54 protein-coding genes and 1 pseudogene are annotated in these 54,333 nt (G+C 72.5%); 26 read left to right on the forward strand and 29 right to left on the reverse strand.

The genetic code is table 11. From position 1 onward, the window contains the following. Positions 1-43: 43 nt before the first annotated feature. Both MFF61_RS00420 and MFF61_RS00425 read right to left on the reverse strand, forming a co-directional pair. Positions 44-1,543, reverse strand: a complete 1,500-nt coding sequence (locus MFF61_RS00420) for an MFS transporter (RefSeq protein WP_238233134.1) — start codon at positions 1,541-1,543, stop codon at positions 44-46. Positions 1,544-1,650: 107 nt separating this feature from the next. Next, a complete protein-coding gene (locus MFF61_RS00425; RefSeq protein ID WP_238233135.1) occupies positions 1,651-2,223 on the reverse strand; it encodes a DNA-3-methyladenine glycosylase in 573 nt (190 codons plus the stop codon). Positions 2,224-2,411: 188 nt separating this feature from the next. Here MFF61_RS00425 and MFF61_RS00430 point away from each other — a divergent pair, with 188 nt between their 5' ends. Continuing rightward, positions 2,412-2,573, forward strand: a complete 162-nt coding sequence (locus MFF61_RS00430) for a hypothetical protein (RefSeq protein ID WP_238233136.1) — start codon at positions 2,412-2,414, stop codon at positions 2,571-2,573. Positions 2,574-2,664: 91 nt separating this feature from the next. On the opposite strand, the gene MFF61_RS00435 is transcribed toward MFF61_RS00430, so the two are convergent. Both MFF61_RS00435 and MFF61_RS00440 read right to left on the reverse strand, forming a co-directional pair. Next, positions 2,665-3,294 (reverse strand): SGNH/GDSL hydrolase family protein, encoded by a 630-nt coding sequence (locus tag MFF61_RS00435; protein WP_238233137.1) that lies wholly within the window; start codon positions 3,292-3,294, stop codon positions 2,665-2,667. Between the two features lie 90 nt (positions 3,295-3,384). Further along, a pseudogene (locus MFF61_RS00440) lies at positions 3,385-4,248 on the reverse strand (alpha/beta fold hydrolase). Positions 4,249-4,329: 81 nt separating this feature from the next. Here MFF61_RS00440 and MFF61_RS00445 point away from each other — a divergent pair. The 4 genes from MFF61_RS00445 (at position 4,330) to MFF61_RS00460 (ending at position 6,236) form a co-directional block, all read left to right on the forward strand. Next, positions 4,330-4,833 (forward strand): HAD family hydrolase, encoded by a 504-nt coding sequence (locus tag MFF61_RS00445; protein ID WP_238233138.1) that lies wholly within the window; start codon positions 4,330-4,332, stop codon positions 4,831-4,833. Between the two features lie 123 nt (positions 4,834-4,956). Beyond that, positions 4,957-5,415: a hypothetical protein gene (locus MFF61_RS00450; RefSeq protein ID WP_238233139.1), complete on the forward strand. Its 459-nt coding sequence runs from the start codon at positions 4,957-4,959 to the stop codon at positions 5,413-5,415. Beyond that, positions 5,412-5,741, forward strand: coding sequence for a DUF3618 domain-containing protein (locus MFF61_RS00455; RefSeq protein WP_238233140.1), 330 nt, complete (start codon positions 5,412-5,414; stop codon positions 5,739-5,741). The genes MFF61_RS00450 and MFF61_RS00455 overlap by 4 nt, the downstream gene beginning before the upstream one ends. Positions 5,742-5,810: 69 nt before the next feature. Beyond that, entirely contained in the window at positions 5,811-6,236 is a 426-nt protein-coding gene (locus MFF61_RS00460; RefSeq protein WP_238233141.1) for a DUF1810 domain-containing protein, read from the forward strand. Positions 6,237-6,345: 109 nt separating this feature from the next. On the opposite strand, the gene MFF61_RS00465 is transcribed toward MFF61_RS00460, so the two are convergent. The 3 genes from MFF61_RS00465 to MFF61_RS00475 form a co-directional block, all read right to left on the reverse strand. Beyond that, positions 6,346-7,917 (reverse strand): L,D-transpeptidase family protein, encoded by a 1,572-nt coding sequence (locus tag MFF61_RS00465; RefSeq protein WP_238233142.1) that lies wholly within the window; start codon positions 7,915-7,917, stop codon positions 6,346-6,348. 127 nt (positions 7,918-8,044) lie between these two features. Further along, entirely contained in the window at positions 8,045-8,764 is a 720-nt protein-coding gene (locus MFF61_RS00470; RefSeq protein ID WP_238233143.1) for a DUF1796 family putative cysteine peptidase, read from the reverse strand. After that, a complete protein-coding gene (locus MFF61_RS00475; protein ID WP_238233144.1) occupies positions 8,761-9,714 on the reverse strand; it encodes an acetyl-CoA carboxylase carboxyltransferase subunit alpha in 954 nt (317 codons plus the stop codon). Before MFF61_RS00475 ends, MFF61_RS00470 begins: the two co-directional genes overlap by 4 nt. 456 nt (positions 9,715-10,170) lie before the next feature. Here MFF61_RS00475 and MFF61_RS00480 point away from each other — a divergent pair, with 456 nt between their 5' ends. The 3 genes from MFF61_RS00480 to MFF61_RS00490 are packed head-to-tail and all read left to right on the forward strand — an operon-like array spanning position 10,171 to position 12,905. After that, on the forward strand, positions 10,171-11,295 hold the full coding sequence (locus MFF61_RS00480) for a patatin-like phospholipase family protein (protein ID WP_238233145.1): 1,125 nt from the start codon (positions 10,171-10,173) through the stop codon (positions 11,293-11,295). A 49-nt stretch (positions 11,296-11,344) separates the two neighbouring features. Then, positions 11,345-12,088 carry an acetoacetate decarboxylase gene (locus MFF61_RS00485; protein ID WP_238233146.1) on the forward strand — a complete coding sequence of 248 codons (744 nt, stop codon included), beginning with the start codon at positions 11,345-11,347 and terminating at the stop codon, positions 12,086-12,088. A gap of 31 nt (positions 12,089-12,119) precedes the next feature. Next, a complete protein-coding gene (locus tag MFF61_RS00490; RefSeq protein ID WP_238233147.1) occupies positions 12,120-12,905 on the forward strand; it encodes a 3-hydroxybutyrate dehydrogenase in 786 nt (261 codons plus the stop codon). Positions 12,906-13,016: 111 nt separating this feature from the next. Here the strand turns inward: MFF61_RS00490 and MFF61_RS00495 are convergent, their stop codons facing one another. From MFF61_RS00495 to MFF61_RS00505, 3 genes are read right to left on the reverse strand one after another with little or no spacing between them, the layout of a single operon-like run. Next, the gene (locus MFF61_RS00495; protein ID WP_238233148.1) at positions 13,017-13,619 is read right to left on the reverse strand and encodes a pyroglutamyl-peptidase I family protein; all 603 of its coding nucleotides are present in this window, start codon (positions 13,617-13,619) and stop codon (positions 13,017-13,019) included. 8 nt (positions 13,620-13,627) lie between these two features. After that, a complete protein-coding gene (locus MFF61_RS00500) occupies positions 13,628-14,473 on the reverse strand; it encodes a glycosyltransferase family 2 protein (RefSeq protein ID WP_238233149.1) in 846 nt (281 codons plus the stop codon). Further along, positions 14,474-15,715, reverse strand: coding sequence for an amidase (locus MFF61_RS00505; RefSeq protein WP_238233150.1), 1,242 nt, complete (start codon positions 15,713-15,715; stop codon positions 14,474-14,476). Positions 15,716-15,868: 153 nt separating this feature from the next. Here MFF61_RS00505 and MFF61_RS00510 point away from each other — a divergent pair, with 153 nt between their 5' ends. Then, the gene (locus MFF61_RS00510; protein ID WP_238233151.1) at positions 15,869-16,264 is read left to right on the forward strand and encodes a hypothetical protein; all 396 of its coding nucleotides are present in this window, start codon (positions 15,869-15,871) and stop codon (positions 16,262-16,264) included. A 133-nt stretch (positions 16,265-16,397) separates the two neighbouring features. Then, on the forward strand, positions 16,398-17,570 hold the full coding sequence (locus MFF61_RS00515; protein WP_238233152.1) for a mandelate racemase/muconate lactonizing enzyme family protein: 1,173 nt from the start codon (positions 16,398-16,400) through the stop codon (positions 17,568-17,570). A gap of 2 nt (positions 17,571-17,572) precedes the next feature. On the opposite strand, the gene MFF61_RS00520 is transcribed toward MFF61_RS00515, so the two are convergent. Further along, positions 17,573-18,859 (reverse strand): alpha/beta hydrolase, encoded by a 1,287-nt coding sequence (locus MFF61_RS00520; RefSeq protein WP_238233153.1) that lies wholly within the window; start codon positions 18,857-18,859, stop codon positions 17,573-17,575. 434 nt (positions 18,860-19,293) lie between these two features. On the opposite strand from MFF61_RS00520, the gene MFF61_RS00525 reads away from it, so the two are divergent. Continuing rightward, complete coding sequence (locus MFF61_RS00525) at positions 19,294-20,082, forward strand: glycosyltransferase family 2 protein (RefSeq protein WP_238233154.1); 789 nt, start codon at positions 19,294-19,296, stop codon at positions 20,080-20,082. 708 nt (positions 20,083-20,790) lie between these two features. Here MFF61_RS00525 and MFF61_RS00530 read toward each other — a convergent pair. Genes MFF61_RS00530 through MFF61_RS00540 form a run of 3 tightly spaced genes read right to left on the reverse strand, consistent with a single transcriptional unit; the run spans position 20,791 to position 24,602 of the window. Then, positions 20,791-21,849, reverse strand: coding sequence for an ABC transporter ATP-binding protein (locus MFF61_RS00530; protein ID WP_238233155.1), 1,059 nt, complete (start codon positions 21,847-21,849; stop codon positions 20,791-20,793). After that, a complete protein-coding gene (locus MFF61_RS00535) occupies positions 21,842-23,512 on the reverse strand; it encodes an ABC transporter permease (RefSeq protein WP_238233156.1) in 1,671 nt (556 codons plus the stop codon). The genes MFF61_RS00530 and MFF61_RS00535 overlap by 8 nt, the downstream gene beginning before the upstream one ends. Positions 23,513-23,516: 4 nt before the next feature. Further along, positions 23,517-24,602, reverse strand: coding sequence for an ABC transporter substrate-binding protein (locus tag MFF61_RS00540; RefSeq protein WP_238233157.1), 1,086 nt, complete (start codon positions 24,600-24,602; stop codon positions 23,517-23,519). A gap of 240 nt (positions 24,603-24,842) precedes the next feature. Between MFF61_RS00540 and MFF61_RS00545 the strand changes: the two genes are divergently transcribed. The 3 genes from MFF61_RS00545 (at position 24,843) to MFF61_RS00555 (ending at position 27,311) form a co-directional block, all read left to right on the forward strand. Continuing rightward, positions 24,843-25,526 carry a response regulator gene (locus MFF61_RS00545; protein ID WP_238233158.1) on the forward strand — a complete coding sequence of 228 codons (684 nt, stop codon included), beginning with the start codon at positions 24,843-24,845 and terminating at the stop codon, positions 25,524-25,526. A gap of 11 nt (positions 25,527-25,537) precedes the next feature. Further along, complete coding sequence (locus MFF61_RS00550) at positions 25,538-26,959, forward strand: sensor histidine kinase (protein ID WP_238233159.1); 1,422 nt, start codon at positions 25,538-25,540, stop codon at positions 26,957-26,959. Positions 26,960-27,041: 82 nt separating this feature from the next. Continuing rightward, entirely contained in the window at positions 27,042-27,311 is a 270-nt protein-coding gene (locus MFF61_RS00555; RefSeq protein ID WP_238233160.1) for a hypothetical protein, read from the forward strand. 70 nt (positions 27,312-27,381) lie between these two features. On the opposite strand, the gene MFF61_RS00560 is transcribed toward MFF61_RS00555, so the two are convergent. Further along, entirely contained in the window at positions 27,382-27,738 is a 357-nt protein-coding gene (locus MFF61_RS00560) for a c-type cytochrome (protein ID WP_238233161.1), read from the reverse strand. Positions 27,739-28,030: 292 nt separating this feature from the next. On the opposite strand from MFF61_RS00560, the gene MFF61_RS00565 reads away from it, so the two are divergent. After that, positions 28,031-29,464, forward strand: coding sequence for an FAD-linked oxidase C-terminal domain-containing protein (locus MFF61_RS00565; RefSeq protein WP_238233162.1), 1,434 nt, complete (start codon positions 28,031-28,033; stop codon positions 29,462-29,464). Between the two features lie 13 nt (positions 29,465-29,477). Here the strand turns inward: MFF61_RS00565 and MFF61_RS00570 are convergent, their stop codons facing one another. Beyond that, the gene (locus MFF61_RS00570) at positions 29,478-31,193 is read right to left on the reverse strand and encodes a hypothetical protein (RefSeq protein ID WP_238233163.1); all 1,716 of its coding nucleotides are present in this window, start codon (positions 31,191-31,193) and stop codon (positions 29,478-29,480) included. A gap of 229 nt (positions 31,194-31,422) precedes the next feature. Here MFF61_RS00570 and MFF61_RS00575 point away from each other — a divergent pair, with 229 nt between their 5' ends. The 3 genes from MFF61_RS00575 (at position 31,423) to MFF61_RS00585 (ending at position 35,718) form a co-directional block, all read left to right on the forward strand. Beyond that, positions 31,423-32,961: an acetate--CoA ligase gene (locus tag MFF61_RS00575; RefSeq protein WP_238233164.1), complete on the forward strand. Its 1,539-nt coding sequence runs from the start codon at positions 31,423-31,425 to the stop codon at positions 32,959-32,961. 163 nt (positions 32,962-33,124) lie between these two features. Beyond that, positions 33,125-34,591, forward strand: a complete 1,467-nt coding sequence (locus MFF61_RS00580; RefSeq protein ID WP_238233165.1) for a M81 family metallopeptidase — start codon at positions 33,125-33,127, stop codon at positions 34,589-34,591. Then, entirely contained in the window at positions 34,588-35,718 is a 1,131-nt protein-coding gene (locus MFF61_RS00585; RefSeq protein ID WP_238233166.1) for a M20/M25/M40 family metallo-hydrolase, read from the forward strand. The genes MFF61_RS00580 and MFF61_RS00585 overlap by 4 nt, the downstream gene beginning before the upstream one ends. A 6-nt stretch (positions 35,719-35,724) precedes the next feature. Here the strand turns inward: MFF61_RS00585 and MFF61_RS00590 are convergent, their stop codons facing one another. Continuing rightward, positions 35,725-36,114: a DUF3775 domain-containing protein gene (locus MFF61_RS00590; protein ID WP_238233167.1), complete on the reverse strand. Its 390-nt coding sequence runs from the start codon at positions 36,112-36,114 to the stop codon at positions 35,725-35,727. 123 nt (positions 36,115-36,237) lie between these two features. Here MFF61_RS00590 and MFF61_RS00595 point away from each other — a divergent pair, with 123 nt between their 5' ends. Then, positions 36,238-36,954, forward strand: a complete 717-nt coding sequence (locus tag MFF61_RS00595; protein ID WP_238233168.1) for a sulfate transporter family protein — start codon at positions 36,238-36,240, stop codon at positions 36,952-36,954. 5 nt (positions 36,955-36,959) lie between these two features. On the opposite strand, the gene MFF61_RS00600 is transcribed toward MFF61_RS00595, so the two are convergent. From MFF61_RS00600 to MFF61_RS00610, 3 genes are all read right to left on the reverse strand, one after another. Further along, the gene (locus MFF61_RS00600; protein WP_238233169.1) at positions 36,960-38,111 is read right to left on the reverse strand and encodes a complex I NDUFA9 subunit family protein; all 1,152 of its coding nucleotides are present in this window, start codon (positions 38,109-38,111) and stop codon (positions 36,960-36,962) included. 85 nt (positions 38,112-38,196) lie between these two features. Continuing rightward, entirely contained in the window at positions 38,197-38,853 is a 657-nt protein-coding gene (locus MFF61_RS00605) for a GDYXXLXY domain-containing protein (RefSeq protein ID WP_238233170.1), read from the reverse strand. Further along, the gene (locus MFF61_RS00610) at positions 38,850-40,175 is read right to left on the reverse strand and encodes a DUF2157 domain-containing protein (RefSeq protein ID WP_238233171.1); all 1,326 of its coding nucleotides are present in this window, start codon (positions 40,173-40,175) and stop codon (positions 38,850-38,852) included. Before MFF61_RS00610 ends, MFF61_RS00605 begins: the two co-directional genes overlap by 4 nt. Positions 40,176-40,328: 153 nt before the next feature. Here MFF61_RS00610 and MFF61_RS00615 point away from each other — a divergent pair, with 153 nt between their 5' ends. Continuing rightward, positions 40,329-40,817 (forward strand): DUF2243 domain-containing protein, encoded by a 489-nt coding sequence (locus tag MFF61_RS00615; protein ID WP_238233172.1) that lies wholly within the window; start codon positions 40,329-40,331, stop codon positions 40,815-40,817. Positions 40,818-40,998: 181 nt separating this feature from the next. Here the strand turns inward: MFF61_RS00615 and mutY are convergent, their stop codons facing one another. Then, positions 40,999-42,234 carry an A/G-specific adenine glycosylase gene (gene mutY, locus MFF61_RS00620; RefSeq protein ID WP_238233173.1) on the reverse strand — a complete coding sequence of 412 codons (1,236 nt, stop codon included), beginning with the start codon at positions 42,232-42,234 and terminating at the stop codon, positions 40,999-41,001. 122 nt (positions 42,235-42,356) lie between these two features. On the opposite strand from mutY, the gene MFF61_RS00625 reads away from it, so the two are divergent. Then, a complete protein-coding gene (locus MFF61_RS00625) occupies positions 42,357-42,845 on the forward strand; it encodes a DUF721 domain-containing protein (RefSeq protein ID WP_238233174.1) in 489 nt (162 codons plus the stop codon). A gap of 9 nt (positions 42,846-42,854) precedes the next feature. On the opposite strand, the gene MFF61_RS00630 is transcribed toward MFF61_RS00625, so the two are convergent. From MFF61_RS00630 to fliL, 5 genes are all read right to left on the reverse strand, one after another. After that, complete coding sequence (locus MFF61_RS00630) at positions 42,855-43,025, reverse strand: hypothetical protein (RefSeq protein ID WP_238233175.1); 171 nt, start codon at positions 43,023-43,025, stop codon at positions 42,855-42,857. Between the two features lie 315 nt (positions 43,026-43,340). Beyond that, positions 43,341-44,234 (reverse strand): MotE family protein, encoded by an 894-nt coding sequence (locus tag MFF61_RS00635; protein WP_238233176.1) that lies wholly within the window; start codon positions 44,232-44,234, stop codon positions 43,341-43,343. Next, on the reverse strand, positions 44,231-44,734 hold the full coding sequence (locus MFF61_RS00640; protein ID WP_238233177.1) for a DUF6468 domain-containing protein: 504 nt from the start codon (positions 44,732-44,734) through the stop codon (positions 44,231-44,233). The genes MFF61_RS00635 and MFF61_RS00640 overlap by 4 nt, the downstream gene beginning before the upstream one ends. 8 nt (positions 44,735-44,742) lie before the next feature. After that, complete coding sequence (gene fliM, locus MFF61_RS00645; protein WP_238233178.1) at positions 44,743-45,954, reverse strand: flagellar motor switch protein FliM; 1,212 nt, start codon at positions 45,952-45,954, stop codon at positions 44,743-44,745. 9 nt (positions 45,955-45,963) lie between these two features. Next, positions 45,964-46,470, reverse strand: a complete 507-nt coding sequence (fliL, locus tag MFF61_RS00650; RefSeq protein ID WP_238233179.1) for a flagellar basal body-associated protein FliL — start codon at positions 46,468-46,470, stop codon at positions 45,964-45,966. A 357-nt stretch (positions 46,471-46,827) separates the two neighbouring features. Here fliL and MFF61_RS00655 point away from each other — a divergent pair, with 357 nt between their 5' ends. The 5 genes from MFF61_RS00655 (at position 46,828) to flgH (ending at position 51,380) form a co-directional block, all read left to right on the forward strand. Then, complete coding sequence (locus MFF61_RS00655) at positions 46,828-47,787, forward strand: calcium-binding protein (RefSeq protein ID WP_238233180.1); 960 nt, start codon at positions 46,828-46,830, stop codon at positions 47,785-47,787. 223 nt (positions 47,788-48,010) lie between these two features. Beyond that, positions 48,011-48,757 (forward strand): flagellar basal-body rod protein FlgF, encoded by a 747-nt coding sequence (gene flgF / locus MFF61_RS00660; protein WP_238233181.1) that lies wholly within the window; start codon positions 48,011-48,013, stop codon positions 48,755-48,757. Between the two features lie 12 nt (positions 48,758-48,769). After that, positions 48,770-49,561: a flagellar basal-body rod protein FlgG gene (gene flgG / locus MFF61_RS00665; protein WP_238233182.1), complete on the forward strand. Its 792-nt coding sequence runs from the start codon at positions 48,770-48,772 to the stop codon at positions 49,559-49,561. 5 nt (positions 49,562-49,566) lie between these two features. Further along, positions 49,567-50,607, forward strand: a complete 1,041-nt coding sequence (gene flgA / locus MFF61_RS00670; RefSeq protein ID WP_238233183.1) for a flagellar basal body P-ring formation chaperone FlgA — start codon at positions 49,567-49,569, stop codon at positions 50,605-50,607. A 32-nt stretch (positions 50,608-50,639) separates the two neighbouring features. Then, positions 50,640-51,380 carry a flagellar basal body L-ring protein FlgH gene (flgH, locus tag MFF61_RS00675; protein WP_238233184.1) on the forward strand — a complete coding sequence of 247 codons (741 nt, stop codon included), beginning with the start codon at positions 50,640-50,642 and terminating at the stop codon, positions 51,378-51,380. Between the two features lie 8 nt (positions 51,381-51,388). Here the strand turns inward: flgH and MFF61_RS00680 are convergent, their stop codons facing one another. The 3 genes from MFF61_RS00680 to MFF61_RS00690 are packed head-to-tail and all read right to left on the reverse strand — an operon-like array spanning position 51,389 to position 54,216. Further along, positions 51,389-51,835 (reverse strand): GNAT family N-acetyltransferase, encoded by a 447-nt coding sequence (locus MFF61_RS00680; protein ID WP_238233185.1) that lies wholly within the window; start codon positions 51,833-51,835, stop codon positions 51,389-51,391. A gap of 9 nt (positions 51,836-51,844) precedes the next feature. Beyond that, the gene (gene glpX, locus MFF61_RS00685) at positions 51,845-52,843 is read right to left on the reverse strand and encodes a class II fructose-bisphosphatase (protein WP_238233186.1); all 999 of its coding nucleotides are present in this window, start codon (positions 52,841-52,843) and stop codon (positions 51,845-51,847) included. Between the two features lie 50 nt (positions 52,844-52,893). After that, complete coding sequence (locus tag MFF61_RS00690) at positions 52,894-54,216, reverse strand: homoserine dehydrogenase (RefSeq protein WP_238233187.1); 1,323 nt, start codon at positions 54,214-54,216, stop codon at positions 52,894-52,896. Positions 54,217-54,333 lie beyond the last annotated feature (117 nt).

Raw genomic sequence — 54,333 nt, forward strand, 5'->3', positions numbered from 1 at the left:
GGCCTGAGACACCCGGACCGGCACGCCAGCGCCTGCCGCAGCGTCACTCCACCGATGCGAGCGGCTTGGCGACCTCCTCCAGCGACTTGCCTTCCGCCGCAACACCCCAGATGCCGCCCACCGCCGCCGCCACGGCGAGCAGCGCCACGCCGATCAGGTAGCCGTAGAATACGTTGGTGCGCGAACCCGTGTCGATCAGCGCCCCGAACAGCCACGGGCCGATGACGCCGCCGATGCCGGTGCCGATGGCGTAGAACACCGCGATCGCCAGCGCGCGCACTTCGAGCGGGAAGGTCTCGCTCACCGTGAGATAGGCTGAACTCGCCGCCGCGGAGGCGAAGAAGAACACCACCATCCAGGCGACGGTCTGGCCGACCGGGCCGAGCAGCGCCTGCTGGAACAGCAGGCCGACGACGGCGAGCAGCAGCGCGGAGACGCCGTAGGTGAAGGCCAGCATCGGCCGGCGGCCGATCGAGTCGAAGAACCGCCCCAGGATCACCGGGCCCAGGAAGTTGCCGGCCGCGAACGGCAGCAGGTACCAGCCGACATGGTCGGAGGGCACGTTGAAATCCTTGAGCAGGATGATGCCGTAGGTGAAGTACACGCCGTTGTAGAAGAAGGCCTGCGCCATCATCAGGCTCAGGCCCACCAGCGTCTGGACGCGGTAATCCACCAGCATCGCCCTGAACACCGCGGTGAACGGCGTGTGCGAGCGCGTGCGGATCTTCAGGGTCGGCAGGTGCGCGGGGGGCGGCGGCACCGCCACCCCGGATTCCTTCAGCCGGCGCTCGATGCCGGCCACGACCGCCTCGGCCTCCGCGATGCGTCCGTGCGTGAGCAGCCAGCGCGGGCTCTCGGGGATCCAGGAGCGCAGCAGCAGGATGACGAGGCCGATGCCGCCGCCGATGAAGAAGGCGACCCGCCAGCCCGTCTGCGGATCGATGATGTCCTTGTTCAGCAGCACCACCGAGGCGAACGAGCCCGCGGCCGCCCCGAGCCAGAAGGTGCCGTTGATGGCGAGATTGACCCAGCCGCGGGCGCGGGCCGGGATGAGTTCCTGAATGGTCGAGTTGACCGCCGTGTACTCGCCGCCGATGCCGGCGCCGGTGAGGAAGCGGAAGAGGCAGAAGCTCCAGATGTCCCAGGACAATCCGGTCGCCGTGGTGGCCGCCAGGTAGGTGGCCAGCGTGATGAAGAACAGCTTCTTGCGCCCGAGCCGGTCGGTGAGCCAGCCGAAGCCGACCGCGCCGAGCACCGCGCCCGCGAGGTAGGCGCTGGTAGCCAGACCGATATCGGTCGCCGTGAAGCGCAGGGTCGGGCTCTCCATCAGCGCGCCGATGAGGGTGCCGGCGAGCGTCACCTCCAGGCCGTCGAGCACCCAGGTGATGCCGAGCGCCAGCACGACGAGAGTGTGGAACCGGCCCCAGGGCAGCCGGTCGAGCCGGGCCGCGATGTCGGTCTCGACGATCGTGCCGATCGGCACCCGGTCCGGCGTTCCGCGGGCGTTGCCCGTCACGGCGGTGGCGGCGATCGTCTCGGTCATCGGCGTCTCGCTCCCCTGCCTCGAGGGCAGCCGAGAGCAACGATCGACGCCGTCGATGGTTCGCGCCCGGCAGGCGGATGCGGCGCGAGGCAGGGCGCCGCTCGACGTCACGACGGTGCTGTGCGGCGCGGCGGCGGCCGGCTCGCGAAGGGCGAGCCTGCGAGGAGGAACCGCCAGGGCGTCTGGGTGCCGCGCGTGATGCCGATGCGGGGACCGGACACCACCGCGACCGGTCCCTCAGGCGTCAGGAGCTGGAACGGAGCGCGGTCGAGGGGCAGGCCGTCATGCGCGCCGGTGATGGCCAGCGCTTGGCAGACGCGGCCCGGTCCGGCGCAGAGCAGGCGCGCCGCCGCCGTGTTCCGCCGCGCCGCCATGCGGTCGAGCCCCGCGGTCGGGGCCAGCGCCCGCACCAGAACCGCGCTGCCGACCTCGCAGACGAGATTCATGCACCAGTGCAGCCCGTAGGAGCGGTAGACGTAGGCGTGCCCGGGCGGGCCGAACATGCTGGCGTTGCGCCGTGTCGGCCCCGGGAAACTGTGCGAGGCCGGGTCGGAGCGGTCGTAGGCCTCGGTTTCCACGATGATGCCGCCCACGCCGTCGACCAGGAGGCGGCATCCGATCAGGTCGGCCGCCGCCGCGGCGGCCGGACGGGCGAACCAGGAGAGGGGGATCTGGGACATCGCAGCTCATGAAACGGCCGGTCGGTTGATCCCGATACCCCGGGCGAGGCCGTGGCGCGAACCGCACCGGCCACGGCGACCGCCTGCTGGGATGAGGGGCCTCGTCCGATGGCCGAAAGATTCCAGAACCGTCTCGACGCGCGTCCGTTGTCCCGCCGGATCGTCATCGACCGCGATGGAGTGCAGACATGACCGTCAAGCCGTGGCCCGCAGCCGTTCTCGCCCTCGCCTTGACCCTGGGCAGTGCCGGCTTCGCCTTCGCACAGGGCGCCGGTGGATCGACCAGCGGGCATAGCGGGGGCAGCAACACCAGCAGCGAGACCAAGCCCGGAAGCGGGTCGGGCCGCTGAACACGCGCGCCGCCGCCGGTCGGACGCCCTGCTGAGCGTCCGACCGGGGCGGACCCGCATCACGCGCGGGGCCATCACAGACCCCGTGCGCTCACGGCCGGGCGAAGACGCGGCGGCCCGGACACGGCTCCCGCAGCATCGCCGCGATGGCGCCCGCGATCTTGTCGCCGCCCCGCACGGAGGGTTCGATCGGATTGGCGAAGTCCGCGTCCTCGTCGCACAGGAGGCGCAGGTCGATCAGGGTGAGATCCCGGGCGAACGCCTCGCGGGTGATGACGTCGTTGAGGAGCGTCAGCGCCGCCGCGGCCACGCTGCGGCGCGCCGGGTCGGGGTAGCGCGGATCGTAGATCGTGCAGATGGCGGCCGGCCGGCCGCGGGCCAGCACCGCGTCGAGCATGGCGCGGTACGCCTCCCGGAACCGGTCTCGCACCTCGGCGAGCGCCGCGACCGCCTCGGCGATCGAGCCGGCCGGCCGATCGAGCACCCCGGAGGCCCGCAGGGCGTCGTTGCCGCCCGCGCTGACGACCAGATGCGTGGCGTCCTCGGGCAGCCGGGCGAGCTGGCGCGGCAGGTCGGCGAGCACCGCCCCGTCCACCGCCAGAAGCGTCGCCCTTCCGCCATCCGGCAGGACGGCCCGCACCTGGCGCACCACGTCGGGGCCGCCCTGCACGTAGGCGCCGTTGTCGAACACGGAATCGCCGAGAAGGACCACGTGGGACATGCGCCTCGCGTCTCTCTGTTCGGGGTGGGAGGAGGTCCGCTTTGCGCCCAGAAGCGCGGCCAGCGTCAGGACGGCGCGCCGCCGCATCATCTACGCGCGCAGGAAGGCGGTCAGCATGGCGTTCACCCGCGCCGGCTCCTCGTGGTGGAGCCAGTGGGTCGCCTCCGGCAGCCATTCGATCCGCCCGTCCTCGCAGTGATCCAGGCAGGCGGCGGCGAGGTCGGGGCTCAGGGCCACGTCCTTGCGGCCCCACAGGATCAGGGTCGGGACGCGGACCCGGCCTTCGACGCGGCGGCGCCTGAACCGCACGGCGCGATACCAGTTGAGCATCCCCTCCAGGGCGCCGGGCTGCGACCACGCCTCGCGGTAGCGGGCGATGTCCTCGGCCGAGAAGGTGCCCGGCCGGCTCGTCAGGTGCAGGGCCTGCCGCAAGGCGAGAAAGCCGGCGGCGCGCAGCCCGGCCTCCGGCAGGCGCGGCACCTGGAAGGCCGCGAAATACCCGACGCGCAGCGCCTGCACGGGATGGCGCCGGGCATAGGCCGCGAGGATGTCGGGATGCGGGGCGTTCAGGACGGCGAGCCGCTCGATCCGCTCGGGCGACCGCGAGGCCAGCCACCAGCCGACGATGCCGCCCCAATCGTGGCCGACGAGCCTGATCCGTTCGGCGCCCTACAAGTCGGCCAGCGCCAGCACGTCGTCGGCGACGCGGTCGAGATGGTAGGCGGCGAGATCCCGAGGCTTGCTGCTGAGATTGTAGCCGCGCTGGTCGGGCGCCAGCACGCGCAGGCCCGCCGCCGCGAGAGCGTCGATCTGATGGCGCCAGCCGAACCAGAACTCGGGAAAGCCGTGCAGCAGGATCGTGAGCGGGCCGCCGGCCGGCCCGGCGCAGGCCACGTGGAGCAGTGCGTCGGGCAGGCGCACGAGCGACAGGTCGGGCGTGGTCGGAGGCTTCATGGCGTCTCCGGGGCTGGCGGTCTGGCCCAACGCCGCCCACCGCCCGGGGATCCGGCCGCGGCGCCGGGCGTTGCCGCGGCGATGCAGCTCTTCCTCGACTGCGACGGCGTGCTGGCCGATTTCGACACCGGCGCGGCCCGGGTGCTGGGGTGCCCGCCGCGGCAGTACCAGGCGCGCCACGGCCCCGCCCGGTTCTGGAGCAGGCTCGCGCGCGCACCCGACTTCTACGGGCAGCTTCCGCTGATGCCGGATGCGGAGATGCTGTTCTCGGGCGTGCGCCACCTCGCCCCCGTGATCCTGACCGGCTGCCCGCGGGGCGGCTGGGCAGAACCGCAGAAGCAGCGGTGGGCCGCCCGGCACTTCCCGGGCACGCCCATCATCACCTGCATGGCCGTGGACAAGCGCCGCCATGGCCGCCCGGGCGACATCCTGATCGACGATACGCTCACGCATCGCCACCTCTGGGAGCAGGCCGGCGGGCGGTTCATCCATCACCGCTCCGCCCGCGGGTCGCTGGTCCGGCTGGCGGAGATGCTGCCGGGCGGCGCGTTGCCCCCGCCCGGGGCAAGGCCCGGCGCCATCTGACGCCACCCTGGGGGAGGAGGCTGGTCGCGCCCGCCGCCCAGCCGGACCGCGCATGGAACCCCGATACTCGCCTGGGGTTCTCCCGGCGCCACGCACACCTCCGCGTCGAGGAGACAGGCTGCCATGCTCAACGACACCAACGGACTGGGTGCCGGTCCGGCCGGCCGCGATCAGGGGCGGGGCGACGGCTTCGCGGAGCGCGTCCTGGCCCAGGCCCACGGCTATGTCGAAACCCGCAAGGCCGATGCGGTCCGGGCGGTCTCCGATCTCGCCGGCGCGATCCGCGACACGGGCGCGGGTTTCGGCCCCGCGCCCCACCTGAGGGGGCTGTTCGACAGCGCCGCCGAGGGCGTGGACGAGTTCGCGGACGGCCTCGCCCGCCGCTCCCTGGGCGAGATCCGGGACGAGGTCGACGCCGCGGTCCGCCGGCATCCCGCTCTCGCCTTCGCGGCGGCGGCGCTCGCAGGCTACGCCCTGTTCCGGCTCGTGCGGGCGCCCGGCTTGCGGCCGATCCCGCGCTCGCGGGCGCTGGTGCCCGCCGCCGCGACGCCGGACGTCCGGAAACCGGAGCGCAGACCATGACCGGCTCGCCGGAGGAGATGGAGCACGAGGTCGAGGCGACGCGGGCGCGGCTGGATCGCACGCTCGACACGCTTCAGGCGCGCCTCACGCTCTCCGGCCTCGCCGAGGATCTGATCGGCACGCAGGCGCCCGCCCAGGCAGCCGGCGTGACCGCCCGGCGCCTGCTTCAGACCATCCGGGAGAATGGCGTCCCGGCGGCCCTGATCGGTGCGGGTCTCGGCTACCTGCTCTACGATGCGGTGCGGCAGGAGGCCGAGCGGCGGCGCCTGCGGGTCGTCCGGGCCGGTTCCGCCTCAGGCACGCCGGAGGCGGGCCGCGGCGCCTGAGGCGAAGCCGGCCAGGCCGTCCGGCGCGTTCGAGCGCAGGCGATCCGCACCAGGCGGGCAGGAGGGCGCATGGACGATCCCTACGATCTCGCGCGGTTCGTCGCGGCGCAGGAGGGCACCTACGAGCGGGCCCTGGGCGAGCTGACCGCCGGACACAAGCAGAGCCACTGGATGTGGTTCATCTTCCCGCAGATCGCGGGGCTCGGGTTCAGCCCCATGGCGCAGCGCTATGCGATCGGCGGCCTGCCGGAAGCCCGTGCCTACCTGAACCATCCGGTGCTGGGTGACCGGCTGAAGGCCTGCACCGCCGCCGTGAACGCGCTGAGCGGGCGGACGGCTCGCGCGGTGTTCGGAACGCCGGACGACATGAAGTTCCGCTCCAGCATGACGCTGTTCGCGCATGCGGATCCGGCCGAGCCGGCGTTTCGCGCCGCCCTGGAGACCTATTTCGGCGGCCAGGAGGATCCGCGCACCCGCGAGGCGCTCCACCTCTGACCGGCCGAGGCTCTCGCGTCACGAGAGCACCGAGCCCGTCCCGCAAGCCGGCACCCGCGAGGATGCGCCAGGACCTCGCCGCGAAGCGCCGGTGCATGGGCGAGCCCGCTCAGGGGCTCGGCGAGACCCCTGCGACGCGGTGGGTGCCCGGCGCGGCCGCGCGCTTGGCCGGAGCCTCGGCGGGCTTCGCCTCCGGATGCCGGCCGTCCGACGCCTTGTGGTCCGGCGCCTTGGCCGGTGGCGCGGCATCGGGCCTCTTCGCCTCGACAGGCTTGACCCCATCGGCAGGCTTGGCCGCGGCGGTGACCGGCGGGTGCAGGCGGGCCGTCACCTTCTTGGGCGCGGCGGGCGCCGACGGCTCGGCCGCGGCGGGCGTCGGGGTGGCAGGCGGCAGAGCAGCGGGGGCGGTGGGCGCCGGCGTGCTCCCGAACAGGCTGCCGAGCAGCTTGCGGTAGGCCGACGGATCGTCCTCGGCGCTCGCCACCACGACGGGGGCGGGCTTCGGGGCCGGATCGAGCGCCTGGGCGGCCTCGCGGGACGGGATGGGGGCGGGCGTGGCGGCCGGCGCCGCGAAGGCGAGGGCCGTGGGCCGGGGCGCGCCCCTGCGGGCGTCGGGCGCCTCCGCGGGCTTCGCCTCGGCGGCCTTGCCGTCGGCCGGCTTGGCCGCCGCGACGAGCACCGGCTTGCCCTTGGCGTCGACGGTGATCTCCTCGGGTCCCGCCGCGATCGCGTCGGGCCGGCTGATGATGCCCATCTCCGGCCGGCGGATCTGCTGCTCGGCGAACAGGGTGGTGCTCGGCGCATCGCCGCGGAAGAACGGGTGCTGGCCGCCGTCCTGATAGACCACCCGCACCGCCGGCGTACCCTTGGCGACGAGGTCGGCCACCTCCTGCTCGTCCTTGTCGCGCTTGGCCACCACCACGGGATCGACCCGCGGCGCGCAGGCGCCGGCCGCCACGTCCTGGCCGCCGAAGACGTAGCGCGTGCCGCACACCCCGACCCGGGGCTCCTCGTTCAGGGCCTCGAAATGGTCCGAGCCCTCCTTGAGGTTCTTCCAGAACGGCATGTTGGGGTCGTGCCGGTACTTGGCGAGGTTCTGCGCCGTCATCCGGAACGGGTAGGACTGGAACTGGAACGCCCGCTGCCCGCCCGCGAAGGCGTCGCGCGCGATGGCGTAGATCTCGGCGATCGCCTCGTCGGTCATGGCGAAGCAGCCCGCCGACGAGCAGGTGCCGTGCACCATCAGGTAATTGCCGGTGCGGTTGTTCGCGCGGTCGAAGGCGTTGGGGTAGCCGGTGTCGAAGGACAGGTAATAGGAGGAGTTCGGGTTCATCTGGCCCGGGGTGATCGTGTAGAACCCCTCCGGCGCCTGCCGGTCGCCCTCCTTGCGCTTCGGCCCGAGTTGGCCCGACCAGCGGCAGATCGGAAAGGTCTTGAGCAGCGCATAGCGGCCGTCGCTGCCGCGCTTCCAGACCTCCATCTCCGATTCCTTCTTGAAGGCCCGGATCAGGATCGGGTCGCTCGCCGACATGCCCTTGGTGGACATCAGCGCCAGGGTCTTCTGCGGGATCGGCTGCAGGTGCCGGGTCGAGCCGCTCCCGGAGAACCCGCCGTCCTGGCAGGCCGCCAGGGAGAGGGCGAGGGCAAGACCGCTCGTCGCCAGCACCGCACGCTTCGCCATGGGGCTCCCCGTTCTCGACCCAAGCCGCGGCCCAGCATGCTGCGCACCGCCGGCCCACTCCACCCCATAGCTTCGTTAAACTTGACCGAACCTTACCGCAAGAATCCGAGCGGGTTCCGGTGCGCGTTCAACTGGGCCTGTTCCCATCCGGCCACGTTTCGGACCGGATCAGGCGGAGAACAAAGGCATCGTCAGCCTCTTCGGCGAAACGAAGGCCGAGCGAGGCGCTGCGGGTGTGAATCGCGTGGAAAGCGAGGGCGGCCCGTCCGAGATCGACGCGACGCGCCGTCGGCGCGGGCGCGCCGGCCTCCACCTGCATCACCATCAGGCGGTTGCGCGACGGGTGTCGGGACAGGATGTCGCAGATCGCCACCGCATCCTCCGGCTCCACCGGCAGGGTCGCCAGGAGGTAGAGGCGGTTCTCCGCCTCCGGGTCGGCCAGCGCGGTGCGCAGGCGCCGCACGCCCTCCTGCAGGAAGCGGTAATCCTCGTCCGAGACCGCCGGGTCATGGTGGTTGAACACCACCGGCAGCCCGTAGGCCTCGCCGTATTCGCGGTGGCGGCAGCGGGTGACGTCGGGGCCGAGGCGCTCGGCCAGCGGCACGCTGCGATAGGCCGAGCGGTCGAGGAGGGTCGCGAAGTCGTCCGCGAGGCAGTGGCGCACCATGCGGGCGTTGGAGAAGATCCAGTCGAAGGGACCCGACCAGCCGCGCAGGCCCGCGCCCTTGAGCAGGTGGGCCATGTGGCAGTGGCTGCCCAGCGAGACGTGGTTGAGCCGGCCCGGCTCGCGCGCGCTGCGGCGGCCGCCGAGGCCCCGCAGGACGCGCGCGGCGAGCCCCCGGCTCACAGCCTGCGGCCGATCTCGAGGAATTTCTGGGCGCGCTGGTCGCGCAGCGCGTCGGGACCGAGGCCGGACAGACCGTCGAGGGCGGCCGCGATCGCCTCGTCGGCGGCCTTGAGGGCGGCGGCGGGGTCGCGGTGCGCGCCGCCGGTGGGCTCGGGCACGATGCCGTCGATCACGCCCAGCCGCAGCAGATCCTGGGCGGTGATCTTCATGGCGGTGGCGGCGTCCTGCGCCCGGCCGGCATCGCGCCACAGGATCGAGGCGGCGCCCTCCGGCGAGATCACGCTGTAGATCGCGTGTTCGAGCATCAGGACCTTGTTGGCGGTGGCGAGCGCGATGGCGCCGCCCGAGCCCCCCTCCCCGATCACCAGCGCGACGTTGGGCGTGCCGAGCGCGAGGCAGGCCTGCGTCGAACGGGCGATGGCCTCGGCCTGCCCGCGCTCCTCCGCCTCGATGCCCGGATAGGCGCCCGCCGTGTCCACGAAGGTGAGGACGGGCAGGCCGAAGCGGTCGGCGAGGTCCATCAGGCGCACGGCCTTGCGGTAGCCCTCCGGGCGGGCCATGCCGAAATTGTGCCGGATGCGCGCCTCGGTGGTGGCGCCCTTCTCCTGCCCGATCACGCAGACGGGCCGGCCGCGGAAGCGCCCGAAGCCGCCGACCACCGCCTCGTCCTCGCCGTAGCTGCGGTCGCCGGCGAGCGGCGTGAACTCGGAGATGAGGGCGGCGCAGTAATCGACGAAATGGGGGCGCTGCGGGTGGCGGGCGACCTGGGTCTTCTGCCAGGGGGTGAGCGTCGCGTAGAGTTCGGCGAGCGCGGCGGCGGCCTTGGTCTCCAGGCGCGAGACGTCGTCGCTGATCGAGACCGCACCGTCGCGGTCTCCCAGCGCGCGCAGCTCCTCCAGCTTCGCTTCGAGTTCGGCGACGGGCTTTTCGAAGTCGAGGTAGGAGCGCATCGGATCCCGTGCAGGTCGGTCCGGCGAGGGGCGCGGGGCCGGGCGTGGAGGGCGGCCGGACCGCGGGGGCCGAGCCGGAGACGGCCGTGGGCGAGCGGCGCGCGAGGGCCACGGCCACGGGCGGCGGAGGCTTGGCGGAGCGGCCGGCCCCTGTCAACCCGCGCGGAGCGCGGCAGGCGATGGCCCGATCCCGTCACGTCGCCGGGGCGTCATCGTCCGGGCGGGTCGGGTCAGCGCCTTCGGCGGCCCGGCGCGCCGTTGAGACCCTCCCAGCAAGACCCTCCATGCAAAACCCTCCTTTGCGGCAGGCTTCCCTCCCGCCTCAGGCCCGATGCGCCGGAGAGCGCGACGCCGCCTCGACCCGGCATGAGCCTTGCTGACCGTCATGCCCGCGTCATCTACTCGGGCAAGACCGTGGCCGCAGGGCGCCGCGGCGGTGTATGCGGAGGTTGAGCGATGGCGTCGGCCACGGAGGACCGGGACGAGGGCCACGTGCTCGTGCTGCAGGGCGGCGGCGCGCTCGGCTCCTACCAGGCCGGTGTCGTCGAGGCGATGCAGGAGGGCGGCGTCGACCCCGACTGGGTGGCCGGCATCTCAATCGGGGCGATCAACGCCGCGCTCATCGCCGGCAACCCGCCCGAGCATCGCATCGCGCGGCTGCGCAGCTTCTGGGAGCAGGTCACCTCGGGCTTCCAGATCAGCCCGCTCTGGCCGGGCGAGCAGGCCCGCACCCTGTTCAACGAGGTCAGCGCGAATTTCGGGGCGACCTTCGGGGTCGCCGGCTTCTTCGTGCCGCGCGTGCCGCCGGCCTACCTCTACCCGCCCGGCGCGCCGGAGGCGCTGAGCTACTACGACACGGCAGCCCTGCGCGAGACGCTGCTCTCGCTGGTCGATTTCGACCGCATCAACCGGCGCGAGACCCGCCTCAGCGTCGGGGCCGTCAACGTGCGCACCGGCAACTTCGTCTACTTCGACAACCACCACGACCGGATCGGGCCGGAGCACATCATGGCCTCCGGGGCGCTGCCGCCCGGCTTCCCGCCGGTCGAGATCGACGGCGAGCATTACTGGGACGGGGGCCTCGTCTCGAACACGCCGCTCCAGCACGTCCTCGACGAGGAGCGTCAGCGCGACCTGATGATCTTCCAGGTCGACCTGTTCAGCGCCCGCGGGCCGATGCCGCGCACGCTCTCGGAGGCGGCCGAGCGGGAGAAGGACATCCGCTTCTCCAGCCGGACCCGGCTCAACACCGACGACCAAGCGCAGATCCGGATGGCCAAGACCGCCTTCCGGCGCCTCGCCGACAAGCTGCCGCCGGAGCTGCGCCAGGACCCGGACGTGGCCTTCCTGTCCAAGGTGAGCCACGAGAACGCGGTGACGATCCTGCAATTGATCTACCGGCGCAAGAACTACGAAGGCAACGCCAAGGACTACGAGTTCTCGCGCCAGACCATGCTGGAGCACTGGACGGCCGGGCGCAACGACGTGCGCCGCTCGCTGCGCCACCGCGACTGGCTCGCCCGCTGCCGGCCGGAGGCGGGCGTGGCCGTCTTCGACCTGACGCGCGACGCCCGCGACTGAGATTCCAAGCCGGGGCACCCCTGCCCCCGCGCACAGGAGTGACAGCGCCATGACCCGCGACGAGATCCTGCGTGGCCCCTCCATGCCGGTCTTCTCCCCGAGCTACCCGCGCGGCCCCTTCCGCTTCATCCGCCGCGAGTACCTCATCATCACCTACGAGACCGACCCGGAGGCCCTGCGCGCGGCGCTGCCCGAGCCGCTCGAGCCGGCGCCCGGCAACCTCGCCTACTACGAGTGGATGAAGATGCCGGATTCCTCCGGCTTCGGCGACTACGAGGAGAGCGGCACCGGCGTGCTGGCCACCTACCAGGGCACGCCCTGCAACTTCTCGGTCCAGATGTACCTCGACGACGAGCCGCCGATCACCGCCGGGCGCGAGATCTGGGGCTTCCCGAAGAAGTACGGCGTGCCCCGCCTCAAGCTGACCAAGGACACGCTCACCGGCACCCTGCATTACGACGACGAGCGGGTGGCGATGGGCACCATGACCTACAAGCACCACAGCCTCGCCGACCGGCTCGATCAGGTGCGCGACGGGATCGGCCAGCTCAACGTCAACCTCAAGCTCCTGCCCGACGTGGACGGGAGCGCGAAGGTGGCCCAGCTCGTCGGCTACCGCCTGGAGGACATCACGGTCCACGGCGCCTGGGAGGGCGAGGCGCGCCTGCACCTGATCCCGCACGCCAATTGCCGCGTCGCCGACCTGCCGGTGCGCCGCGTCGTGCGCGGGCGCCACCAAGTGGTGGACTTCACCCTCCCGTACGGGCACGTGCTGCACGACTACCTCGCGTGAGGCCCCCGCCCGTCCAACCCAGGAGACCCGCATGACCCTGACCCAGAAGAGCGCCGTCGTCACCGGCTCGACGAGCGGCATCGGGCTCGCCATCGCGAGGGCGCTGGCGCGCGAGGGCGCGAACGTCGTCCTCAACGGCTTCGGCCAGCCCGACGAGATCGAGCGCGAGCGCGCGGGCATCGAATCCGAGTTCGGCGTGAAGGCGCTCTACTCCGCCGCCGACATGTCCAAGCCCGAGGCGATCGCCGGCATGATCGCCGAGGCGGAGGCGGCGTTCGGCGCCGTCGACGTGCTGGTGAACAACGCCGGCATCCAGTTCGTCTCGGCCATCGAAGATTTCCCGGTCGAGAAGTGGGACCAGATCATCGCCATCAACCTGTCCTCGGCCTTCCACGCCATGCGGGCGGCGATCCCGGGCATGAAGAAGCGGGGCTGGGGCCGGATCATCAACACGGCGTCGGCGCATTCGCTCGTCGCCTCGCCGTTCAAGTCCGCCTACGTCTCGGCCAAGCACGGCATCGCGGGCCTGACCAAGACGGCGGCCCTCGAACTCGCCACCCACAAGATCACGGTGAACTGCATCTCCCCGGGCTACGTCTGGACGCCGCTCGTCGAGAAGCAGATCCCCGACACCATGAAGGCGCGGGGCCTGACCAAGGAGCAGGTGATCCACGACGTGCTGCTCGCCGCCCAGCCGACCAAGGAGTTCGTCACGGTCGATCAGGTGGCGGCGATCGCGGTGTTCCTCTGCTCCGACGCGGCGAGCCAGATCACCGGCACCAACCTCTCGGTGGACGGCGGCTGGACGGCGGCGTAGGCAGATTTCGCAAAAGTGGCAGCCGGTTTTGCGACGAAAATCTGCGACGAAACAAGAGCCTGAGCAGACGAAGCGTTGGCTTGCCAACGCAAGTCTGCTTAGCCGCCCGCCTCACGGCGGGGGCACCCCGGTGCGCCCGCGGGCCTCGCGCAGCAGCAGCACGGCCACCTCCGCGAAGGCGGCGGCGAGGCGCTGCGCCCAGGCCCGGGCACCGCTGCGGGGCGGGCGCGGGATGTGCAGGAACAGCACCGGGACCGGCCCGGCCAGCGCCCGGTAGTAGGACGCGTTGCACAGGTAGCGGCCCGCGTCCCGCGAGGAACGCACCGGGATGCGGCCGCGCAGCTGCGCCAGGGCCTTCACGGCGGCCGGCCCGGCCCGGCGCTGGAACGGCCCCTCCGGCTCCAGCGTGAGGTGCGCGGCGAGGCGCCCGCCGGCGTCCGGAAACAGCCGGCTCGCCCGGTTGACCGCCCGCATCTCGACCCGCACCCGCCGGCTGCGGCCCGCGACCCCGATCATCAGCACCGCCGCGGGCGCCTCCGCGAGGGCAGGCTCGAGATGGGTCGCGAGCGCCGCGTAGGCCGTGGGCAGGATGCGCAGGGCCGGCCGCCCGCCCGCCGCCAGGGCGAGCCGGGGCGAGCGGGCGAGCAGGCGGGCCACCGCCTCGCTCGGGTTGACCGGCATGCCCGGAAAGGGGCCGAAGGCGGTGATCAGCACGGGTCGGCTCACGGCAGGCGCGCGCGGTCGGGCCAGAGCATGACGGCGTAGGTCGTGCGCAGGAAGCGGCGGCGGCGCGGGACGGCCTCGTGGATCACCGCCGCGCGCAACTCCGCCCGCAGATCGCGCAGTGCGGCAAGCGAGCGCCAGGCGGGGCGGAACACGCTCTTGTCCTCGCGCAGGCGCAGATAAACCTCGCCGTTCACCGTGAGGTCGGCCGCGTAGTCGCGCGCGCCGATCTCGTGCACCGTGACCGGGCTCGACACGAGGTAGATCGCCCGGGTCGCGGCCTCGCCGCCGAACCCGGCACGCACCATGCGCTCGGTATGCTCGCCGTGCTCGTAGCCGTAGCGGCGGAAGCGCGTGTCCATGAACCCGACCGCCCGGATCGCCTGCCGGCTGAAGGCGGCGCAATTGCCGGAGGTGACGGGGGAGCGGAACGGGTCGGCGACCGTGCCCGTCCCGCAGGTGGCGGCCGCATCGAGGCCCGGGCTCGCGAAATTGACATGCCCGTAGCGCCGCGCGCCTTCCACGAACGGCACCTCCCAGCCCTCGCCCGCCGGCACGGTGTCGTCTTCGAGCAGGATGATCGTGTCGCAGGCCGCCACATGGGCGAAGTAGTACAGCAGCCGGTTCTTGTTCCAGGCGATGCCGCGGTTCGCGGCGGCGATGTGGGAGACGCCGCGCTCGCGCAGCCACGCGGGCGTGCCGTCGCCCGAACCGTCGTCGGCGACCATCAGCAGGTGCGGCGTGCGCGTATGGCGGGCCACGCCGTCGAGGGTCTCGGCGAGGCGGCCGAGCCGGTCGTAGGTGGTGATGCCGATCCCGAGCCGGGGCGCGTCGCGCCGCGTCATCTACCCGACCGCCCGCTCGATCAGGCGCGCGGCGGCGAGCGCCCGCCCGTCGTCGCCGAAGCGGGCGATCACCTGCACCCCGAGCGGCAGGCCGCCTCCGGTCGTCTCCACCGGCACGGTCACGCAGGGGACGCCCATCAGCGTCCAGAGGCGGTTGAAGCGGGAATCTCCCGTCGAGGCGAGCCCTTCGGGCGCGGCGCCCGGCGCCGAGAGCGTGAGGATCACGTCGACGTCGCCCTCGCCGAAGACGTCCTTGAGGCTGCGCCGCGCCCGGTGGGCGGTGCGGCGGGCGGCGTCGTAGGCGTCCGTGCCGACGTCCTGCGCCGCGTCGAGGGCGGCGCGCAGGAGCGGCGGCAGCGCCTCGCGGTGATGGGCGTATTCCCAGGCCAGCGCCTGGCGCGCCTCGTAGTCCTGGATGACGGGGTGGCACGCGAAGGCCTCGCCGAAGAGCGGCGCGAGGGAGAGGTCGTGCACGCGCGCCCCCGCCCGCTCGGCGGCGCGCGCCGCCCGCTGCAGGGCCGCCAGCGCGTCCGCCTCCGCCTCGTCGCAGAAATCCGGCACCACCACACCGATGCGCGGAGCACCCGTGTCCGCCACGAGATCGATGCCGGGCCGCTCGGCCAGCAGCGCGAGCGCCCGGGCGGCGTCACCGACCCGGGCCGCGAACAGCCCCAGCGTATCGAGCGCCCAGGAGTAGCACTTCACCCCCACGGTCGGGAGCAGGCGGAAGGAGGGCTTGACCCCGACCACGCCGCAGAAGGCGGCGGGCCGGATCACCGAGCCGCCGGTCTGGGTGCCGAGCGCGAGCGGCAGCATCCCGGCCCCCACCGCGGCCGCCGAGCCCGCCGAGGAGCCGCCCGGGCTGTGGCCGGAATGGCGGGGGTTGCGCGTCGCGGTCGGGTCGAGGAAGGCGAAGGGCGTGGTCGTGGTCTTGGCCAGCGGCACCGCGCCGAGGCGGCGCAGCCGCGCCACCACCGGCGCATCGGCCTTCGGGCGCCAGCCGGCATAGATCGGCGACCCCATCCCGGTCGGCAGGTCGGCGGTGTCGATGATGTCCTTGATGCCGACCGCGATCCCGGCGAGCGGCCCCTCCTGCGCCACGGCGGGGCGCGGATCCAGGCACGCGAAGGCCCGGACGGCGTCGTCCCGCGCCGCGATGGCCTCGCGCGCGAGGCCGACCGCCCCGTGCGGGGTCAGGGTGCCGGCATCGATCCGGGCGCGCAGGTCGAGAAGCGAGAGCATTCCGGGCATCCGTCTCAGGTCAGGGACGCGCCCGGTTGACCGCGGGCGGCAGGCCTGAGTCAAGCGGAGCACCGGCCCCCGCGGGCAAGCTGACCTTACGTTAAGCGATCCGTGCCAGCCTCGTTTGCCGAGGATCACGGAGTGGGGACGCAGATGGGCGGATCGAAGGGATGGGGCGGCTGGGGCCACCCGTCGGGCGGCGTTCCCCCGGACCGCTTCGGTCGGGCGGCCGGCACGGCGCGGCCGGCACCGGAGGCCCGGGCGCAGGCGCAAGTGTCCTATCGCAGCGTGCGCGAGGCGCCGGCCGAGAAACCGATTTCCTACGTGCCCTGGCCGCTGCGCGTCCTCGTCCGGATCGGGATCACGGCCGCGCTCCTCGCAGCCGTCACGATCGGCCCGGGCTACAGCGATTGCCGCCAGCGGCGGGATGCGGGCCTGATGTACTACGGCATGACGATGGGCGCCTGCACCCGTCAGGCCACCTGGGAACACGTGAGCCGGCTGCAGCGCCAGTTCGACGACATCGCCCGCGCGGTGCGGGCGCATTAAGGCGGGACCGGTCCGGGTTTCCGGCCGGCCCGCCCCGCCTCCTTGCCCGGTCGCGGACGGGAGGCTACTGCGTCAGGGTATGGCCCGGAATGAGCGCCCGCCGGGGGCACCTCCGGCCGGCTTCGGGGGCCGCATGCGCATCACCGCCATCCGGGACGACGTCGTCCCGATCAAGTCGCAGATCGCCAACGCCTTCATCGACTTCTCCGCCATGACGGCGAGCGTCGTTGCGGTGGTGACGGACGTGATGGTCGAGGGCCGGCCGGTGGTCGGCTTCGGATTCAACTCCAACGGGCGCTACGCGCCGCGGGGCCTGCTCGGGGAGCGCTTCATCCCCCGCCTGCTCGAAGCCGCGCCCGAAAGCCTGCTCGGCGAGGACGGGCTGATCGACCCGCACCGCGCCTGGACGGCGATGATGCGCAACGAGAAGCCCGGCGGGCACGGCGAGCGGTCGGTGGCGGTGGGCGTCCTCGACATGGCCCTGTGGGACGCGCTGGCCAAGGCCAAGCGGGTGCCCCTGTGGCGGCTGCTCGCCGACCGCTACAACGGGGGACGGGCGGACGAGGCCGCCTGGGTCTACGCCGCGGGCGGCTACTATCACCCGGGCAAGGGGCTCGACGCCCTCAAGGACGAGATGCGCTCCTACCTCGACCGGGGCTACTCGACCGTGAAGATGAAGGTCGGGCTGGTGCCGCTCGACGAGGACCTCGCCCGGATCGAGGCGGTGCTCGGCCTCCTCGGCGGCGACGGCAGCCGGCTCTGCGTCGACGTCAACGGCCGCTTCGGCCTCGAAGAGGCGATCCGCTTCGGCCATGCCGTCGCGCCGCTGGGGCTGCGCTGGTACGAGGAACCGGTCGATCCGCTCGACTACCTCGCCCATGCGGCCCTCGCCACCACCTATGCGGGGCCGCTCGCCACCGGCGAGAACCTGTTCTCGCACCAGGACGCCCGCAACCTGATCCGCCACGGCGGCCTGCGGCCCGACCGGGACGTGCTGCAATTCGACCCGGCCCTGTCCTACGGGCTGGTGGAGTACCTGCGCACCCTCGACGTGCTGCGCGACCACGGCTGGTCGCCACGGCGCTGCGTGCCGCATGGCGGACACCAGTTCGCCCTCAACATCGCGGTGGGCCTGGGGCTCGGCGGCAACGAGAGCTACCCGGACGTCTTCGCCCCCTTCGGCGGCTTCGCCGATGCGGTGCCGGTGCGCGACAGCCGCGTGGCGATGCCCGATGCGCCGGGCATCGGCTTCGAGGCCAAGGCCGACCTCTACGCGGTGATGCGGCCGCTGGCCGAGGCGGTGTAGGCTCAGCGCCCCGAGAGGGCGCGGCCCGGCTCGCGGGCAAGGTCCATGGTGGCGTCCGCCGTGTCGCTGAGGCCTTGGCCGACGCTCCGGACGTGCTCGCCGAAGCTGTCGCGGCTCTGCGGATCCATGACGGCCACGGGCGCCGAGACCGCGAGCCCCGCCGCGGTGCCCACCGTGGCGGCCGCGCCCGCGGTCATCTGGACGATGCGGTCGCCGAGACCGACGCGCGCGTCGGTCATCGTCTGGCCCTGCGCGAGACGGGTGCCGAGCACCTGCACGAGTTGCGGGCTCGCGGCGAACTTGCCGTGGTTGAGCGCATCGCCCGATTTCAGCGCGGTGAGGTTGAGGACCGTGATGTTCTCGCGGGCGAGTTCGCTGCGGTAGGGCTCCGCCTCGGGATCGATGGCGCCGAGCCGGGCCGTGCTGTTGCCCCAGACGAGCCGCGAGGCGGCGAGCGCCTTGTCGTCCTGCGACACGAACAGGCTGAGATGCGGGCGGTTCGGCCCCATGTCGCGGAACGCCTCGCGGGCGAGGTCCATGTCCACGTCGGGCGCGGCCAGCACGACGTTGCGGATCTTCGGCAGCACGCGGCCGTCGCGGATCGCCATCTGGCGCAGCGATTCGAGCACCAGCCAGTTGCCCATCGAGTGGGCCAGCACCGTGACCTCGCCCACCTCCGGGTTCTGCGCGAGGCGCCGCAGCACCGCTTCGAGCGCGTTTCGCGAATAGTTGGTGCTCTCCCGGTCGTAGCCGTAGGCCAGCACGCTGCCGCGCGAGGGCCAGGTGAACAGCACGGGCGTCACCTCCGCGCGGGTGTCGTGGACGATCTGGGCGAAGCGGAAGACCGCATCCTCGAAGCGGTTGTTGAAGCCGTGCACGAAGACGAGCACCGGCCGCCTGGCGCCGCGCCCGCCCCGGCGCAGGCGCGCGCTCTCCTCCAGGCGGTCGAGGGGAGCGGTCCGCAGCGCGACGAAATCCGTGGCGGGGTTGCCCGGCAGGGATCGGGGCCACTGCACGGTGCCGGGCTCGCGCACGGCATCGGGCGGGATCGACACCGCGATGTCGGTGAAGGACAGGCCGGCGCGCTCGCCCGAGTACAGCACGCCCGGGTCGGCGGCGCTCCTGCGGGTCGTGGCGACCAGCATCTCGACGCGGCTCGTCCCCGGCGCGGTGGCGGCGACGGGGAGCAGCACCCCGTGCGGGGTCCCGGCACAGGCCGAGAGCCACCCCGCGCCGAGAAGGAGCGCCGCACCGCGCCCCGCGCGACCGAACCGTGCCCAGACCGCCATGCCGCGCCTCGCCTCCCCGACCTGACGAGGGGGAAGCCCTGCGGATGCGGCACGAATGGGGCGCGGCCCCGGGAGCGGCCGACTTCCGGCCCGGCTGTGGCACCAGGGCAATCGGGTGAACCCGATTGCCCTGGTTGATTGGCTTGGCCTCAAGCGCCGGCGGCCGCATCCGCGGCCTGGGCTTCGCTCCGCTCGGTGTCCGGGAGGACATCCGTCCTCTCGGACCCGCTGCGCGGGGCGCCCTTCGCGCCCGCCATATCGACAATCGGGCGAAGCCCAATTGCCCTGCTGTGGCACCGCCGCCGCTTGTCGCCGGCCCCGTGCTCGGTCTAAGCAGGCCGCCGCGGGCCAAGGTCCCGCCGCACCCCCTCGTCCGCCCTTCCCGGCTCCTCGGCGAGGCATCGCCCGGCGCCCGCGCGCCCCCTCCCCGTCCGATGGCCCCGCCGCTCCCGCTCTCCATCTTCATCATCGCCAAGAACGAGGCCGACCGGATCGGGGCCACGATCCGGGCCGTGCGGGACCTGAGCGACGACGTGATCGTGGTCGATTCGGGCTCGACCGACGGCACCCAGGAGGTGGCCGCCTCGCTCGGCGCGCGCGTGGTGCACAATCCCTGGCCGGGCTACGGACCGCAGAAGCGCTTCGCCGAGGAACTCTGCCGACACGTCTGGATGCTGAACGTCGACGCGGACGAGGTGGTGCCCCCGGACCTCGCGGCGGAGATCCGCGGCCTCTTCGCGGGCGGCGAGCCCCCCGTCCCGGCCTACCGGCTCGGCATCGCCGAGATCTTCCCCGGCGAGACGCGCCCCCACCGCTGGGCCTACACCCTCTGGCCGGTGCGGCTCTACCGGCGCGACCGCGGGCGCTACTCGCCCTCGCCGGTGCACGACCGGGTCGACCTCGCGCCCGGCACGCCGACGCGGCGCCTGCGGGGCGTGATCCACCATTTCTCGGTGCGCTCGCTCGGGGACCAGCTCGACAAGCTCAACCGCTATTCCGACCAGCAGGCCGACGATCTCGCGGCCCGCGGCGTCGCCATCCCGACCTGGCGGGTCTTCGTCGAGTTGCCGGCGAACTTCCTCAAGGCGTATGTCGGCCGGCGCCACTTCGCGCGCGGCGTCTACGGCTTCCTCACGGCAATGAACTACGCCATCTCGCGCCACCTGCGCGTCGCCAAGCACTACGAGCGCCGCAGCAACGGCGGCCGCCGCCCCGGCCGGTGATCGACGCCGCGCCGCCGCAGCCGTTCACCCCGGGCGACGCGCGGGACGAAATCGGGCGGAGTCAGTCCGAGGCGATCCAGGGCCATGCGATCACGGATCGAATCACCTCCCGGCGCTCCGCGACAGCTCGTTCACGACGCGACAGGATGACCACATTATCGCCGGCCCGGCGATACTCAGCACGCTGCTGATGCTGCTGCCGTGACGGAGCCGGCCCGGAGGCGCCCGGCCTGTATGCGGATCGACAGAATTAACGCTGGATCTTTACTTTTGTGAAGGCAGAGCCGGCAGCACGGCGGCAGAGTCCAACCGTTGGCGCAGCCCTCAGGCCCGCTCTCTCAACCGATCCGACCTTCGAATCGGCGGAGAAGAAGGCCGGGGATGCTTCCGAGGCCCCAAGTCGACATCTGGCCCTGCCGCCTCCCAGGTTGGCAGGGCCTTTTTTTGGACTGGGACGATGCAAGCCGGCCGGGTCCGTCCCGTGGGGTATATCCCCGCCGCGGCATCGGCGAGCGGAACCGCGCATCTCTTATTCGGACTGTGGGCACTCAATTTCGAGAAGCGGCTATTATTCTTAAGATCTGCTTCTTATCAATTTTTGCCCTACACGATCAGCTTATCGCAAACCCACAACAACGGGTCAAAATCCGGAATCGCGCGCAGCCGATCGCCGGACCGGGCGTGCGCCCGGTTCGGCGTCCCGGCGGCTCAGAACACCCAGAGCCGCTCGGGCGGGCATTCCAGCCAGTGCGGGCCCGGCGTGGCCCGCCGGTCGGACAGGACCCGGACGGTCTGGTCCCCGCAGCGGAAGAGGTGCTCGAACTGGCTGCCGAGATAGATCGAGGTCTCGTAGGCGGCCGGCAGCCGGTTCTCGCCCGGGCCTTCGGCCAGCCGCACCGCTTCGAGGCGGATCACGGCCTTGGCCGACCCGTCCGCAGCCGGACCCTGGCGCCGGTCGAGGCCCCAGAGGGAGTGGCCGTCGAGCGCGACCCGCACCCGGCCCTCGCGCCGCTCCTCGACGGCGACCGTCAGGGTGTTGTTCGAGCCCATGAACTCGGAGGCGAAGGCCGTCTCGGGTCGCTCGTAGAGATCCTCGGGCGTACCCGATTGGACGAGCCGCCCGCCGTCCAGAAGGACGATCTGGTCGGCGATGGCCAGGGCCTCGCTCTGATCGTGGGTCACGAACACCGCGGTGATGCCGCGCCGCTTGATGAGCGCGCGAATCCAGATCCGGGCCTCCTCGCGCAGCTTGGCGTCGAGGTTCGACAGCGGCTCGTCGAGCAGGATCACCGGGGGCTCGTAGACCAGGGCGCGGGCGATGGCGACGCGCTGCTGCTGCCCGCCCGAGAGCTGCGAAGGATAGCGCGCGGCCAGCGCCCCGAGGCCGACCCCGTCCAGGGCCGTCTGCACCTTGGCGGCGATCTCCGCCTTGCCCTCGCGGCGCAGGCGCAAGCCGTAGGCGACGTTCTCGAACACCGTCCTGTGCGGCCAGAGCGCGTAGGACTGGAACACGAAGCCGAGGTCGCGCTTCTCGGGCGGCAGGTTCACCCGGGCGCCCGCGTCGTAGACGGGCCGCCCGTCGATGCGGATCGCGCCGCGATAGGGCTCCTCCAGCCCGGCGATCGAGCGCAAGAGCGTGGTCTTGCCGCTGCCCGAGCGCCCGAGGAGGCAGACGACCGACCCCTCCTCGAAGCGGGCGTCGATGCCCTTGAGCACCTCGACGGGGCCGTAGCGCAGGTGCAGGTCTTCGATGACGAGTTTAGGCATGGCGCTTGTTCCCGAGCGCGAACATCAGGCCGAGGCCGACGAGGATGAGGGCGAGATTGACGGTGGAGAGGGCCGTGACGAGATCGACGGCGCCCGTGCCCCACAGCGAGACGAGGAGCGAGCCGATCACCTCGGTGCCGGGGCTCAGCAGGTAGACCCCGGTCGAGTACTCGCGCACGAAGGTCACGAAGACGAGGACCCAGGAGCCGATCAGCCCGGCCCGGATCAGCGGCAGGGTGACGTCGCGGCTGACCTGGGCCGGGCGCGCGCCGACGACGCGGCCCGCCTCCTCCAGCTCCGGCCCGATCTGCAGCAGCGAGGCGCTGACGAGCCGCATGCCGTAGGCGAGCCAGACCAGCGTGTAGGCCAGCCACAGGCTGAACAGGGTCTGGCGCAGGGGCTGGAGCACGGGGGTGAACAGGAAGAGCCAGAACATCGCGAGGCCCGCGATCAGCCCCGGCATGGCGCGCGGCACCAGCACGAGGTAGTCCATCAGGGCGGTCCAGCGCGAGCGCCAGCGGTGCAGCGCGAGGTTGATCAGCGTGTAGAAGGCCACCGAGAGCGCGCCGCCGACCGAGGCGATGAGCAGCGTGTTGAGGATGCCGCGCACGAGGTTCGGGTAGCCCATCAGGTCCCGGAAGTGGCTGAGCGTCAGGTTGTCCCAGATGCTCACGCCTTCGCCCCAGGTGGAGAGGAACGAGCGCAGCACCAGCGCGGCGACCGGCACCACCACGGTGACGCACAGCCACGCCACGATCAGCCCCGTGGCCGGCCAGCGCCACGCGCCGAGCGCCAGCGGACGCTGCGCGCTCGCCTTGCCCTTCACGGCGACGTAGCGGTTGGCCGCGGCGAGCAGCCGGCGCTGGGTGTAGACGAGGGGCAGCGTCACCAGGATGATCGCCACCACCACCACGGCCATCAGGTCGTAGGAGGGCGTGCCGAGCTTGTTGGTGAGCTTGTAGAGGTAGGTCGCCAGCACGATGATCCGCTCGGGGTCGCCGAGCACCAGCGGCAGGCCGAACAGCTCGAAGCCGAGGAAGAACACCAGCACCGAGGCGTACAGGATGCTCGGCATGATCATCGGCAGGCTGACGGTGAGCGCCACCCGCACCGGGCCGGCCCCGGCCGAACGGGCGGCCTCCTCCACGTCCGACCCCAGCGACCGCAGGGCCGACGAGGCGTACAGGAAGACGTGCGGGACGTGGGTGAGGCCCGCGATCAGGATCAGCGAGGTCTTGGAGTAGAGGTACCAGGGGATGGCGCCGACGAGGCCCTTCACCCACAGGCTGACGATGCCGACCGGCCCGAGCGCGACGACGAAGCCGAAGGCGAGCACCACCGAGGAGACGAACATCGGCACGAGCACGAGCGGTTCGATGAGGCGGCGCCCCGGCAGGTCCGTGCGGACGAGCAGGAAGGCCACGATGCAGCCGAGCGGCACCGCGATCGCCGTCATCCCGGCGGCGATGACCGCCGAGTTGACGAAGGCCTCGCGGAAATCGTCCTCCTCGAACAGGACGAACTCGTAGGCCTGGGTGGTGAAGGTGCTCGCCGGCTGGAAGAAGGGGCCGCTGAGGAAGCTCTGGTAGATCACCAGCCCCACGGGGCTGAGGATCAGGAGCGCGGTCGCGAGCACGACCGCGATGCGGAGCGCGCGGGGCATCGGGTCAGTTCGCCGCCAGCGTGCGCTGCCACTGCTTGATGAAGCGCAGGCGCGTGATCTGGTCGAGGGAGGCCAGGAGCTCGGGCCCGACCCGGATCGGCCGCAGGGTCACTTCGGCGGCGCCCGGCAGGCTGGTGATGCCGTGGCTCTCCTGCAGGTCGGTCCGCACCGAGGTCATCGCGTGCTGGGCGAGCTGGATCTGGCCTGCGCGCGAGAGCAGGAAGTCGAGGAAGAGCTTGGCGGCGTTCGGGTTCTTCGCCTTCGCCGAGACGAAGGCAATCCGCGACATCACCTGGGTGTAGTCCTTGGGCAGGACGAAGCCGAGGTTCGGATCCTTGCGGTTACGCTGGAGTACGTAGGAGCCGATCATATTGTAGGCCAGCGTGTGCTCGCCCGAGACGACGCGCTCGATCATCGCGCCGGTCGAGGTGTAGAACTTGGCGCCTGCCTGCCCCATCGCCTTGACGATGTCCCAGCTGACCGAGGGGCTGATCTGGACGTCCTGCGTCACGTACAGGTAGCCGACGCCGGAGCGCTCGGGATCGTAAGAGGTGACCTTGCCGCGGTCGGCCTTGCGGGCCGCCACGAACTTGGCGAAGTCGGCGTGGTTGCGCGGGACCTCGGCGTCGGGCACGAGCCTGCGGTTGTAGGCGAAGACGATCGGCTCGGCGGTGGTGCCGTAGGCCTGGTCCTTCCATTTGGCCCAGTCGGGCAGCGACCCCTTCTCGGGCGAGGCGTAGGTCTGGGCGTAGCCGTCGTTCACGAGCTTGATCTGCAGGTCCATCGCCGAGGACCAGATCAGGTCGGCGGTGCTGCCCGCTGCCGCCTCCGCCACGTAGCGGCTGTAGAGTTCGGTCGAGTTCTGGTCGGCGTACTCGACCTTCAGCTTCGGGTAGAGCGCCCGGAACTGCGCGAGCAGGTCGGACACCTCCGACGCGTCGGTGGTGGAGTAGATCGAGAGCGCGCCTTCCTTGTTGGCCGCCTCGATCACCTCGGCGTAGGAAGCCGGATAGCCCGGCGGTACCCCCTGCGCCTGGACCGCGCCGGCGGCGAGCGTGAGAGCGAGCGTGACGGCAAGCCGCATCCTCATCGTTTCCATCCCTTCTCGGCGCATCTCGTGGTGCGCCTCCCGGGCCGACGATAGAGCGTCCAACCTGTCACCATCCTGACATGCGGTGCGCTGGCAATGACCCGGTTTCCCTGCGGCAGGAATGGGGGCAAGACTAGGGACCCGCGGGGCGGCCTCGTCCACGGCGCGTGCGGATGCCGTAGGATGCGGAGCGCCCCGGCCCGCCTCGAGACCGGCCGGGTTGCGGGAGGGAGTGACGCGATGCGCATCCTCATCGTCGAGGACGATGCGGCGCTGGCCCGGGGTATCGCGGCCTCGTTGCGCCTGAGCGGCTTTGCGGTGGATCACGACCCGACCGGTGCCGACGTGGTGCATCTCCTGCGCACCGCAGCCTACGCCGCGGTAGTGCTCGACCTCGGCCTGCCCGGCCGCTCCGGCTTCGAGGTGCTGCGCGAAATCCGCCGGGCGGGCTTCCCGATTCCGGTGATGATCCTGACGGCACGCGCGGCGGTGGCCGACCGGGTCACGGGTCTCGACCTCGGCGCGGACGATTACCTCGCCAAGCCCTTCGACCCGGCCGAGCTGGAGGCGCGGGTGCGCGCGCTCGTGCGCCGCGCCAGCGGGCAGCCGGACCCGATCCTGACCTGCGACGCTCTCGTGCTGGACCGCTCCGGACAGGTGGCGACCCTGGCCGGCAAGGTCCTGCCCCTGCGCAAGCGCGAGCTGGCGATCCTCGAATCGCTGATGACCCGCGCGGGCCGCGTGGTGTCGAAGGAGCGCCTGACCGCCGAGGTGTTCGGGTTCGACGAGGAGATCTCGCCCAACGCGATCGAGGTCTACGTCGCGCGCCTGCGCCGGCATTTCGGCGAGACCGGCCCCCGGATCGTCACCATGCGCGGCCTCGGCTACGTGATCGAGCCGTCGCGAACCGGGACCGGGCCGTGAGGCATCGGCGGATGCTGCACTCGCTGCGGATCCGCGTCGCGGCCTTCCTGCTCGTGCCGATGGCCGGGCTCGCGGTGGTCCTGGCGGTCGGCGGCACGTGGTTCATCGATGCCTTCGTGACCCACGCCTACGACCGCGTGCTCGCCGGCTCCGTCCTGTCGATCGCCGAGCGCCTGACGGTGCAGGACGACACCGTCGCCCTGGACATGCCGGCCGCGGCCCTGGGAATGCTGTCGAATTCCGAGCACGACAGCATCTACTACAGCATCACCGACAACGGCGCCCTGGTGACCGGCTACCCCGACCTGCCCCTGCCCGACACCCTGCCGAGCCCCGAGACCATCACCTACCGCGACGCCGTCTACCGCGGGCAGCGGGTGCGCGTCGGCATGATGCTGAAGCCGATCTACGTCACGCGGCACGCCGCGCTGGTCCAGGTCGCCGAGACAACGGTCGGACGCGACCTGCTCGCCCGGCGCATGCTGACGGCGCTGGCGGCGCTCGGCGCGACGCTCGCCGGGATCGGCAGCCTGCTGGTCTGGTTCGCCGTGCGGATGGGGCTGACGCCGCTCGACCGGCTGCGCCGCGAGGTGGAGCGTCGCCACCTGCAGAGCCCCGGCCCGGTCTCGGCCTTCTCGGTCGCCGGCGTGCCGAGCGAGGCGGTGCCGCTCGTGACCGCGCTCAACGACCTCCTGGAGCGGGTGAACGGCGCGATGGCGGTGCTGCGCCGGTTCACCGCGGACGCGTCCCACCAGCTGCGCACGCCGGTGGCGATCCTGAAGACGCATCTCGCCCTGCTCGACCGGCAGCCCCCCGACAGCCCGCCCTGGCGCCGCTCCCGTGCCGACATCGATGAGGCGGTCGACCGCCTCGACCGCCTCATCGCGCAACTGCTCACCCTGGCGGGGCTGGAGGAGGATGCGGCGCGCGCCACCGCCCGGATCCGGGTCGACCTCGTCGCACTCGCCCGCGAGACGACCCTCGCCTGCGCCGATCTCGCCCGGCGCGGCGACGTGGACCTGTCGTTCGACGGTCCGGACCGGCCCCTCGACGCGCTGGCCGCCCCGCTCCTCCTCGAAGAGGTGCTGCGCAACCTCATCGACAATGCGGTGCGCTACAACAGGCCGGGCGGCAGCGTCGCGGTGCGGGTCTACGCCGGGACCGGACCGGACGGGGCGGCGCAGGCCTGCATCGCCGTCGAGGACGACGGCCCCGGCATTCCCGAGGACCAGCGGGCGCTCGTCTTCGCGCGCTTCCACCGGATCGCCCGGTCCGGCGACCCGGGCGGGAGCGGCCTCGGCCTCGCGATCGTGCGCTCGTTCCTTGATCGGATCGGCGGGGGCGTCGCCTTGTCGGACGGCCCGGGCGGCCGCGGCCTGCGGGCGGTGATCACCCTCGCGGCGCCCCCCGTTTGCGACACGGCGGCGCCTTGACCGGCGCGGCGCGGCGGGCCGATCCTCGGGATCTGCCACCCGCCGCCCAAAAGGGCCACCCGCGGCTCAAGAGGATTGCACCGTGCAGGAGTCCCGCGAGGATTTTCGCGCCGAGCTGCGCCGCCAGGTGCGGGCCGGCGACATCGCGACCGGCGAGGCGGCGAGCGCCTGCCTGCCGGGGCTGCTGCGCCGGCTCGCCCACCACGAGCGGGAGGCGACCCGTGCGGTCCCGCTGCTGCGCCTCTATCACCGCTGGCGGCGCCACCGCCTGCGTCTGCAGGTGGCCGATGCCCGCTGGCACATCGCGCAGGGCCGCGCGGCGCGGATGGGCGACCTGATCGGGCGCTCCTGAACCCGAGGCGCGGCGAGGCCCCGCCGCGGCATGGCGAGGCCCCTTGACGGCGAAGCGGCCGCGCGGCCGCCTACTGCTGGGTCTTCAGGTAGGCGATCAGGTCCTGGATCTTCTTGTCGTCCTTGAGACCGGCATAGATCATCTTGTTGCCGGGCACCTTGCCCTTCGGATCCTTGATGTAGTCCGTGAAGGTCGCCTCGTCCCAGGTCAGGCCCGAGTTCTTCATCGCAGCCGAGTAGTTGTAGCCCTCATGGGTGCCGGCCTTGCGGCCCATGACCCCCTTGAGGTCCGGGCCCACGCCGTTCTTGCCGAAGGCATGGCAGGCCTTGCAGGCGGCGAAGACCTTCTCGCCGGCCGCCGCATCCTGCGCCTGGGCGGCGACGGGCGCGAGCGCCAAGAGGGCGGCACCGAGGATCAACTGACGCATGAGGTTCCCTCCGATAGGCCACGTTCGACGGCCGGGCTGGGATATGGCCCAGCTCTTGAACTGGTAAAGCTAAAAAACGCGGCCGGATCGTTCCGGATGCGTGCGGCGAAAAGAAGCTGCGCGGCGCATCGAATCAATCGGACGAAAGTGCATGCTGCGGCAAGGCGTTGTGCCGACCGGCCGTGCATCCGCCGCTCCACCGGGCTATGATGGGGCCAAGAACCCCTGAGTCAGGCCACGCGGGAAAATCCCGGCGGGGACCTGCCTTCCGTCGAGACGCCAGAGACGCCGCATGTCGATCGCCTTCCCGTCCCCGGACCCGGACATCCTCGCCCGCCGCGACGCGATCATCGCGGGGCTCGCGCCCCTCGTGGCCCCCGAGGCCCTGGTGACGAGCGAGGACGAGCGGCGCGCCTTCGAGACGGACGGGCTCACCGCCTACCGCAAGATGCCGCTCGCCGTGGTGCTGCCCTCGACCACCGAGGAGGTCGCGGCGGTCATGCGCTACTGCCACCAGCAAGGCGTGCGGGTGGTGCCGCGCGGGGCCGGCACCTCGCTCGCGGGCGGGGCCATCGCCCAGGAGGACGCGGTCATCCTCGGCGTCGCCAAGATGAACCAAGTGCTCGCCCTCGACTTTGCCAACCGCACCGCCCGGGTGCAGGCCGGCATCACCAACCTCGCCATCAGCGCGGCGGTGGCGCACGAGGGCTTCTTCTACGCCCCAGACCCGTCGAGCCAGCTCGCCTGCACCATCGCGGGCAACATCGCCATGAACTCGGGCGGCGCGCATTGCCTGAAATACGGCGTCACCACCAACAACCTGCTCGGCGTCAAGCTGGTGCTGGTCGACGGCACGGTGGTGGAGATCGGCGGCGAGCACCTCGACAGCGGCGGCTACGACCTGCTCGGCCTGATCTGCGGCTCGGAGGGGCAGCTCGGGATCGTCACCGAGGCCACCGTGCGCATCCTGCGCGCCGCCGAGGGCGCGCGCCCGGCCCTGATGGGCTTCGGCTCGGTGGAGGATGCCGGCGCCTGCACGGCGGCGATCATCGGGGCGGGGATCATCCCGGTGGCGATCGAGTACATGGACCGCGAGGCGATCACGATCTGCGAGGCCTTCGCGCATGCCGGCTACCCCCTCGACGCGGAGGCGATGCTGATCATCGAGGTCGAGGGCTCGGCCGAGGAATGCGATGCGATGCTCGCGCGCATCGTCGAGATCGCCAAGCCGTTCAACCCGACCAGCCTGAAGGTGTCGCAGTCGGAGGCCGAGAGCGCCGCGATCTGGAAGGGCCGCAAGTCCGCCTTCGGGGCGACGGGCCGCATCTCGGACTACATCTGCATGGACGGCACGATCCCGACCGGCCAGCTCGCCCACGTGCTGGAGCGCATCGGCGCGATCACGCGATCCTACGGGCTGCGCTGCGCCAACGTCTTCCACGCGGGCGACGGCAACCTGCACCCGCTGATCCTGTTCGACATCAACACGCCCGGCGAGATGGAGAAGGCCGAGGCCGCGGGCGAGGACATGCTCAAGCTCTGCGTCGAGGTCGGCGGCTGCCTCACGGGCGAGCACGGCGTCGGCATCGAGAAGCGCGACCTGATGACGGTGCAGTACGCCCCCGCCGACCTCGCCCAGCAGATGCGGGTGCGGGCGGTGTTCGACCCCGCATGGCTGATGAACCCCGCCAAGGTGTTTCCGCTGGAGGGCCGCATCGCCGCCTGAGCGTCCGGCGGCGTCAGGCCCGCAGGCTCGTCATCGGCAGGCTCGTCATCGGCAGGCTCGTCATGGGGTTGAGGGCCGGCGGCAGGTCCGGGAAGGTGCGCGTCCCCTTGCCCATCCAGAGGTCCGCCACCGCGCCGATGTCGATCACCACGGCGCCGGAGCGCTTCAGGGCGGCGCCGTAGATCTTGCCCAGCAGGCCCGCGGCCACGAGCCAGAGCTCGCCCCGGCGGTCGCCCCGGCCGAGTTGCGCGCAGATCTCCTCGTAGCGGTCCGGCCAGTGCCGGCCCGCCGCGGCGTCGGCCCCGAGGGCGTCGGCGTGGATCTGCTCCCCCGGGATCTTGATCAGCTCGACCCGGCCGATGCCGTGGTGGCGCTCCAGCGCCGGGGCGAGGTCGCGGTGGCAGGTGATGAGGCCGACGGCGGCGCGGCCCTGGAGGATGCGCGCGAGCGCGCCGCTGAGCACGAGATCGTAATGCACCGTGAGGTCGCGCACGGCGACGCCGCGCGCCCGCACGGGATCCGCCTCGGCCATCGCCAGGGCCTTGCGCAGGGTGTTGACCACCCAGGTGACGCCCCGCCGCGAGACCGCGCCGTATTCGTGCGCGATGGCGGCGTCGCTGAAGGCACCGATGCAGTCGGCCTCGAGAAGCGCCGCATCGAAGGCATCCATCGCCGCGTGAAAGCGCGGATCGTCCGCGAGCGCGGGGTCGCGGAACCAGAAGTCGAGCATCTCCCGGCGGTTGGTGCGGTAGATGCCGGCGAACTCCGCCTCGTCCTCGGGCGAGAGCCGCAGCCACGCCCCCTCCCCGTCCCCGAGCCGGATCAGGAAGTAGGGCCGCCGTTCGGCCAAAGCCGCCAGGATGTCGGCCTCGATCTCGGCGAGCGACGCCGTGCGGAAGCGGGCGCGCAGCTCGGCCAGCATCCGCCGCGCCTCGGCGGCCGGAAAGCGCTCCAGCAGGGCCACGAATTCCAGCGCCTGCGCCGCCGCCTCGTCCACGGCGGGGTCGCCCGCCTCCCGGATCAGCGCCCGCGCCTCCGCGAAGCGGCCGATGCCGGCGTAGAGGAGCGCGGCCGGGAAGGCCTGCCCCGGGCCGAGCCCCTCCTCGGCCCGGGCCGCATCGAGGAGCGTCACCGCCTCCGGGAGCCGGCCGGCTGCCGCCACCAGGGTCATGAGGGCGTGGCGCGCGAGCGGGCGCACCTCCGGCAGGGCGAGGCTGGCCCGCAGCACCGCCTCCGCCGCACCGGCCTGCCCCGCCGCCCGCAGGGCGTGGCCGACGCGGACCGGCAGGATGGGGTTGCGGGTGCTGAGGCTCCGCTCCACCAGATCGGCCGCGCCCGCCTGCAGGTCGCCCGCCAGGATCGCGGCGGCGCAGGCCTCGACCTCGCTCTGCGGCGTGAACAGCGCCAGGTGCGTGCGCGCATCGACCCTGCAGCCCCGGTTGAGCCGCAGCGCCAGCTTGGCGATGTCGGGAGCCTGCGCCGGCAGGTCGGCGGTGAGCGTGAAGCCCCAGCCCTCGCTGCCGCGCCCCAGCCCCGCGAGGTCCGGGCGGACCACCTGCCGGACCTGCACCGGCACGGCGGCACCGTCGTAGGTGAGATGCGGCCGGAAATGGCTCGCCCAGCCCTCCATGCGCAGGTGAGCGCCGGTCAGGTCCAGCGCATCGAGGTGCCCGCGGTAGCGCGGCGACAGCCCGACCCGGCGCAGGGCCGCATGGATGCGTCCGATCACCGGGCGGCCCCGACGCCGCGGGCGGGCAGGATCCCGGGCACGGTCCTGGGCAAGTTTCTGAGCAAGTTCCTGGGGAGAGCGCACGTCACGGCCGGAGTGATCCCCCTCCCCGCCGCCGCCGTCAAGATCGCGCGCCGATGCGGGATGCGGACGATTTGCGGGTCGCCCGTCCGGGCCGCGCCCTCTACAACCGGCGGCGCCGACCCTCGCTCGCGGCCCGGAGACCCCCGTGCACGCCCGACCCCCCGACAGCCCGCCGCCCGCCCGCTTCAACGCCGCCCGCTACTGCCTGGAGGCGAATGCCCGCACGCATCCCGACAAGCCGGCCCTGATCCTCGTCGGCGACGGCGACCGGGCCGAGGTGCTGAGCTTCGGCGAGGTCGACCGGGCCGTGCGGGCGGTGGCGGCGGGCCTGCTCGACCTCGGGCTCAACCCGGGCAGCCGGGTGATGATCCGCATGGGCAACGACGCGGATTACGCCATCGTGTACTTCGCGGCGCTGGCCGCCGGGCTGGTGGCGCAGCCCTCCTCGCCCCAGCTCACCGCCGCCGAGGCCGCCTTCCTGTTGCGGGATTCCGGCGCCGCCGCCATCGTGGCGGCCGAGGAATGCCCGCTCGATCCGGAGGCCTGCGGCGGGCGGATCGTGCTGCGCCCCGCCGACGTGGCGCGCCTCAAGGCCGGCCCGGCCCTGCCCGCCTACGCCGACACCGCCGCGGACGATCCGGCCCACCTCATCTACACCTCCGGCACGACGAGCCGGCCGAAGGGCGTGCTGCACGCCCATCGGGCGATCTGGGGCCGGCGGCCGATGCACGACCACTGGCTCGGGCTGAGGGAAAGCGACGTGGTGCTGCATGCCGGCACCATGAACTGGACCTACACGCTCGGCGTCGGCATCCAGGACCCCTGGGCGCGGGGCGCCACGACGGTGCTCTACACCGGGCGGCGCGATCCGGCGGTCTGGCCGGCGCTGATCGACCGCTATCGCGCCACGCTGTTCGCGGCGGTGCCGAGCCTCTACCGGCAGATCCTGAAATACGCCGACCTCACGGCCCACGACCTCGGCAGCCTGCGCCACGGCATCACGGCCGGCGAGGCGCTCTCGCCGCACCTCCTCGCCGAGTGGACCGCAGCGACCGGCAAGCCGCTCTACGAGGCGCTGGGGATGAGCGAGGTCTCGACCTACATCTCGACCTGCCCGGGCGTGCCGGTGAAGCCGGGCTCGCCCGGCCGCCCGCAGCCGGGCCGGCGCGTCGCGATCCTGCCGCCGGAGGGTGAGCCCGCGCCGCTCGCCGCCGGGCAGACGGGGCTGCTCGCCGTCCACCGCTCCGATCCCGGGCTGATGCTCGGCTACTGGAACCGCCCCGAGGAGGAGGCGGCGGTGATGCGCGGCGAGTGGTTCACGGGCGGCGACCTCGCGCGGTTCGACGAGGACGGCTACGTCTGGTTCGAGGGCCGTAACGACGACGTGATGAACGCCTTCGGCTACCGCGTCTCCCCGAACGAGGTCGAGGCGGTGCTGGTCACCCACCCCGACGTGCAGGAGGGGGCCGTGGCCGAGCGGGCCGTGCGGGCGGACGTGCGGGTCATCGCCGCCTATGTAGTGCCTAAGCCCGGCACGGCGCCGCGCCGCGAGGACCTGCTGGCGTGGTGCCAGGAACGCCTTGCCGGCTACAAGTGCCCGCGGGAGGTCGTCTTCCTGGAGGCGCTGCCACGCACGCCGAACGGCAAGGTGCAGCGCAAGCGGCTCGCGGAGGCCGCCGGATGAACCGGGTGCGGGTTTTGCGATGCGGCGGGCGGCGCTCTACCTTCGGCCTCCCCCCTCGAAGGCCGGGCGTGGGGAACCCCTGTCCCGCGTGGGAGAGGGTTGCCCTGCGCTCCGTGAGCCGCCGATCGCCCGCGCTCCGTGACTCCGTGGAGACCCTCGTCCCGTGAAGCTCTTCATCGCCTCCCTCGCGACCGAGACCAACACCTTCGCGCCCCTGCCGACCGGGCGCGCCGCGTTCCTGGCCGACTTCGCCCGCCGCGACGGCAGCCGCAATCCGGTCCGGCTGAGCAATGTCGGGCTGGTCGAGTGGCGGCGCCTGGCCGAGGCCGAGGGCCACACGGTCGTCGAGAGCCTCTCGACCTTCGCGCAGCCCGGGGGCATCACCCTGCGCGGCGTCTACGAGGAGTTGCGCGACGCGCTGCTGTCGGACCTGCGCGCGGCCGGCCCGGTCGACGCGGTGCTGCTGTTCCTGCACGGGGCGATGGTGGCGGAGGGCTACGACGATTGCGAGGGCGACACCCTCGCGCGGGTGCGCGGGATCGTCGGGCCGGAGGTGGCGATCGGGGCCGAACTCGATCTGCACTGCCACCTCACCGAGACGATGCGGCAGGCCGCCGACGTCATCGTCATCTACAAGGAATACCCGCACACCGACATGGCCGAGCGCGCCCGCGACCTCTACCGGCTGGTGACCGGCACGGCGGAGGGACGCATCCGCCCGGTGATGGCCATCCACGATTGCCGGATGATCGGCCTCTGGCGCACGAGCGACCCGGCCGTACGCCGCTTCGTCGATCGCATGACGGCGCATGAGGGGCGGGACGGCATCCTGTCGGTGTCGTTCGGGCACGGCTTTCCCTGGGCCGACGTCGCGGATGTCGGCGCCAAGATGCTGGTCGTGGCCGACCGCGACGAGGCGGCGGCGCGCGCGCTCGCGGGCGAATTGGCCGGTGCCGTCTGGGCGATGCGGGAGGAGGCGCTGACGCCCTACGATTCCATTGACGCGGCGATCGACCGGGCGCTCGCCTCGACCGACCCGCGGCCGATGGTGCTGGCCGACGTCGCCGACAATTCGGGGGCCGGCGCGCCCGCCGACAACACCGCGATCCTGCAGCGCCTCGTCGCGCGCGGCGTGCGGGGCGTGGCGAGCGGGCTCTACTGGGACCCCGCCGCGGTCGGCATCTGCCACGAGGCCGGCGTGGGTGCGACCTTTGCGCTGCGGATTGGCGGCAAGTGCGGGGTGACGTCCGGGGATCCGGTCGACCTGCGCATCACGGTGCGGGGCCTGCGCGAGGCGCACAGCCAGGGGGGTATGAGCGGCGAGCGGGCGGAGCTCGGCAGCAGCGCCTGGGTCGAGGCGGACGGGATCCACCTCGTGCTGACGAGCCTGCGCCGGCAGCCCTTCGCCCCGGACGCCTTCACGGATCTCGGGTTGACGCTGCACGACAAGCGCCTCGTGGTGGTGAAGTCGATGCAGCATTTCCATGCCGGCTTCGCGCCGATCGCCAGCGAGGTGCGCTACGTCTCCGCCCCCGGCGCCGTGCCGCCGGACTTCGCCGCCCTGCCCTACACCAAGAAGGCCGGCCCGTGGTGGCCGCGCGATCCCAACCCCTTCCGGGAGACCGCATGAACCCCAACGCCCTGCCCCTCGACGCCGACGCGATGCTGGCGTCCCTGCGCCCGTGGATCGAGTGCGAGAGCCCGACCCACGACGCCGCCGCGGTCAACCGCATGATGGCGCTGGCGGCGCGCGACCTCGCGGTGGCGGGGGCGAGCGTCGAGATCATCCCGGGCCGGATGGGCCTCGGCGACTGCGTGCGCGCCCGCTTCCCGCATCCGCGCCGGGACGAGCCCGGCCTCCTCGTGCTCGGCCACATGGACACCGTGCATCCGGTCGGCACGCTCCGGGCCCTGCCCTGGCGGCGGGAGGAGAGCCGGGTCTACGGCCCCGGCATCCTCGACATGAAGGGCGGCAACCTGCTGGCCTTCGAGGCGATCCGGGCGCTCGGACGCGCCGGCATCGCCACGCCGCTGCCCGTCACGGTGCTGTTCACGAGCGACGAGGAGATCGGCAGTCCGGCGACCCGCGACCTGATCGAGGCCGAGGCGGCGCGCCACCGCTACATCCTGGTGCCGGAGCCCGGGCACGAGGACAACGGGGTGGTGACGGGGCGTTACGCCATCGCCCGCTTCAACCTGGAGGCGGTGGGCCGCCCGAGCCATGCGGGCGCCCGCCTCGGCGACGGCCGCTCGGCCATCCGGACGATGGCGCGCCAGATCCTGGCCATCGAGGCGATGTCGGGCGAGGACTGCACCTTCAGCGTCGGCATCGTCGAGGGCGGGCAGTGGGTGAACTGCGTGCCCACGCGGTGCCGCGGCGAGGCGCTGAGCATGGCCAAGCGCCAGGACGACCTCGACCGGGGCGTGGCCCGGATGCTCGCCCTCTCGGGCACACAGGACGACGTCGCCTTCACGGTGACGCGCGGCGTCACCCGCCCGGTCTGGGAGCCCGACGCCGGGACGCTCGCCCTCTACGAGGCCGCCCGCGGCCTCGCCGAGCGCCTCGGCCTGCCCCTGCCCCACCGCAGCGCGGGCGGCGGCTCGGACGGCAACTTCACCGGGGCGCTCGGCCTGCCCACCCTCGACGGTCTCGGCGCGATCGGGCGCGGCTACCACACGCTGGAGGAGCATATCGAGGTGGACAGCCTCGTCACGCGCGGGCGACTCTTCGCGGGGCTGCTGGCGACGCTGGCCTGAGGCGCCTCACACCTCGCAGCGCAGCCCCAGCGCCTCCAGCCCCTCGTCGAGCAGGTCGCCGACGTTGGGGATGCCGAGGAGATAGTTGGCCGTGTCGGTGCCGGCCGCCTCGCGCTCGCGGGCGAGCCGGATGGCGTCGGGAAACTCCTCCGGCTCCATGTCGCCGCGGCCGAGATAGACCAGCGCGACGAGTTCCGCCCGCTCGTCGTCGTTGAGGCCGGCGATCACCTCGCGCAGTTCCTCCTCGGTGGCATCGTCCGGATCCTCGTTGAGGACGTCGCGGGCGCCGTCGTCGGTCGGGTTCGAGCCCGAATCCGCGTCGGTCGGGCCTTCCTTCACGTCGAGGGCCCGCACCCGCAGGATGAATTCACAGACCTTCTCGACGGCGATGTCCATGCGTATCTCCTGCCTCGCCAGGGCCGCGCTCCGGCGGCCCCGTGGTCTTCAACCCGCGAGGCGCGGAGCGGGTCCAAACCAGCCCCGCGCCGCCGAGCGGCGCTCTCTCCCGGTGAGGTTCCGATGCTCGTCTCCGCCGCCTTCGCGGCCCTGCGGCAGGTCCTGTCCCCGCCCCTGCGGCGCATCCTGTGGAAGTCGCTCGGCCTGACCGTCGGGCTCCTGGTGCTGGTCTGGTTCGCGCTCACCCGGCTGATCAACACCTTCCTGATCGGCCACCCGATCTCGGCCCAGTACCCGATCCTCGACAGCGTCGCGTTCTTCCTCGCGGGGGCGGGCCTGTTCGTGGCCCTGGCCTACATCCTGCCGGCGGTCTCGATCCTGGTGGCGGGCTACTTCCTCGACGATGCGGCCGAGATCGTCGAGCGCACCGACTATCCGGACGAGGTGCCGGGCCGCGCCCTGCCGCTGGCCCAGGCGATGCTCTACGCGCTGCGCTTCGCCGGGCTCGCGCTCCTCGTGAACCTCGTGGCGCTCGCCCTGTTCTTCGTGCCGGGCGTCAACCTGATCGCCTTCTTCGGCGCCAACACCTATCTGCTCGGCCGCGAGTATTTCGAGATGGCCGCGGCGCGCTTCCGGCCGCTGCCGGAGGCCGGCGCCATGCGCCGCCATCACGCGCCGACGGTGCTGGCCGCGGGCGCGCTCCTTGCCGGGCTGATGGTGGTGCCGGTGCTGAACCTGCTCACGCCGCTGTTCGGCATCGCCCTCATGGTGCATGTCCACAAGGGCCTCAGCCGCGAGCGGCTGCTCGCGCCGCCCGCGGCGCGCCCGCCGCTGCGCTGAGACGCTCAGCGCATGCCCGGGGCCTGCCCGGCCCCGGCGCCCTTCTGCCCCACCGCCGGCCCGCCCGCATCCTGCGGGTGATGGGCCGAGCCCGGTCCCATCGGCTCGGGGGCGAGGAGGTCGGGGGTCCGGGCCATCTCGGGCGCCCCCCGGCCGGTGGTGAACTGCCCCGCCTTGCGGAAGCGCCAGAGATAGCCCGGCACCACGGCCTCCACGGCGGTCGGCGCGATGCCGAACGCGTCGAGGGTGCGGCCCTCGGCCTTGGCGGCGTCCGAGACCACGTTGTCGCGCTCGAGGAGCAGCACTTGGTCGCGCGTGAGCTTGAGGCTGTCGGGCAGGAGGCCGAGGGTGAGCGTGTCGGCGATCTCCAGCGCCCGCGCCTGGATCCGGGCGGCCGGCCCCGGCAGCGGCAGGACGAGGCGGCGGCGCATGGTGACGTCGAGGGTGTACTCGACGAGGCGCTTCAGCGTCAGGATCTCCGGCCCGCCGAGTTCGTAGGTCGTGCCGGGCTTGGCCTTGCCGTCCACCGCGAGCGCCACCGCCTCGGCAACGTCGCCAACGAAGACCGGCTGCATCCGCGTGTCCGCGCCCGCGATCGGCAGCACCGGCAGCGCGCGGGCGAGGCCCGCGAAGCGGTTGAAGAAGCTGTCGCCCTGGCCGAAGATGATGGACGGCCGGAAGACCACCGCCTCGGGCCGCGCGGCGAAGACGCCCGCCTCTCCCTGCGCCTTCGAGCTGGCGTAATGCGAGGGCGAGGCCGCATCCGCCCCCAGCGCCGAGACGTGGACCACCCGGGCGCCGATGGCGGCGGCCGCGCGGGCCACCTCGGCCGCGCCCTCCGCCTGGAGGCGGTGGAAGCTCTGGCTGCCGCTCTCCTGCAGGATGCCCACGAGGTTGACGACGACGTCCGCGTGCTCGACCGCCCGGGCAATGGAGGCACGGTCGCGCAGGTTGGCCTGCACGGCCACGATCTGCCCCACGCGGCCGAGCGGCTGGAGGAAGAGCGCGAGGTCGGGCCGGCGCGCCGCGACGCGGATGCGGTAGCCGCGCTTGGCCAGGGCCCGCACCACGTGCCGCCCGAGGAAGCCCGAGCCTCCGAACACGGTCACGAGCTGCGAGGCGGGGCGGGTCGGGCCGACGGAGTCGAGGCCGGGCATGGTCGGGATCCTGTGCGGAACGGGCTCCCGGCTCCTTAGTCGAGGCCGCCGGGGCTGTGAAGCACCGAGCGGGCCCCGGCCACGCTCACAGGCGCGGCGTCCGGGCGAAATCCTCGCCGTCGATCAGGATCGCGTCCAGGGCAGCGATGCCGTCCTCCCCCACCCGCGCGCGGACGCGGATGCGGCCGCGGTCGAGCGTGTCGAGATTCGCCGGCACACCCTGCGGGCCATACCAGCGTTCGATGCCGTAGGCGATCGCGCCCGAGAAGCAGAGGTCGTGGGCGCAGGCGCCCGGCTTGCCCTCGCCCCGCCGCGTCAGGCTGCCGAATTGCACCGTGCCGCGCAGCACGAGGCCCTCGCCCGCGGGCCTCGCCACCGCGATGGACGCGGCGTGGTGGAGGCCGTCCGGGCCTGGGCGGAGCGTGACGTGGACGGGCGTGCCCGCCGCGAGGCGGCAATCGCCGCCCGCGAGGTCGCAGCCGGCTTGGCGCTCCGCCAGATCCGGCGCGGCGGCCAGACCCGCCGGCTGCCCGGCCTCGTAGCTGAGGATGCTGTACTCGCCGCGAAACAGGTCGCGCGGGTCCTTCGTCGCCGTGGCGAGCAGCACCGGGCGCCCCGAGGCGAGCCGGCGCGACTGGTCGAGCGCGATCTGGATCGACGGGGCGGCCTGGACCAGGAAGACGAGGGCGAAGGCCGCGAACGTGCCGCGGCGGCCCGCCCGCCGGAGGGGGAGACCGATCATGGTGTGTCCGCTGCGAGACGGCGCTGCAGGCGCAGGCTGAGACCGATGGCCAGCGCCGCGAGGCCGCCGGCGATGAGGAGCTGAAGCGAGACCCCGATCAGGTCGCCGCTCAGCATCAGGAGGGCCAGGATCACGACCCCGCCGGCCGCGAGCGCGCCGCCGGAGAGGCTGCGGCGCTCGTCGAGCTGCGCCGCCACCGCGACCCCGAGGACCGGCACCAGCACCTTCCACACCGACACCGCCTCCACGGCGTCGGCATCGGCCGCGACGGGGCCGAAGGCGAGGGAGGCGAGAGCCGCGGCGGCGAGGATCAGGTGGCCGATCGGGAGCGGGCCGTGCCCGAGCAGGCGGGGCAGGCAGAGGAGCCCGAGACAGGGCGCCAGCAGCAGGAGCTGCGGCAGGGCGCGGCCGGCCTGCGCGGCCGGCCAGCCGAACTGGCCCGCCACCCCGATGAGCACCGCGGCGAGCACGAGGCCGGTCGCGGCCGTCTCCGCATGGCCGAGGCCGGTCCGCAGCCGGGCCGGCAGGCGCGACACCCGCTGGCCGGCATGGGCGGTGGCGATGAGGCCGAAGGCCAGGACCGCGAGGGCGCCGGCATCGGCGTGCGGGCCGTCCGTGCCGATGGCGGCGGTGACCTGCAGGGCGAGCGGCACCAGCACCAGCAGCAGGCCGAGGGGCCGCGCCGGAATGCGGCCCCACAGCATCCCGGCCGCGAGCGCCGCCCAGACCGCCCAGGCGCTCCACGGCAACGGACGGGCACCGATCACCGGATGATCGAGGCCCGGCCACGCCGCGACCGCGAGCGCCAGGGCGGCGACGCCGCCCGCGCCCCCCGAGCGGGTCAGGAGCGCGGTCGCGGTGCCGAGCGCCGCGATGGTGACCGCGAAGGCGCGCGTGTCGGCCGGCAGGTGGAAGGTCTGGCCCATCAGGGCGATCGAGCCCGTCGCCACCGCGAGCGAGAGCAGCGTCAGCACCTCGGCGAGCCAGCCGAGATGGCCGCCCTGCGCCGCGCCCGCCCGCAGGGCCTCGCGCGCCCGCAGGGCCGCCGTGCAGGCCAGCCCGACCGCGAGGGCGTCCGCGGCGAGGAGGAGCAGCAGGCGGGCGAAGGGCGACATCCCGTCCCAGTTCGCGGCCACGAAGGCGATGGCGGCGGTGCCGAGCAGCAGGGCGGCCGCCACCGCGAGCGCGACCTGGACGCGCACGAGGCCGGAGCGGCCCGCCACGTCCGCATCGAGCCGGCGCTCCTGCTCGGCATCGATGAGCCCGAGGGCGGCCCAGCGGCGGATATCCGCCCGGACGCGGTCCCGATAGGTGAAGGACATGGGCGCGCTGTCGCCTCCGCCAGACCTGCGATCAAGCCTGCTGATGATACGGCGCGGCGGCGCCGGCGGTGAGACTGCGCACGCGGCGAGGAGCGGGAACATGCCCGCGGCCGCGATGTTCGCCCGGAGAAGCGTCCGCCGAAGGGACCCGCCATGCCGCGCGCCGCGCCCGAGCCCGCCTTTCCGATCGCGGCCGGCATCCTGTTCGGCCTCGGGCTCGGCGGCTTCTTCGACGGGATCGTGCTGCATCAGCTGCTGCAATGGCACCACATGCTGAGCAGCTGGTACCCGCCCACCACCCGCGAGGCGCTCGAGCTCAACACGCTGTGGGACGGGATCTTCCACAGCGCCACCTACGTGTTCGTGGTGCTGGGCCTCTTCCTGCTCTGGCGGCGAGCGCATCGTGGCGTGCTGCGCTGGTCGGGCCGGTGGATGCTCGGCGCGGTGCTGCTCGGCTTCGGGCTGTTCAACACCGTGGAGGGGCTGATCGACCACCAGATCCTCGGCGTGCACCACGTCAACGAGACGGTGGCGCGCCCGCTCTGGATCTACTGGGATCTCGGCTTCCTGGCCTGGGGGGTGGCGATGATCGGGGCCGGGGCGTGGCTGCTGCGCGGCAGCCGGGCGGGTGCCCGGCCATGAGGGCGCGCTCCCGTCCTCCGCGATCGCCGCGCCTGCTGCGCGCGACCCTGCCGTGGCTGGTCCTGGGGCTCGGCCTCGCCGCCGCGACCTCGCCCGCGTGGCGCCCCCCTCGCCTTCGGCGTCTCGCCCTCCCTCGACGCGCTGCTGGCCCTGCGCTGCACCCCGCCCGGCTGAGGCCGGCTCAGCGCCGCCGGGTGCCGCCCGGCGAGCCCTTGCGCAGGGGTGCCGCCGAGGCGGGCCGCCGGGAGAGCACCTTGGGGATCGGCGCCCGCCGGGGTGCCGGCTCCGGCTCGGGCGGGGTCGCAAGGTCGGGCGCGGGCGGGGCCGTCCGCGGCGCCGGGGGCGCGGCGGGCTTCTGCTCCAGGGCGTGGGCCAGCACCTTCTTCATCGCCCCGGGCAGCGGCTCCTCGGCCAGGGCGGCGCGGGGCGTGAAGCGCATGCCCTCGGGCGCCGCGGTCCCGGCCGCGACGCGGGCGAGGAACACCGTGAGTTCGAGCGGGAAATGCGTGAAGACGTGGCGCACGGTGCCGGGCAGGCGCTTCCAGCGCGCATCGAGCGGCGCGTCCAGAAGGGCGCGGGCGGGGTCGTAATCCGGCGCCCAGGCGCTCGTCGGCGGCTCGGCCATCGACCCGAGCAGACCCTCGGGCGGGCGGGTGCGCAGCAGCACCGCCTCGTCCCCGGCCCGCACGGCCACGAAGGCGGCCCCCCGGCGAAGCACGCCCGGTTCCTTGCGCAGCTTGCGCGGGAAGGTCTCCTGCAGCCCCTCCGCCCGGGCGCGGCAGGGTGCCATCCAGGGGCACAGGGCGCAGGCCGGGCGCTTGGGCGTGCAGAGCGTGGCGCCGAGGTCCATCACCGCCTGGGCGAAATCCCCCGGGCGGCGGGCCGGCACGAGCGATTCGGCGATGGTGCGGATCTCGGCCCGCCCCGCGGGCAGCGGCGTCTCGATGGCGAAGAGGCGCGACACCACCCGCTCGACGTTGCCGTCGACCGCCGCGGCGGGCCGGTCGAAGGCGATCGCCGCGATGGCCCCCGCCGTGTAGGCGCCGATGCCGGGGAGCTTGCGCAGGCCCTCGACCGTGTCCGGGAAGCCGCCCGCCGCGACCACCGCCTGGGCGCAGGCATGCAGGTTGCGCGCCCGCGAGTAGTAGCCGAGCCCGGCCCAGGCGCTCATCACCGCCTCCTCGGGCGCGGCCGCCAGGGCGGCGACGGTGGGGAAGCGCTCCAGGAAGCGGGCGAAATAGGGCTTCACCGCAGCGACGGTGGTCTGCTGCAGCATGATCTCGGACAGCCAGACCCGATAGGGATCGGGCGCGACGCCGGGCAGCGCGCGCCAGGGCAGGGCGCGGCGGTGGCGGTCGTACCAGACCAGGAGGTCGGCTGCGTCCGGCCCGGGGGACGACGCGGCGGGCGCTACCATGCGGCACCGCTTAGCCGGTTTCGCTGCCCCTGGGGAGACATCCGGGCTATGCTGGCGCAACGAAACCGAGAGGGTTGCGGTGCTACATCGCCCCGGTCGCCGTTTCAAAGGACCCGCCGCCGATGGCCCGGCCCAAGCCCCTCAGCGAACTCATCGAGCGCTCGCTCGGCCCGGTCTTCGCCGCGCAGGGCTTCGCCTCGACGGACATCCTGGCCTCATGGCCCGAGATCGTGGGCGAACGCCTGGCCCGGGTCTGCCGCCCGGAAAAGTTCGAATGGCCGCGCCGCCGCAAGGCCGCGGGCGATGCCCGCTCCGACCCCGGCACGCTGGTGGTGCGGGTGGACGGCGCCTTCGCGCTCGAACTCCAGCACCTCGCGCCGGTGGTGATCGAGCGCATCAACGCGCATTACGGCTGGGCCTGCGTCGGGCGGATCAGCCTGCGGCAGGACCGGCTGGCCCGCGCGGTGCCCCGGGCGCGCCCCGCGCGCACCCTCGATCCCCTGCAGCGCGGCACCATCGCCAAGGCGGTCTCGGGGATCGCCGAGGACGGCCTGCGCGATGCCCTCGACCGCCTCGGCGTGGCGGTGCTGACGAACCGGAACCCGGGCTGAGGCTCGATCTCAGAAGGCGTCGTAGGCCTGCGCGGCCGGCAGATTCGTCCTGATGGTCATCTCGCGGATGTCGATGCCGGGCGTCGTGCGGGCCTGCGTGACCGGCGGCCGGGTGAGGATGCTCGCCCAGAACAGGCCGGCGGCGATCGCGAAGGCGGCGAGGAAGCTGAGTGCGCGCATGTCGTCCTCCCGTGAAGGCTCGCGCGCCGACGGCGCCCCGAGCCGGAGTGAATGGGACGAATCGGTCAGGGTTGCCATCGACCCGAACCAACCTGACGCAATCGAACAGCGAACGAGCGGCGGCCGATCCGCCGCACGGGAGATCACTCGACAGCAAAGCGGCTGTCGAGGCGGTCACGGCAACGACCCCTGATCGGCTCGATCAGATCGCGTGACACGAGATAGACCATGCGCCCAAGGCATGGTCATCCTTCATTTGAGGGATTACAGTCTGATTTGATGTGCGGAAGCACACATCCGCGTATCGCGGCGGCCTTACCGCGCCGGCGGGTCGATGGCCGGAAGCTCGTTGGGTGGCAGCGGCGGGGCGCCCGCCGGCATCGGGCGCGGGGGAGGACCGCCCCGCGCGCGCAGGGCGAGCGCCACGGTCAGCTTCTCGGCGGTCTCGGGCTGCATCATCGCCAGCACCTCCGCCATCTTGCGCGGGTTCATCGCGACGACGACCGGCACCAGCACGTCGAGGTTCAACCGGTCGAAGACCCGGGCAGCCTCCTTGGGCTTCATCGTCTCGTACATGGTGACGATCGCCTTGAGGCCGGCGGCCTCCGCCTCGGCCCGGCGGGCCGCGCCGCCATCCTGCTTCTCCTCCTGGGAGCGCAGGTCGTTCACGCGGCTCTCCAGCTTGCGCTCCGCGCTCTCGATGAGTTGCTCCCGGGTGTCGAGATCGCGGTTGCGCTGCTGCAGCGCATCGCGCCGCGCGCCGAGCTTTTCCAGGATCGCCCGCTCGGCCGAATCGGACCCGGGCTTGCCCGGGGTCCGGGGCGTCGGCTCGGCGGCCTCCCTGGAATCCTTCGCGGCCTCCTTTTCCTTGGCCGCCACCGAACCAGTCACCGGCGGATCGGCCGGCTCGTAGCCGGTGCGGGCATGGGAGAGCACGCGCGCGAACTCGCTGCGCCCGGCGGAGCCGCTCTCGCCGGCCAGAGACACGAGCTTGAGCACCAGAAGGCCGCCCGCGGCGAGCGCGACGGCATCGATCAGGCGCAGGCGCAGCCCGGGCGCGCGCCAGGACGGCTTCTTGGATCCGCGCGGCCGGGACGAGGCAGGCTTCGGCGACGGCGGCTTGGCGGATCCCGTCCGCGGCGTCCCGGCCGGGCGGGCACGGGGCGATCCGGCGAGCGCCGTGACGACGCGGCGCAGCACCGGATTCATGCGGCCTGGCTCTGGAGGCGGCTCAGGGCGCGCTCACTCAGCGCCCGGGCGGCGGCGGCGGCCGCGCTCATGCGCTCGGAGGTCGAGACGGCAGGCAAGGGCTCGGGCGCGGGCGCCGCCGGCGCGGCAGCCGCAGGCGCCTGGACTGCCGGGGCTCCGGCCGCCGGACCCGGACGCGCCTGGGCGACGATGCGGCCGATGCGCTCCACCACCTCCTCGCCCGCCCGGACCTGGGCCGTGAGCGTGGCGGCGGTGGCCTCGGCGACGCCGAGCCGCTCGGCCAGCGTGCGCTCGCACTCGCCGAGCGTCCCGCGCAGGCCGAGGATCGCCCGCTCGGCCGATTCGGTGGCGACCATCAGGTCGCCGATGGTCTGGCGCAACGCCGCCTCGTCGGCCTTGAGGCGGGTGATGCGGCGGCTCAGCGCCACCGAGGAGACGATGCTCGCCACGAGCAGCACCGCCACGAGGCAGTCGGCCAGGATGCTGACGAACGCGCTCATGATTGGCCTCAGCCGTCCTTCTGGTTCTTCATCGAGGCCTCGAAGGCCGCGAAGGTGGTGCGGGCGCGCCGCAGGGGCCGCGTCACCTGCACGGCGATGCTGTCGTCGAGCCGCCCGATCCGCCCCTGGGTCATCGCCCAGTCGCCGCAGCGCAGGGTGATGAGGTCGGTGGGCTTGGCGTCGAACATGATGGTGTCGCCGACCTCCAGCGACAGCACGCGCTTGAGCGGCAGCGTCATCTGGTGGAGCACGGCCTCGACGGCGACGTCCGCCTGCCAGATCTCGGTGGCGAGGTGGCCTTCCCAGATGTGGTCGCGGCCGAGCTTCTCGCCCATGAAGCTCTGCAGCAGCAGGTCGCGGATCGGCTCGATCGTGGCGTAGGGAAACAGGATCTGCAGGAGGCCGCCGCGGCCCTCCATGTCGAGCTTGAGGTCGATCAGGATCGCGGCGTTGGCCGGCCGCGTGATGGTGGCGAAGCGCGGGTTCGACTCGATGCGGTCGATGGCGAAGCGCACCGGCGAGAGCGGCTGGAACGAGGCTTCGAGGTCGCCCAGGATGATCTCCACCATCCGGCGCACGAGCTGCATCTCGATGGTGGTGAAGGGCCGCCCGTCGAGGCGGATCGTGGTGGTGCCGCGCTTGCCGCCGAGCAGCAGGTCGAGGGTGGAGTAGGCGAGGTTCGAATCGACCGTGACGAGGCCCGACCCCTCCCACACGTCGGCCCTGAACACGCCGAGCAGCGTCGGCAGCGGGATCGCGTTGAGGTAGTCGCCGAAGCGCACCGAGGTGATGTTGTCGAGCGTGACCTCGACGTTGTCCTGGAAGAAGTTGCGCAGGCTCGTCGACAACAACCGGATCATCCGGTCGAAGACGATCTCGAGCATCGGCAGGCGTTCGTAACTGACGACGCCCGAATCGACGATGGCGCGGATGCCGCCCGCGCCCGAGGCCGAGAGTTCCCTCAGCGAGAAGCCGAGGACTTGATCGATTTCTTCCTGATTGAGGATGCGGTCGTTGCCGGCGAGTTCGGGAAGGTTCTCGGCCTCCCCCTCGTCGATCATGTTGGCCCATTCGGCCGCCATGTCGCTCGCCTGGGTGGCGGTGCCCTGCTCGGCGAGCGCCGCGCCCCATTCCTCGGCGAGCGAAGCGTCGCCGCCGCCCTGCTCGGTGAGCGCCGCCGCCCAGTCGTCGTCCAGGATCTCGTCCTCAGGTCCCGACACGATGCGCCCCTACTGGATCACGAAGTCCTTGAAGAGCACCGCCTCGACCTTCGCGGGATAGACCGCGACGTTGACGCGGCGCAGCAGCTCCTCGCGCAGGCGGTAGGTGCCCATCGATCCCTCGAAATCCGCCGGCCGCAGCTCGCGGATGTAGACCTGGAAGGCGTCCTCGATCCGCGGCATCAGCGGCTGGATCTCGCCCGCCACCTTGGCGTCCTTCACCTCCAGGGCGACCTTGAGCTTGATGAAGCGGCCCTGCGCCTGCCCGACGTCGGAGGAGAGGTTCATCACCATCTCCCGCACGTCCATGAAGGCGATCGGCGGCTTCACCTCGGCGGCCTGCTTCTCGGCCTGGGCGCCGCGGCTCTTCATCACGAAGAAGCCGCCCGCGCCGCCGCCGAGGAGCAGCACGGCCGCCGCCGCCGCGATCACGAGCTTCTTCTTCGAGCCGCCCGGGGCCGGGGCTTCGCCTTCGGCCTCCTCCGCGTCCGGCGCCTTCTTCGGCTTCTTCGCCATCGCTCGTCTTCGCCCCGCGCCATCCGGCGGCGTGTCTCCTCCCGATAGGCCAGCGGAGTTAACGTCCCGTTAAGCATGCCGGACAAAGCCGCCGACCCGGATCCGCCGGAGCCGCCCCCGCCTCCCGGCTCCGCTTTTCGCCGACCTGCGACAGTCACGCCCTCCGGCTCGCAACCCGGATACAAGCATTGTCCAGTCCGTCGCGGCTCGATGCCGCAGGCCTGCTCCGCGCTCGACATGAAACGTCTTTCGATCGATTGTCTTTTTCCGCGTCTTGGCCACAACACTCTGACATAGTTAAGTCACAATTGAGCCCGTACTCCGAATCGTCGGCTTACCGACCTCGGAGAACAAGAAATGGCTCAGTTCAGTTATACACCCGGTGTCGATCCCGGGACGGTCAACGGCCGCGACGACGAGAACGACACCTTCGACTTCGTCGCCTCGCCCTACAGGGTGACGCTGCGCGGCAATGGCGGCAACGACCACTTCCTGGGCGGGGGGAGCGACGATTCCCTGTATGGGGGTTCCGGCAACGACACCCTGCTGGGCGGCCTCGGCAACGACTCGGTCGATGGCGGGGACGACCACGACCTGATCACCGATGGCGGCGCCTCGCCGATCCGCACGGGCAACGACACCGTGTATGGCGGCGGCGGCAACGACACGATCTGGTACGCCAACAACCTCGACGGCTCGCTCCTGTACGGCAACGCGGGCGACGACAACGTGACCGGCGGGGCCGGCAACGACACCATCTACGGGGACGACGGCGTCTGCTCCGCAACGGGTGACGGCGCCGACTACATCCGCGGCGGCAAGGGCAACGACACCATCTTCGGCGGCGGCGGCAACGACACGATCCGCGGCAGCACCGGCGAGGGGTCGGATCTCGTCCATGGCGGCGACGGCAACGACACGATCGGCTACGACAGCGACCTGTCCAACGTGATCCTCTTCGGGGACGCGGGCGACGACCGGATCACCGGCGGCTGGGCGGCGGACCTGCTGTACGGCGGCACCGGCAACGACACGATCGTCGGCGGCTACGGCAACGACACCATCACCGGGAACGGAGGCAACGACGTCCTCACCGGCGGGGCCGGTGCCGATCGCTTCATCGTCGCGGGTGGCGAAGGCGCGGACCTGATCACCGACTTCTCGTTCGCGCAGGGCGACCGGATCATGCTGAACGGCGAGGGCTACACCCTGGGCACCTCCGCGGGCGGCAACGCGCTGATCAACCTCGACAACGGCGGTTCGATCGAACTCGCCGGCGTGGCGGTCGGCAAGGTCACCGGCGGCTTCTTCGCCTGATCCCGGGTTCCGGGGCGGCACGCCGCCCCGGGATCACCCCTCCCCCGGGCGGCAGATCCTGCCGGGTCGAAACTGCCGGAGGGGCGGTCCGGTCTGGCCGAAGATTCACGGCTTCTCAATCAAGCCATTGAGATAAAAGGATTATTTCGCAGACGTGCGATGGCACGGCCCCTGCGTTGCTCCTGTCGCCGGAGCGGTTCGCCCGGCCAGGAGTGCGGCGTCGATGCTGAACGCGCAGTTGATCGGTCTCTCGGCACAGGTGGCGCTCGGCCGCGAGCTGGAAGTGATCGCCAACAACATGGCGAACGTGTCCACCACCGGGTTCAAGGCCCGCTCGACCCGGTTCCAGGAATACCTGATGCCGCGCGCGAGCGCCGAGACCTTCCCGACGCCCGACCGGCGCCTGTCCTACGTCATCGATGCCGGCACGCCGCTCAACCTTGCGCAGGGTGCGATCGAGGCCACCGGCAACCCGCTCAATGCGGCGATCCGCGGCGAGGCCTTCTTCGCCGTGCAGACGCCGCAGGGCGAGCGCTACACCCGCAACGGCGCCTTCGAACTCGACGCGCAGGGGCGCCTCGTCACCAGCGACGGCTTTCCGGTGCTGGGCGACGGCGGCCCGATCCAGATCGGCGCGCAAGAGACCGGCCTGGCGATCGGCCCGGACGGCACCGTCTCCACCAACCAGGGCAACCGGGGCAAGATCCGGCTCGTAGCCTTCGCCAACCCGCAGGCCCTCACCAATGCGGGCGCCAACCTCTACGCCTCGACCGCGCCCGCTCAGCCCGCAGGCCCCCAGGCGCGGATCGAGCCCGGGGCGATCGAGCGCTCCAACGTCAGCCCGGTCCTCACCATGACCCGGATGATGGAGGTGAACCGCATCTACACGCTGGTCTCGGACACGCTCTCGCGGATGGACTCCATGCGCGGCACCGCCATCCAGCGCCTGTCCGACGTCGGCAACGCCTAAGGAAGCACCGCGATGCGCGCCCTCTACGCCGCCGCCACCGGCATGGCGGCCCAGGAACTCAACGTCCAGGTCATCTCGAACAACATCGCGAACCTGCGCACCACCGGCTACAAGCGCCAGCAGGCCCATTTCCAGGATCTGCTCTACCAGAACCTGCGCCGGGCGGGCAGCGCCACCTCGGACCAGGGCAACCAGCTGCCGGCGGGCCTCGCCCTCGGCTCGGGCGTGAAGACCACCTCGACCGCCCGGGTGATGAGCCAGGGCACCCTCTCCTCCACCGAGAAGACCTACGACGTCGCCATCCGCGGCGAGGGCCTGTTCCAGATCCAGATGCCGGACGGGCGCACCGCCTATACCCGCGACGGCTCCTTCGACCTCGATTCCCAGGGGCAGGTCGTCACCCGCGACGGCTACCTGCTCAACCCCAACATCACGGTGCCGAACAACGCCACCTCGGTGACGATCAGCGCCTCGGGCGTGGTGCAGGCGACCCTGCCGGGCCAGACCGCGCCGCAGAACCTCGGCCAGATCCAGATGGCCCGCTTCGTCAACAAGGTCGGCCTCGAATCGATCGGCGACAACCTCTTCGTCGAGACCCTGGCCTCCGGCCCCGCCATCACCGGCACGCCGGGCTCCGAGGGCTTCGGCAACCTGCTCCAGAGCTACCTCGAAGAGGCCAACGTCAACGCCGTCACGGAGATCTCCTCGCTGATCGCCGCGCAGCGCGCCTACGAGATGAACTCGAAGGTCGTGACCGCCGCCGACCAGATGCTCTCCACCACCTCGCAGATGTTCCGCGGATAGGACCGATGATCGTCGCAGACAGAGACCGTCCCGTGTTCTGCCGCGCCGGGGCCGTGCTCGGCCCCGGCATCCTCGGCCGCACGGCCTTCGCCCTCCTCGTCCTCGGCCTGCTCACCCTGCCGGTGCTGGCGGCCGGCGCCGCCCGCCCGGCCCTGCGGGGCGACGTCACCGCCACGCGCGACGTCGTGACCCTCGGCGACCTCGTGGCGGACGCGCCCGCCGACCTCGCCCAGCGCCCTCTCTTCCGGGCGCCCGCGCTCGGCACCACCGGCACCATCCAGGTGCGGCGCATCCAGGAGGCCGCCGCCGGCCTCGGCCTCGAACCGCCCGACAGCGGCGGGCGGCTCCAGATCACGGTGCAGCGCGCCGCGCGCCGCATCGCCGGGCCGGAGATCGAGGCGGCCGTGAAGGCGGCGCTCGCCCGGGCGCGGGGCCTCGATCCGGCCGCGCTGGCGATCAGCTTCGACGGCGAGCCGCCGGTCCTGACAGTACCCCTCGACCTCGACGGGCCGGCGAGCGCCTCCGAACTGGTCTACGACCCGCGCAGCCGCCGCGTCGCCGCCCTGGTGAGCGTGGGCGAGCGGCAGGCGGCGCTGCGCGTCACGGGCCAGGTGGCCGAGATGATGGAGATCGCCGTTCTGGCCCGTCCCCTTACACGGGGCGAGGCGGTGTCGGCGGCCGACGTCACGCTGCAGCGCCGGCCGCGGGACGGGGCGCCCGCCGACGTCGCGGCCGACATCGTCGCCCTGGTCGGGCAGGTGGCGCAGCGCGCGATCCCGGCCGGCACGCCGCTGCGGGCCGGCGACCTCGCCCGGCCCGACCTCGTGCAGCGCGGCGAGGCCGTGACGATCCTGTACGAGGGCCCCGGCGTCAGCCTGTCCCTGCGGGGGCAGGCCCGCGAGGGCGGCCCGCTCGGCGCCGTGGTCGCGGTGGTCAACCCCGTCTCCAAGAAGGTGCTGCAGGCCACGGTGGTCGGCCCCGGACGCGTCAGCGTCGGGCCGCCGGCCCGCCCCGCCAGCCTCGCCGCCCTCCCCGCCTCGCGTTGAGCGTCCCCAGGTCCGTCGCCAGGTCCCTCGCCATGTCCGTTCCCGCCCGCCTCGCCCTGCCGGTCCTCATCGGACTCGGCCTCTCGGCCTGCAACACGGTCGATCGCCTCTCGAACATCGGCGCGCAGCCGGTCCTCACCGCCATCGAGGACCCGACCGCGCAGGCCGGCTACAAGCCCGTGCGGCTGCCGATGCCGGACGTCCAGCCGGTGTCCTACGCGCCGAACTCGCTCTGGCGCACCGGCTCGCGCGCCTTCTTCAAGGATCAGCGGGCCGCCAAGATCGGCGACCTCGTCACCGTCAAGGTGAATGTCACCGACAAGGCCAACCTCAACAACGAGACCAAGCGGTCGCGGGCGAATTCCGAGTCCTTCGGCATCCCGAACGCGTTCGGGCTGGAGACCAAGACCAAGCTCCTCGGCGGCACCGATCCCGAGAAGATCATCAACACCGATTCCAGCACGAACAGCGACGGGGCCGGCTCGATCCAGCGGGCCGAGACCGTGACGACGAACGTGGCGGCGATCGTCACGCAGGTCCTGCCCAACGGCAACCTGGTGATCGAGGGCAAGCAGGAGATCCGCATCAACTTCGAGGTGCGCGAACTGATCGTCGCGGGCGTGATCCGCCCGGAGGACATCGAGTCCGACAATACCGTCGATTCCACCAAGATCGCCCAGGCCCGCATCGCCTATGGCGGCCGCGGCCAGATCACCGACGTGCAGCAGCCGCGCTACGGGCAGCAATTCCTCGACATCGTGCTGCCGTTCTGAGGCGGCGGTCAGAGGATCTTGCGGTACTGGATGAAGCCCGGCCGGTCCGCGAGCCTGTCGTACAGGGCGCGGGCCGTGGCGTTGCCCTCCTGGGTCAGCCAGTAGACCCGGCTCGCCCCGGCCTCGCGCGCGGCGGCGTAGACCGCTTCGATCAGCGCCCGTCCCGCCCCCTGCCCCCGGGCGGTCTCGAGGGTGAACAGGTCCTGCAGGTAGCAGTAGGGGCCGGTCGTCCAGGTCGAGCGGTGGAAGATGTAGTGGACGAGGCCGATCACCTCGCCCGCACGCTCGGCCACCAGCGCGTGCATCGGCTCGGCCGGATCGTGCAGGCGCGCGAAGGTGGTGTCGCTGACCGCCGGATCGACGCTCGCTCCGTAGAAGCGCAGGTAGCCCTGCCAGAGCGGCTCCCAGGCCGCCCGCTCGTCGGGCCGCAGCGGGCGAATCCGGAGGTCGGTCACGCGCGGCTCCTACTTCAGGTGGAACTTGTCGAAGTCGCGGTGCTCGGCCTGGATGCGGCGCACCGTGCCGGTGTGCGAGCGGTAGACGATCGTGTCGGTCTGGACGATCTCGCGGCCGAAGCGCACGCCCTTCACCAGGGCGCCGTCGGTGACGCCCGTGAGGGCCACCACCACGTCGCCGCGGGCGAGGTCGTCGAGGTCGTAGCGGCGGTTGGGGTCCTGCACGCCCATCTTGGCGGCGCGGTCGCGCTTCTCCTGGCTGTCGAGGATCAGGCGCCCCTGCATCTGGCCGCCGATGCAGCGCAGCGCGCCCGCCGCCAGCACGCCCTCGGGGGCCGCCCCGATGCCGAGATAGATGTCGATGCCGGTCTCGTCCGGGTTGGTGGTGAAGATCACGCCCGCCACGTCGCCGTCCGAGATCAGGCGCACGCCCGCGCCGGTCCGGCGGATCGCCGCGATCAGGTCGGTGTGCCGCGGCCGGTCGAGGACGAGGGCGGTGATCTCGGCCGGGGGCACACCCTTGGCCTTGGCCAGCGCGTGGATGTTGTCCTCCGGGCTCGCGTCGAGGTCGACGACACCCTGCGGGTAGCCGGGGCCGATCGCGATCTTGTGCATGTAGACGTCGGGGGCGGCGAGCAGGGTTCCGCCCTCCGCCATCGCCATCACGGCGACCGAGCCCGGCATGTCCTTGGCGCAGAGGGTGGTGCCCTCCAGGGGGTCGACCGCGATGTCGACCTTCGGCCCGGAGCCGTTGCCGAGGGTCTCGCCGATGAACAGCATCGGGGCCTCGTCGCGCTCGCCCTCGCCGATCACCACCGTGCCGGCGATCGGCAGGCGGTTCAGCTCGCGGCGCATCGCGTCCACGGCCGCCTGGTCGGCGGCCTTCTCGTTGCCCTGGCCGCGCAGCCGGGCCGCGGCCACGGCCGCCCGCTCGGTCACCCGCACCAGTTCGAGGGTGAGGATGCGCTCGATGATCGGGCTCGGTCCGGCCTTGGCAGCGTCCGACATGGTCTCGGGTTCCCCTCTGGATTTCGTCTCGGTGCGCGGGCCGGGAGCCGTCAATCGCGCTCGATGCGGATGACCTGCGGCGGCTCGGACAGGAGGCCGTCCGCCGCGATGGCGTCGAGGCTCGCGCGGATCGCCGCCTCGGTGGCCGCGTAGGTGATGAGGACGAGCGGCACGGGCACGCCGGAGCGGCCGTGCGGATCCTGCGCGGCGGCGCTCTCGGAGCGGCGCTGCAGGATGCTCTCGAGCGAGATGTCGCGCTCCGCCATGCGGGTGGCGACGCCCGCCGCCACGCCCGGGCGGTCGTGCACGGTGAGGCGGATGTAGTAGCCGCCCTCGTGGCGCTGCATCTCGGCCCGCGGCAGGCGCTTGAGCCCGTCCGCCGGGCGCCCGAAGGCCGGGCCGACGCGGCCGGCCGCCACGTCGGCGATGTCGGCCACCACCGCCGAGGCAGTCGCCTCGCCGCCGGCGCCCGGGCCGATCAGGGTGAGTTCGCGCAGCGCGTCGGTGTCGATGGTGACCGCGTTCGTCACGCCCATCACCTGCGCGATGGCGGAGGATTTCGGCACCATCGTCGGGTGGACGCGCTGCTCGATGCCGGCCGGCGTCGCCTCGGCGACCCCGAGCAGCTTGATGCGGTAGCCGAGTTCGTCGGCCATGCGCAGGTCGAGGGGCGCGATGGCCGAGATGCCCTCGACCGTGATGCCGTCCGCGTCGATCTGCGTCCCGAAGGCGAGGCTGGTGAGCACCGCGAGCTTGTGGGCGGTGTCGAAGCCCTCGACGTCGAAGGTCGGGTCGGCCTCGGCGTAGCCGAGCGCCTGCGCGTCCTTCAGGCAGGCCTCGAAGGTCAGGCCCTCCAGCTCCATCCGGCTCAGGATGTAGTTGCAGGTGCCATTGAGGATTCCGTAGACGCGCGAGACCGCGTTGCCGGCCAGGGCCTCGCGCAGGGTCTTCACCACCGGGATGCCGCCCGCGGCGGAGGCCTCGAAGGCGAGCCCGACGCCCGCCTCCTCGGCCATGCGGGCGAGCGCGGCCCCGTGACGGGCGAGCAGCGCCTTGTTGGCCGTGACGACGTGCTTGCCCGCCGCCAGGGCCGCCTCGACGGTGGCGCGCGCGGCGCCCTCGGCCCCGCCGATCAGCTCGACCACGGCGTCGACCTCCCCCGAGCGGGCGAGGGCGACCGGATCGTCGAACCACGCGATCCCGGCGAGATCGAGCCCCCGGTCGCGGCCGCGGTCACGGGCCGAGACGGCCGTGACCTGGACGGGACGACCCGCGGCAGCGGCCAGCGCCTCGGCGCGGCGGGCGATCATGCGCACGACGGAGGTGCCGACCGTTCCGAGTCCGGCGACGCCGAGGCGGAGGCTCTGGGTCATGCATGCATCCAGGGTTTCTCGGTCGCAGGGCAGGGCTCGCCGAAGCGCGGCCTCACCCGGGACGCGGCCCTTCTGCAACGAATTGGGGTCCCGTGCAAGGAAGCCGCCGGGGGCGCC

The organism is Methylobacterium isbiliense (genome assembly GCF_022179325.1).
In the GTDB taxonomy this organism is placed as follows: Bacteria; Pseudomonadota; Alphaproteobacteria; order Rhizobiales; family Beijerinckiaceae; genus Methylobacterium; species Methylobacterium isbiliense.

Bases quoted from the DNA above. Each gene is read 5' to 3' on its own strand.
- MFF61_RS00540 (WP_238233157.1), bottom strand. From the start codon at position 24,602: ATGAGGATGCGGCTTGCCGTCACGCTCGCTCTCACGCTCGCCGCCGGC.
- MFF61_RS00550 (WP_238233159.1), top strand. From the start codon at position 25,538: ATGCTGCACTCGCTGCGGATCCGCGTCGCGGCCTTCCTGCTCGTGCCG.
- MFF61_RS00630 (WP_238233175.1), bottom strand. From the start codon at position 43,025: ATGCGCGCACTCAGCTTCCTCGCCGCCTTCGCGATCGCCGCCGGCCTG.
- MFF61_RS00455 (WP_238233140.1), top strand. From the start codon at position 5,412: ATGACCGGCTCGCCGGAGGAGATGGAGCACGAGGTCGAGGCGACGCGG.
- glpX (WP_238233186.1), bottom strand. From the start codon at position 52,843: ATGTCGGACGCTGCCAAGGCCGGACCGAGCCCGATCATCGAGCGCATC.
- MFF61_RS00600 (WP_238233169.1), bottom strand. From the start codon at position 38,111: ATGCCCGGCCTCGACTCCGTCGGCCCGACCCGCCCCGCCTCGCAGCTC.
- MFF61_RS00485 (WP_238233146.1), top strand. From the start codon at position 11,345: ATGACCCGCGACGAGATCCTGCGTGGCCCCTCCATGCCGGTCTTCTCC.
- MFF61_RS00635 (WP_238233176.1), bottom strand. From the start codon at position 44,234: ATGAATCCGGTGCTGCGCCGCGTCGTCACGGCGCTCGCCGGATCGCCC.
- MFF61_RS00515 (WP_238233152.1), top strand. From the start codon at position 16,398: ATGCGCATCACCGCCATCCGGGACGACGTCGTCCCGATCAAGTCGCAG.
- MFF61_RS00520 (WP_238233153.1), bottom strand. From the start codon at position 18,859: ATGGCGGTCTGGGCACGGTTCGGTCGCGCGGGGCGCGGTGCGGCGCTC.
- MFF61_RS00615 (WP_238233172.1), top strand. From the start codon at position 40,329: ATGCCGCGCGCCGCGCCCGAGCCCGCCTTTCCGATCGCGGCCGGCATC.
- MFF61_RS00475 (WP_238233144.1), bottom strand. From the start codon at position 9,714: ATGCGCTCCTACCTCGACTTCGAAAAGCCCGTCGCCGAACTCGAAGCG.
- MFF61_RS00690 (WP_238233187.1), bottom strand. From the start codon at position 54,216: ATGACCCAGAGCCTCCGCCTCGGCGTCGCCGGACTCGGAACGGTCGGC.
- MFF61_RS00530 (WP_238233155.1), bottom strand. From the start codon at position 21,849: ATGCCTAAACTCGTCATCGAAGACCTGCACCTGCGCTACGGCCCCGTC.
- MFF61_RS00640 (WP_238233177.1), bottom strand. From the start codon at position 44,734: ATGAGCGCGTTCGTCAGCATCCTGGCCGACTGCCTCGTGGCGGTGCTG.
- MFF61_RS00525 (WP_238233154.1), top strand. From the start codon at position 19,294: ATGGCCCCGCCGCTCCCGCTCTCCATCTTCATCATCGCCAAGAACGAG.
- MFF61_RS00480 (WP_238233145.1), top strand. From the start codon at position 10,171: ATGGCGTCGGCCACGGAGGACCGGGACGAGGGCCACGTGCTCGTGCTG.
- MFF61_RS00425 (WP_238233135.1), bottom strand. From the start codon at position 2,223: ATGTCCCAGATCCCCCTCTCCTGGTTCGCCCGTCCGGCCGCCGCGGCG.
- MFF61_RS00490 (WP_238233147.1), top strand. From the start codon at position 12,120: ATGACCCTGACCCAGAAGAGCGCCGTCGTCACCGGCTCGACGAGCGGC.
- MFF61_RS00610 (WP_238233171.1), bottom strand. From the start codon at position 40,175: ATGTCCTTCACCTATCGGGACCGCGTCCGGGCGGATATCCGCCGCTGG.
- MFF61_RS00590 (WP_238233167.1), bottom strand. From the start codon at position 36,114: ATGGACATCGCCGTCGAGAAGGTCTGTGAATTCATCCTGCGGGTGCGG.
- MFF61_RS00500 (WP_238233149.1), bottom strand. From the start codon at position 14,473: ATGACGCGGCGCGACGCGCCCCGGCTCGGGATCGGCATCACCACCTAC.
- MFF61_RS00510 (WP_238233151.1), top strand. From the start codon at position 15,869: ATGGGCGGATCGAAGGGATGGGGCGGCTGGGGCCACCCGTCGGGCGGC.
- flgF (WP_238233181.1), top strand. From the start codon at position 48,011: ATGCTGAACGCGCAGTTGATCGGTCTCTCGGCACAGGTGGCGCTCGGC.
- MFF61_RS00565 (WP_238233162.1), top strand. From the start codon at position 28,031: ATGTCGATCGCCTTCCCGTCCCCGGACCCGGACATCCTCGCCCGCCGC.
- MFF61_RS00450 (WP_238233139.1), top strand. From the start codon at position 4,957: ATGCTCAACGACACCAACGGACTGGGTGCCGGTCCGGCCGGCCGCGAT.
- MFF61_RS00625 (WP_238233174.1), top strand. From the start codon at position 42,357: ATGGCCCGGCCCAAGCCCCTCAGCGAACTCATCGAGCGCTCGCTCGGC.
- MFF61_RS00585 (WP_238233166.1), top strand. From the start codon at position 34,588: ATGAACCCCAACGCCCTGCCCCTCGACGCCGACGCGATGCTGGCGTCC.
- MFF61_RS00460 (WP_238233141.1), top strand. From the start codon at position 5,811: ATGGACGATCCCTACGATCTCGCGCGGTTCGTCGCGGCGCAGGAGGGC.
- MFF61_RS00465 (WP_238233142.1), bottom strand. From the start codon at position 7,917: ATGGCGAAGCGTGCGGTGCTGGCGACGAGCGGTCTTGCCCTCGCCCTC.
- MFF61_RS00560 (WP_238233161.1), bottom strand. From the start codon at position 27,738: ATGCGTCAGTTGATCCTCGGTGCCGCCCTCTTGGCGCTCGCGCCCGTC.
- MFF61_RS00605 (WP_238233170.1), bottom strand. From the start codon at position 38,853: ATGATCGGTCTCCCCCTCCGGCGGGCGGGCCGCCGCGGCACGTTCGCG.
- MFF61_RS00445 (WP_238233138.1), top strand. From the start codon at position 4,330: ATGCAGCTCTTCCTCGACTGCGACGGCGTGCTGGCCGATTTCGACACC.
- MFF61_RS00655 (WP_238233180.1), top strand. From the start codon at position 46,828: ATGGCTCAGTTCAGTTATACACCCGGTGTCGATCCCGGGACGGTCAAC.
- MFF61_RS00430 (WP_238233136.1), top strand. From the start codon at position 2,412: ATGACCGTCAAGCCGTGGCCCGCAGCCGTTCTCGCCCTCGCCTTGACC.
- flgA (WP_238233183.1), top strand. From the start codon at position 49,567: ATGATCGTCGCAGACAGAGACCGTCCCGTGTTCTGCCGCGCCGGGGCC.
- fliL (WP_238233179.1), bottom strand. From the start codon at position 46,470: ATGGCGAAGAAGCCGAAGAAGGCGCCGGACGCGGAGGAGGCCGAAGGC.
- mutY (WP_238233173.1), bottom strand. From the start codon at position 42,234: ATGGTAGCGCCCGCCGCGTCGTCCCCCGGGCCGGACGCAGCCGACCTC.
- flgH (WP_238233184.1), top strand. From the start codon at position 50,640: ATGTCCGTTCCCGCCCGCCTCGCCCTGCCGGTCCTCATCGGACTCGGC.
- MFF61_RS00535 (WP_238233156.1), bottom strand. From the start codon at position 23,512: ATGCCCCGCGCGCTCCGCATCGCGGTCGTGCTCGCGACCGCGCTCCTG.
- flgG (WP_238233182.1), top strand. From the start codon at position 48,770: ATGCGCGCCCTCTACGCCGCCGCCACCGGCATGGCGGCCCAGGAACTC.
- MFF61_RS00435 (WP_238233137.1), bottom strand. From the start codon at position 3,294: ATGTCCCACGTGGTCCTTCTCGGCGATTCCGTGTTCGACAACGGCGCC.
- MFF61_RS00545 (WP_238233158.1), top strand. From the start codon at position 24,843: ATGCGCATCCTCATCGTCGAGGACGATGCGGCGCTGGCCCGGGGTATC.
- MFF61_RS00420 (WP_238233134.1), bottom strand. From the start codon at position 1,543: ATGACCGAGACGATCGCCGCCACCGCCGTGACGGGCAACGCCCGCGGA.
- MFF61_RS00595 (WP_238233168.1), top strand. From the start codon at position 36,238: ATGCTCGTCTCCGCCGCCTTCGCGGCCCTGCGGCAGGTCCTGTCCCCG.
- MFF61_RS00505 (WP_238233150.1), bottom strand. From the start codon at position 15,715: ATGCTCTCGCTTCTCGACCTGCGCGCCCGGATCGATGCCGGCACCCTG.